Below are 57,671 nucleotides of genomic sequence, written 5' to 3'. Positions count from 1 at the left end.
GATTTTCGGCGCTGGCCAAAAAAGCGCCCAATGCGACGCTGGCCGAGATCTACCGGTATTTCCACGCGGAAGAGCAACGCCACGCCAATGCCGAACTGGCGTTGATGAAGCGCTGGGGCATGCTCGACGACGGCGAAATGCCCGAACCGAACGTCAACATCCGACTGGCCATGCAATGGCTGGACACCTACGCCGACGGGATGTCGCTCTCGATCCTGGGCACCGTCATCCCAATGCTCGAGGTGGCACTGGACGGGGCGCTGCTGAAGTTTCTGCTCGACGAGGTCGACGATCCGGTCTGCCACCGGGTCTTCGAAAAGATCAATAACGACGAATCACGCCACCTTGCAGTGGATTTCGAGGTCCTTAACATGATCGGTCATGCGAAGGCCCGGAAACTCGCGATCGATTTCGTGGGCAACGTCGCCTCACCGGGACTGATCATCGGCGCGTTGATGTATCTGCCGCTGCTCAACCGGGTGCGCAACGAGCTTGACGACATGGGCATGGAGCCCGAGCGGCTCTACAACGCGGTCAAACGGTTCAAGCAACTCGGCGAGCGCGGCGAACACACCTGGCGGGTGCCCACCTACCAAATCCTCAAGCTGCACTCCGCAATGGTGGTCAACCCACGTCATCCCTACCACCTGCTGGCCAATTCCATGGTGTGGCTGTCCGATCGCTATCCCCGACCACTGCTACGGCCGGTGCCGAGCTGGTTCAAAGAGCTGACCTACAAGACGGCGGCCTGATCATGGCGAACGCCCATACCTACGCCACGCTGATCGTCGGGGCCGGCTTCAGCGGGCTCGGCGCTGCGATCAAATTGGCGCAAGCCAACGTCGACGACATCGTCATCCTGGAGCGCAGCGACCGGGTGGGCGGAACCTGGCGTGACACCAGCTACCCCGGGGCCAGCTGTGATATCCCGTCGCTGCTGTACTCGTTTTCGTTCGCCAAAAACCCGAGCTGGTCGCGGACCTACTCGCCAGCCGGAGAAATCCGCACACACCTCGAGGACATCAGCACTCGATTCGACATCCACCGCCACATTCGGTTCGGCCAGCAGGTCACCGGGTTGTCCTTCGACGACAGCACCGGAGTGTGGACCGCAAGCACGGCCACCGGCAAGCGTTTTCGGGCCCGCACCGTCGTGCTGGCATCCGGACCGCTGCCCGATTCCAGTTTCCCCGACATCCGGGGTATCGATTCCTACCGCGGCCACAAGATCCACAGCGCCCAGTGGGACCACGACTACGACTTCGCGGGCAAGCGGGTTGCGGTCATCGGCACCGGGGCCAGCGCCATCCAGATCATCCCCGAGCTGGTCAAGCAAGCCGAGTTCGTCAAGGTGTTCCAACGCACCCCAGGCTGGGTGCTGCCCCGTTGGGACATCGCCACTCCCCCCGCGGTGCAAACGGTATTCACCAAAGCCCCTGCGGTTCAACAGCTTGCTCGCCAAGCACTGTTCTGGGGACACGAAGCCAGTGCCACCGCGCTGGTGTGGAACACCCCGTTGACCTCGTTGGTCGCCCGGCTGGGCCGCTTCCACCTGCACAGGCAGGTCAAAGACCCGTGGCTGCGCCGCCAGCTGACACCCGACTTCACCCCGGGCTGCAAACGCATGCTGGTCTCCAGCGACTACTACCCCGCCCTGCAGCGGGACAACTGCAAGCTCATTGACTGGCCGATCGCGACGTTGAGCCCGGTCGGCATCCGCACCAGCGACGGCATCGAACACCATCTGGACTGCATCGTGTTCGCCACCGGTTACGACGTGCATTTGACCGGTCCGCCGTTCCCGGTCACCGGGCTCGCTGGGCGCGCGCTGAGCGACGAATGGGCCGGCGGTGCACAGGCTTACAAAAGTGCCAGCGCACATGGATATCCGAACCTGTTCTTGATGACCGGTCCCAACTCCGGGCCCGGCCATAATTCGCTACTGGTCTATATCGAGGGCCAGCTCGACTACGTGGTGCGCGGTATCACCACCATCGTGGACAGTAACTTGCGTTACCTCGACGTCCGTCAAGACGTCCAACGCCGCTACAACGAGCGGATCCAGCAGCGACTCACCAAGACGACATGGATGTCGGGTTGTAGCAGTTGGTATCTGACCAAGGACGGTTTCAACGCCTCGATGTACCCCGGATTCGCGACGCAGTATCTTCGACAGATGCGGGACTTCCGGTTCGCCGACTACCACGCGGTCGCTCACGCCGCCGATACGCGCGTCAGCACTTCTGCCTGAGGACGCCTGAACGATGGCTCCCGACCGACCGCCACGAGCAGAGACCGGCACGATCGCCGGCGTCCTGGCCAACCTGCGGCGCGCGCCCAAACGCGTTCGGCGGCAGTCGCGAGAGGTCATCGAGATCGCGGTATCTCAGCTCTTCGACGCGGCGGTCCGCCACCCCAACGGCGCACCGGTGTCCGGTGAATACCGCATCGACGACCTGGCCCGGCTAGCCGGCACCACGACCCGCAACATCCGTGTCTACCGCGACCGCGGGCTGTTACCGCCACCGTTGCGGGTCGGGCGGATTGCGCTGTTCAACGACACTCATCTGACTCGGCTGCGGCTGATCACCTCGATGCTCGACCGCGGATACAACATCGCGCATGTCCGGGAGATGCTCAGCGCCTGGGAAGAGGGCAAGAATCTCGGCGACGTTCTCGGCCTGGAATCTGCGATCGTGGGCACCTGGACCACCGAGAAGGCCGCGACTATGCCGCTGGCCGAGGCAGAACGACTCATCAATGACGCCAAGGCATTCGATCGACTGGTCGGATTGCAGGTGATCCGCATCGACGGCGCCCAGGCCACCATCACACGCCCGAAACTCATCGACGCCTTCAAAGAGATCCGCGGCTACGGCGTCAGCATGGAAAAACTCATCGACCTGCACGAGCACATTGTCCCGCTGGTCGACCAGATCAGCGAGATGCTGGTGCGGGCGGGGGCCGAACACGTCGCCGACCGGATCAAACCACGTGAAGCACTGCCCGCCGACACCGAAATCGCCGAGCTGATAACCATGCTGGTCCGGTTTCGTAGCCAGGCGGTTGCATCCGTCACCGCCACTTTGGCGTCGTCGATCGAATCGACCATCGAGTCTCTGGTCAGCCGCATTCTGGCCGAATATCTGGAACGGTCGCCGGACGCAGAAGTCGGCTAACGCGCCACACCTAACGCCGACGGGCCACCAGATGCGGCGCCAGCGTGGCGAGTTTCTCGCAGGTCTCCTCGAATTCCCGTTCGGGATCCGACGCGGCGATGATGCCGGCCCCGGCCCGCAGCCAGGTTCGCCCGTCACGTTCGTAGGCGGTCCGTAGCGTCAACGCCGCGTCGAGCCCGCCATCGGCCGAAAACGTCACTACCGCACCGGAATACAACTCACGCGGGCTTTCATCGAGTCGCAGGATGGCGTCCACACTGGCCGCCTTGGGGATACCTGAGGCGGTGACCGCGGGAAACAGCGTCTCCAGCGCGTCCATTCGGTCCTTGGATGGGTCCAGTCGGCCGGTGACCGTCGAGCCAAGGTGCTGGACACTGCCGCGCTCGCGCACGGTCATGAAATCGATGACCGCAGCACTACCGGGCTCGGCGACCTCGGTGATCTCGCGCAGCGAGCTGCGCACCGACATGGCATGTTCGACAATCTCTTTGCTGTCGGATTCCAATTCGTCGCGGGCTTGGCGGTCACGCGCCGCGCCGCGGCCCAGCGCCCGGGTGCCGGCCAGCGGTTCGGTCACCACCGCGCCGTCGTGGTGCACCGCCGCCACCACTTCCGGGCTGTAACCAAGAGCTCGAAAACCAGCGAGCCGCAACAGGAACGAGCGCGCGGGGGTGTTGTGACGCCGACCCAGCCGATAGGTGGCCGGGAAGTCCAGCGCGAAGGGCACGTCGACAGACCGGGACAGGATCACTTTGTGATAGCGGCCGGCAGCGATCTCGCCGATCGCTGCCGCTACCCGCGCCCGGTAATCGGTGCTGTCGGCGCCGACATCGATCCCGGATGCGGGCGGCGCGGCCGGCAGGCCCTCGCTGAGCAACCGGTCCACCATGTCGCGGTGGCGTTCCTCGGCGTCGAAGAGTCGAACCGCGTCGTCGGTGACCACGACGCGGGTGCGGGGCCAGAACACCCGAGCCAGCGGGGTCCGCGGCGCCAGGCGATCTTGTACACCGAAGCGATACGCGCCGAATTCGAAGGCGATCCAACCGAAGGCCTGGTCACATTCCAGCAGCAGCCGGTCCACGGCCTCACCGAGCACCGGTCCCGGCCGTCCGGACCAGGTTTGTCGCTGAGTGACACCGTCGCGGGTGATGCGCAGCTCGTCGCGGTCTAACTCGACCATGGCCAGCACACCGAGGGCCAGTACCCACTGGCCGTCGTGCTCGTAGAGCAGGTATTCATCGCCGTCGCGCTCGGGCAATGCCGCGACCAACTCGGCCGCCAGGTCCGCCGGGGCGATCTCGGTCGGCAATCGGAATGACTGTGACGGGGCGCCCACAGAACTCGTTTCGACACCGACTTCGGTCACGCTTAGTAAATGTAGCCTAACCTATGAACCTGTGGGGCGGTCCGTTCGGGAATGACCTACTTTTGCCTCCGTATGCCTGTTCACCAGCACTTTTGGTAAGCCTGACTTTAACCCCGAGTTCCCGGGGTCCATGCGCCTTGAGCACGGGCTGAGCGCCGAACTCGATCCGTGATCGCGGCCCGGCCTCACGGTGTCCGCGCGCCGACGCCGCACCGTTGACTCATCGCGTCAAGGAAGCCGTGGCGCGGCCGTCGCTGGTGGGCAATAACAAGTAATAAGCCGTTCACTTTCGGCAACAAGAAGTAAGAAGCCGTTCACTTTCCCAGCGTTTTCCCAGTACTTTCGCAGCGTCCATGTGCGATCGGTCGTATACCTAGGCGCCGCCCCATGATTAGGCTCTGAAGGAATTCAAAACCCGAACGGCGGCCGTCACGAGTCGTGAGCAAGCTGCGCCCATCGAGGGAGATTAGCAATGCTCCTAGAATTTTGGGAGAACTTCGAGCACAACCTTTTCAAGCCGCTGTTGTTGTTTTTCTACCTTGGCTTCCTGATCCCAATTCTGAAGGTGCAGTTCGAGTTTCCCTATGTGATCTATCAGGCCGTGACGATGTACCTGTTGCTGGCCATCGGCTGGCACGGCGGTGAAGAACTCGCCACGATCCACATAGCGAACGTCGGCAGCATCGTGGGATTCATCATCCTGGGATTCCTGCTCAACTTCCTGATAGGTTTTCTCGCCTACGTGCTGCTGACCCGCATGACGAAGATGCGGCGGATCGACAGGGCGACGGTCGCGGGTTATTACGGGTCGGACTCGGCAGGGACGTTCGCAACCTGTGTGGGCGTCCTTGCGACCGTGGGAATGGCTTTCAACGGTTTCATGTCGGTGTTGTTGGCCGTGATGGAGATGCCCGGCTGCCTGGTGGCGCTCGTTCTGGCGGCGCGGCTGCGGCACAGGGGGATGGACGCGTTGGGGAACATGCCGGGCGAGCACGGCTACAAGCAGCCGGCGACGGCGGGACCCGGTGCGGCAAGCCGGCCGGCTCGTGGGCAGCGTCTCGATACCGAACGGGAACTGGCGATCGAGCAAGAGGCGAAGATCGCCCTGGAACTGCCGGAGTATCGCGGTAACGGCGCCGGTGAGGATGACACAAAAACCCACCTGGGCACGGTCCAGCTGCTCAGAGAGGTCTTGCTCAACCCGGGCCTTTATCTCCTTTTCGGTGGCATCGTCATCGGCTTGGTCAGTCGATTGCAGGGGCCAAAGGTCGTGCACGACACCGACCATGTCTTTGTGGCCGCCTTCCAGGGCGTGCTCTGTCTGTTCCTACTCGAGATGGGGATGACGGCCTCCCGCCGACTGAAGGACCTGAAAAGCGCGGGCCCGGGATTCATCGCCTTCGGTCTATTAGCGCCAAACCTATTCGCGGCTATCGGGATCATCGTCGCTCACGCCTACGCTCATCTCACCCACGCCCCGTTCAAGCCGGGGACGTATATCCTGTTCGCCATACTCTGCGGCGCTGCGTCATACATTGCTGTGCCCGCGGTCCAGCGGCTGGCGATCCCTGAGGCGAGCCCGACGCTGCCCTTGGCCGCATCACTGGGCTTGACGTTTTCCTACAACGTCACGATCGGCATCCCCGTCTATATCGAGATCTCGCGGGCCGTCACGCCGTGGTTCACCTGACGCGAGAAAGCCTCAGGCGCACGCGAATTCGACGGGCAGCGCCGCCGGAGACCGAAACGCCATACCCGTGATATGCGGCGTCGGGGCGTTGGGATCCAACCGCAGATCCGGCAGCCGGTCCAGCAGCGCGTTGATCGCGACCGTCGCCTCCATCCGCGCCAGATGCATGCCCAGGCACAGATGCGGACCGCCGCCGAACGTCAGGTGCGCGATGTTCTTGCGGGTCGGATCGAAGCGATCCGGATCTGGGTAGCGCTTCGGGTCCCGGTTGGCGGCCGCGACGCTGACGCTGACGTTTGTTCCGGCCGGAATCGCGACGCCGCCGAGCTCGCAGTCGCGAGCCGCCATCCGCATCACCGTGGTGATCGGCGGCTCCCAGCGCAACGCTTCCTCGAAGGCGCCGCGAACCATGCCGGGGTCGGCCCGCACCGCCTCGAGCTGCTCCGGCTCGGTGAGCAGTGCGACCAGCAGGTTGCCCGACGCACGGTAGGTCGTCTCCACTCCGGCCGGCAGGATCAGCACCAGGAACGCGAAGATCTCGTCATCGGTGAGCCGGGCACCGTCGATTTCGGACTGCGACAGCATGGTGATCAGGTCGTCCTGCGGATTGCGCCTCCGCTCAGTCAGGATTTCGTTGAAGTACCCCTTCAACGTCGCGGACGCGGCAATCCCGCAGTCCCAGTTGTAGACCACGTTGAGCAACTCGATCGAAAGCCGTTGGAAGCGCGGGTAATCCTGCCGCGGCAGGCCCATGATCCGCGCGATGACCTGTACCGGGAACGCGAACGTGAAATCGCGGGCCAGCTCGGCCCTCCCGCGCGGCGCGAAGCTGTCGATGAGCTCGTGAACCACCAGCTCGACTAACTCACTACGCCAGCGGTCCAGCAACGCGGCGCGGAACGACGGAGACACCAGGGCCCGACTGGCCCGGTGGTCGGCCCCCTCGAGTTCGAGCATCGTGCGGCCCATCACCGGGCCCATGATCTTGTCGTAGATCGCTGAAGAGAACATGTCGGGGTGGGTGAGCACGGTCTGGCATTCGTCGTATCCGAGTACGGTCACCCCGGCGCCGCCCAAGGTTTGGCTGGAGACTTCGGTGAACGGGCTGCCGACCATCACCCGGTTCCGCGACCGCGCCTCACGCAGCCGCTCGTGCACGTTTTCGACCTGCATGAGCAGCCCGCCCTGCAGTTCGGTCGGGTCGAATTCGCCGGCGGCCGGGCTCGATTCAGGAAGCATCAGCCGACACCGTGTGTGTGTCTCGGCCGGACCGCAGCACGGTCCCGGGCAGAGCGCCAGTGGCGACGCCGTCGCGACACACCTCGACACCGCCGACCAGCACCGAGCTGATGCCGTAGGCGTCTGCCACCAATCGCGGTGCACCCGCAGGCAAGTCGTAATGGGTGCGCTCCGGCCCGTGGTCAACGGTGGCCGGATCGAACAGCACCAAGTCCGCGTGCCAGCCCGGCGTGATTCGGCCTCGTTCGACCAGCCCGTAGAGCCGGGCCGGCACATCGGTGAGCAGCCGGACCGCTTCCTCGAGCGTCACCACCTGGTGCTCGCGGACACCGTGGCCGAGCAGCGACGTGGTGTAGATCGCCCCGCACATCATGTCGAGGTGCGCGCCGGCGTCCGAGCCACCGATGACGGCATGCGGCGAGCGCCACACCTCCGCGCGCAGCCGCCAGTCTGCGGCGTCATCGCCGAACGGCGCCGGCGTTAGTCCGGTGCGCAGCTCGTCGGCGATCACGATGTCCAGGAGGGTGTCGAACGGCTCCCCACCCCGAGCGGCGGCGACCTCCCCGACGCTGCGACCGGTCGCATCGGCGTTCTGCGGGGCGAAGGTCTCGACGACGATCAGCCGCTCCCAGTTCGCCAGACCGCGCAGCATGCCGGCTTCCTTCGATTGGGCGCCGTCGTTCAGCCGGCGGCGTACTTCCGGATCGGCAAGCGCGGCCAACCGCTCGGGCACCGGCAGGTGCATGATGTCGCGCCAGCCGGGTAGGCCGTCGAGCACGAAGCCGGTGAGGAACGAGAGCCGGATCTTCACGCCGTGCGGCAGGGTGAGCGCGACGACCCGGCCGCCGCGTTCGGCGGCGACCTCGGAGGCACGCAGCTGTCCGCGGTGCCCGGCCGGGTTGGCCGCCGAGACGCCGAGCAGGTTCCAGTTGAGCGGGCGGTCGGCCGCCACCGACATGTCAGTGAGTAGGGCAATCTCGTCGTCGGAGAAGCCTTGCAGGCAGCCGGGGATGATCGCCTCGAGCGTGGTGCCCGGATGGTCGCGGACTCCCTTCGCCAGCGCCAGCAGCTCGTCGCGTGATGCGCTGCGGGACGGCACCGGCTGGCCCGAGCCGTCGTTGTGGGTCTGCGACTGCGATGTGGAAAACCCAAGTGCGCCGTCGACCAGCGCCTCGTGCAGCAACGCGACCATCCGGTCGACCTGCTTTGGCGTCGCCTGGCCGCCGACCGCGTCCTCCCCCATCGCCGCCAGCCGAATCGCCGAATGGCCAACCAGGAAACCGGCATTGACGGCGATGCTGCCATCGAACCGATCAAGCCAGTCGCCGAATGACGCCCACTTCCAGTCCAGCCCGGCCCGCAACGCGTCGAGCGGCATGCCCTCGACCCGCGCGAGCATTCGGGTGAGGTAGTCCTGTTGATCGGCCGCCACGGGCGCCAACGTGAACCCGCAGTTGCCACCGAAGACGGTGGTGACGCCGTGCTGCACCGACGGGCTCGCAGTCGGGTCCCAGAAAAGTTGCGCGTCGTAGTGCGTGTGCAAGTCGACGAAACCCGGTGCTAGTGTCTGCCCTTGGGCATCAACGGTTTTCGCGGCCGAGTCGTCGACGTCACCGGGTGCGCCGACCACGGCGATCCGCCCGTCGCTGATACCGACATCGCCGTGGCGGCCCGGTGCGCCTGTGCCGTCAACGATTTCGGCATCGCGGATGAGCAGGTCGAGCATAAGTGCCTCCTACACGGTGGTTAGCCACCCCTCGTGCGGCAGCGGGTGGCGGAACAGCTCCGCCGCGTTGCGATGGGTGATCCGCGCGGCGTCATCCGCCGAGAGGCCGGCGACGTTGCGCGCCACGACCTCTTGGGTGTCCGGCCAAGTCGAGTCCGCGTGGGGGTAGTCGCTCTCGACCAGAATGCGCTGGGCGCCAATGGCATCCAGCGCGCCGAACGCCGATGGGTCGTCAATCGAGCAGAACCAGAAGTTGCGCTGCAGCACGTCGCTGGGTAGCAGATCGCCCTTCCAGGATCCGCCCTCCCGGCCCGAAGCAGAATGCGCCAAAACATAATCCGCCCGATCCGCCAGCATTGCCGCCCAGCCCAGCCCACCCTCGGCGAGCGTGATGTTCAGTCGCGGGAAGCGGACCGGGATGCCCGACCAGAGCATATCGGCGCAGGCGACCAGGCCGTTGACCGGAAACAGCGTCGTGATGGTCTCGAATGGGGTGTCCGGCGCGGGAATCGGCGCCCATTGGGCCGATCCGGTGTGCAGGCATACGACGGTGTCCGTCTCCTCGCAGGCGGCGAAAAACGGGTCCCAGGCGCGGCTGTGCAGACTGGGAATCCCACACTGGGCAGGCAGCTCCGGGAAGCTCACCGCCTTGAAACCGCGTGCAGCGTTGCGGCGCAGCTCTTCGGCGGCCAGCTGCGGATCCGCCAGCCACGGCAGCTGCAGCGGAATGATCCGCTCCGGGAAGCTGCCGGCCCACACCTCCAGATGCCAATCGTTCCAGGCCCGCAGCACAGCGAGCCCCAGCTCCGGGTCGTCACTCTTCCAGAACACCGTGCCGGCGAACCCGGCGATCAGCGACGGAAAATTCAGCGACGCCCAGATCCCGGCCAAGTCCATATCTGCGATCCGGGCCTTGATATCCCAGCAGCCGCGGCGCATCTCGTCGAAGCGGGCCGCCTCCATACTCCAGTCCTCGCGCGGCCGCCCGACCACCGCGTTGAGCCCGATGTTGGGGTAGTCGCGGTCCTCATAGCGCCACACCTGCCGGCCGTCGTCGGTCTCCACGATCCGCGGTGCCCGGCCGGCCAGCGGGGCGGGAAGCCGGCCGTCGAACATGTCGGGCGGCTCGATGACGTGGTCGTCAACGGAGATCAGTACGTGCTGCCGATCGCGGGGAGCAGGATCCGGCAGCAGCGCCATACCTCACGACTATCGTCGGTTTTCGGCGGCTGTCAATGCACGAGTCAGCCGGGTCTCAAAGCCCGAACCTGGTTCACGCCTGGATGACCCCGCGAGCGATGAGTATTTCGCGTACTTCCGAATCTCGCGTTTGGCTCTCGTGGTACTCGTAACCCTTGACAACGGCGACCCAGTCATCGCCCTGATTGATCGCAAACTCGGCGGCCGCGGCGAGTGCTCGGTAGAGCGCCGTTGCGAGATCATCGGTCCAAATGAGCCATACTCCGTGTTCGGTTTCGGAGTAGGCGCCGTCCATCGTCGCGAAGAAGCTGTCAAGCCCCCCCTCAGGCTCATCTGGATTCAAGAAGTACAAGAGATGTGGGAAATCTGCATACAAATTCTGCAGGAAGGCAACAATCGACGGATTCAGGTAGGGATAACCCTCCGGTACCTGCGCGAAGGTCAGGACGACCGACCCGCGCCAGTCTCGGGCCAGTGCGGGATCAGCGCCAACGTCGGCCAGAACATTGCGCACTGCACTGATGTCTTCAGCGCGCCACTCACTCGCCGGGACATTGAGCCGCCGCAGGGTCATTGTGGCGCCCGCGATTCGTCCGCCCACTCATGAGCCATCAACCGAGGAGCACCTTCCATGCGTGTTGGGCAAGCTCTTCCCTCACGTGGGCCCGGAGACATCCAACGATACAAACACACCGCTTGGATATTCAGCGAGACAACGTGATCGCGCCCTCGGGGCAGTTCTGCTCGGCGTCCGTGGCTTGCGTCTCGAGCTCGCCGGTGACGGTCTCGATGCGCACGATCGCGTGCCCAACCTCGTCGGCATCAAAGATGTCCGGCGCTAACGTGTAGCAGCGCCCGTGCCCCTCGCAGCGGTCTGCGTCGACACAAACTTTGGTCATCAGCGACGCTCCTCATCGCTTCGCTCTGCATCGTCGCCGTCGCGGCTCATGTGGCCACCGGGAAGGTCAACGGCAGCGACTCCACCGACCTCAGCGCGGCGGTGTAGCTCAGCTCGGTGCCGGGCTTGATCTCGTAATCGGGGATGCGCCGGTGGAATTCGCGCAACGCGACCCGCAGCTCCATGCGGGCCAGGTGTGAACCGAGGCAGCGGTGCGGACCCCCGCCGAAGGCGCGGTGCCGGTTCGGATTACGGCGGAAGTCGACCAGCTCGGGGTCGGGGAACTCGGCAGGGTCGGTGTTCGCCGCGCCCAGTAGCGGGCTGACCCGCTCGCCCTTGCTGATCGGGCAGCCGCCCACCTCGACGTCTTGCATGGCGACCCGCGCGACGCCGGGTACCGGTGTCTCCCAGCGCAACAACTCCTCGATGGCACTGGGCAGGACGTCGGGTTGCTCGACGAGCTGATGACGATGCTCCGGGTGGCGGGCCAGATACACAAAGAAACAGTCGAGTGAGTCGGTCACCGTGTCGAGCCCGGCGATCAGAAAGAGGAAACACACGTCGAGGATCTCGTGGCGCGTCAGCGGTTCTCCGTCGACCCTGGCCACGATCAGCGAGGACAGCACGTCGTCGCGGGGGCTGGCGATGTGGTCGTCGATCGCGCGCTCGAAGTAGTCGTAGATCTGTTGTGCTACCCCGGCAGCGGCATCGTGGCGGCCGTCGTAGCCCGAGGCGCCCTCCGGGCGGATGACCCCGTCCTTCCACTCCAGGAATTGGTCCAGATCTTCCAGCGGCAGGCCGAGCAGCTGCAGAAACACCGTGCATGGCAGGGGTACGGCGAACTCTTCATGGAAGTCGCATTCGCCGCGATCGGCGAAGCGATCGATCATCTCATTCACCAGCTCGGCGACGCGCGGTTCACGCCGGGCCATCTCCCGCGGAGTGAACAGCGGATCGAGGATGCGGCGGTACTTCGCATGCTCGGGCGGGTCAATTTGCAGTGGAATCAGCGGCCGCACGTTGCCCAAATCGACGGCGTCCATGTTCGACGAGAACAACTCGGTGTGCTTGAGCGCCATCTCGATATCGGTCAGGCGGCTGAGCACCACCGCCTGCGGCGTCCGGAACACCGGGGTGGATTCACGCAGCGCCTTGTACATCGGCTGCGGCTCCGCGAGACCCGCCACCGCCTGATCGACAAACCCTTCGGCTTCTGTCATGCCGATTAGCCTGACACCAAACCCTCAGCGTTGGGTATGGATCCGCGGTTATTGCGGGGCCGGGTGCCGCACGAAGGCACGCGGCTGGGTGAACGCCCGGATGCCGTCGACCCCGAGTTCGCGGCCGAGGCCCGATTGGCCGACACCGCCGAACGGCAGCCGCGGATCCTGCGCGGCCATGCCGTGGCAGTTGACGCTGACCGTGCCGGCAATCAGCTGAGCAGCGACGTGGTCGGCCAGCGCGTCGTCACCGGTCCAGATCGACGCGGTAAGGCCGAAATCGCCTGCGTTGGCGGCTGTGACTGCGTCGTCGAGATTCTGATAGCCGAAGATCGGCAGCACCGGCCCGAACTGTTCCTCAGTGGCCAACGGCGCGTCGGCGTCCAGGCCGGTGACGACGGTCGGCAGCACAAAATGCCCGCCGGCGTCGGCGTCGGCCTCGCGGAGGGCGCCAGCGGTACGGACCGCCGCGCCGCGGGCCGCGGCTTCGGCCACCAGCGCCGCTACCCGATCGCGTCCGGCGGCGGTGTGCATCGGCCCGAGTGTGACTTCCTCGGCGAGCCCGTCACCGACGACCTCACGCCGGCAGCGCGCGAGGATCGCGTCGGCCAGCTCGTCGACCATGTCGATCGGCGCGTACAAGCGTTTGATCGCCATGCAGACCTGGCCGCAGGTGGTGTAGGTCGCGGTGACCAGGCGCTCGACAAGCTCGTCGGTGACGGCGATGTCGGGAGCGATGATCGCCGCGTCGTTGCCGCCGAGTTCGAGCAGCACCGGGGTCAGCCGCGGCGCCGCCGCTGCCATGACGGCGCGTCCGGTGGCCACCCCGCCGGTCAGCGAGATGACGTCGATGCCGGGGTGGGTGATCAGCGCCTGCGCCAGTGCGCTGCCGGGGCCCGCGAGCACGTTGACCACACCGGGTGGCAGCCCGGCAGCGAACGCGGCACCGAGCTGCAGCGCCGCCAGCGGACAGGTCGGCGGCACCTTGACCACAGCGGTGTTGCCGGCGGTCAACGCCGACGCCAGTTTGGTCATGGTCAGTGCCAGCGGCCAGTTGAACGGCAATACCAGCGCCGCCACTCCGTACGGCTCTCGCTGCAGCCGTGGGTAGGCGGACTGCGGGTCGATCCGTTCAGGCGCCAGCGCCCCTTCGGCGATCGCCCCGAGGATTGCGGGCAGCGCCGGCGCGGTGCCGATTTCGAAGCGTGCTTCGGCGAGCACTTTGCCGTGCTCGCGGGTGTACAGCCGGGCAGCGTCGCTGCCGGCGAGTTGGCCGGCGGCCTCGGTTGCGGCCGCAGTGATGGCGGCGACCCGCTCAGCGACGTCGAGTGCGCGCCACCCCGCCGCGGCAAGCTTCGCCGCCTCCACGGCGGCGTCGAGCTGGTTGAGGTCGGCGGCCGGCGCATACCCGACGACCTCGGCCGGACGGGCCGGGTTGTGCACCGGATAGCTCGCGCCGGCACCGGGCTGCGACTCGCCGCCGATCGTGAGAGTCGCGAAGGTCTCGGAGGATGTTGCGGTCATCGTGCTGCCTCCTTGACCTGTTGCGGTCGCCCCGCAATGGTAGGTCGGTATGACGCCGATCACAGAAGCGTTGACGTGAAGGGTGTGGTGCTGCGCCAGGTCGGTCAACCGACAGCGGTCGAGGAGCTGGCGCTGCGACCGATTGGCCGCCACGAAGTCCGAGTGCAGCTGGCCGCCAGCGGCGTGTGCCACAGCGACTTGTCGTTGCGCGACGGATCAATACCGACGCTGCTGCCGTGCACACTCGGCCACGAGGGCGCCGGGATCGTCACCGAGGTGGGCGCCGACGTCACCACAGTTGGTCCGGGTCAGCACGTCGTCTTGACGTGGCTGGTCGCGTGCCGGTCCTGCCCGCATTGCCTGCGTGGCGAGTCCCAGCTGTGTGTGCATGCCTACGACCATGTTTACAGCGGCCCGTACGCCGACAGCGCCGGCCCGGTGTGGCCGGGAATGGGAGTCGGGTCGCTGGCCGAACAGACGTTGCTGCCGGCCGCGGCGGTAGTACCGATCGACGAGTCGCTGCCGCTCGACCAGGCGGCGCTGTTGGGCTGCGGCGTCACCACCGGGGTAGGTGCGGTGATGCACACGGCAGCCGTCCGTCCGGGCGAGAGCGTGCTTGTTATCGGTTGCGGCGGTGTGGGTTTGGCGGCGATCCAAGGGGCTCGGCTGGCCGGCGCGGCGCCGATCATCGCCGCCGACCGGGTAGCCGCCCAGCTTCCCGCCGCGACAGCCAACGGGGCGACCGAGACGATCGATGCCAGCGAGGTCGACCTGGCCAGCGCCGTGCGCGACCTCACCGGCGGCGCCGGGGTTGATCACGGAATCGAAGTGGTGGGCAAGCCCGCGACGATTCGCGCGGCTTACGACGCCACCCGCCGGGGCGGCAAGGTCACCCTGGTGGGCGCCGCGGGGATCGAGGAGTCGGTGACGTTTCCGGCGCTTTCGCTGATGGTCGACGGCAAGACAATCCAGGGCAGCGTGTACGGCGCCAGCGACCCGGCGCGCGACATCCCGGTGTTGGCCGAGCTCGCCCGCCTCGGCAGGCTCGACCTCGAGGCGTTGGTGACGCGGCGCATCGGTCTCGACGACGTCGAGCAGGCATTCACCGACATGGCCGCCGGGCGGGGTGCCCGCAGCGTCGTCTGCTTCTAGCTGTCACCGTCGGTAGTTGTCGTCTCGGCGGCTACAATCGAATGTATGTTCGATCCCGCCGCATCGCCGCAGGCCGTGCCGACCTTTGTTGGTGTCGACGACGCTGGCGTCGTGGACGTCATCGCCGGTGCGGCGCGCCAGCAGAACGCGATGTGTGGGCGGGAGTTGGCGGCGATCGGTGAGTTGTACGCGCGCCGTGCACCCAGCGACGAAGTCGATCGCGAGAACTGGGCCATCGACGGCCATGAGAACGTCGTGGCCGAAGTAGCCGCGGCCTTGGGTATCAGCCGGGGCCGAGCCCGAGGGCGATTGCACTATGCGATCGCGCTACGCGAGCGGCTGCCCCGCGTCGCCGAGGTTTTCGCCCGTGGGCTCATTGACTTCCGGATGATGGCCGCGGTCGTATCCCGCACCGACTTGGTTGAGGACCGGGCTTTGATCGCCAAGCTGGATGCCGCCATCGCCAGGCACGCGCCGAAGTGGATGCGGCTTTCCGGGCCCAGGCTTTTCGAGCGCATCGACATGTGGGTCATGCGGTTCGATCCGGCCGGTAAGCGAGTGCCGCGCGAGCGCACCGAGAATCGCTATGTCGAAATCGCGCCCACAGATGCAGGGTTGGCCGGGGTCTGGGCGCAGCTGCACGCCGCCGACGGCGTGGCTTTGGGTCAAAAGCTCGACGCGCTTGCTGAAACGGTCTGTGCGGCAGACCCGCGAACCAAGCAACAACGTCGGGCGGACGGCTTGGCCGCATTGACCGCCGGGCTGACCGCGATGCGCTGCCAATGCGGTTCGCCAGACTGCTCGGCAGCGCAACGACGCCCGGCCACCGACGTGGTGATCCATGTCTTGGCCGAGCAGGCGACGATCAGCGGTGACTCACAGTCGCCCGGATACCTGCGAACCTTCGGGCCGTTGGACTCAACCACGCTGCGCGACATGGCGACAACCGCGAAGATCAAGCCGTTGGTGACGCCATCGACCGGCCCCGAGGGAGGTTATCGGCCTTCGGCGGCATTGGCGGACTTCGTGCGCTGCAGGGACTTGACCTGTCGATTCCCCGGATGCGATGAACCGGCCGAAGTCTGCGATCTCGACCACACCGTGCCGTTCCCGCTTGGCCCTACGCATCCCTCGAATCTTAAGCTTCTCTGCCGTTACCACCACTTGCTCAAGACGTTCTACACGCGGTGTGGCGGCTGGGCAGATCGTCAGTTACCAGATGGCACCGTGGAGTGGACCGCGCCCAGTGGCCATACCTACACGACCACCCCCGGCGGCAGCATCTTCTTCCCGGTGTTGGCCAGGTCAACGGGAGAGCTGAAGGTCGCGCAGATGGTTGAACCGCCAAGAATTACAAAGGGATTGATGATGCCGCGAAGGAAACACACGCGGGCGGAAGATCGCCGTTACCGAATCACCTCAGAGCGACGGATCAACGAACAACGGCTCGCCGAAGAGCGACTCGCCCAACAGCGCCGAAAACGTGCGGCGGGTTACGATCCGCCACCCTTCTGACGGCACGCGGCCTAATCCAGCAGCGTCCGGACGACGCCGTCGGCCAGCAAACGCCCGCGGTCGGTGAGCACCAAGCGCTCGCCGTCGGGCGTCAGCAAGCCGTCGTCGACGGCGACGGACGCGCGCTCGCGCTCGGCGTCGTCCAGCAGGTCCAGCGGCAGACCTTGGCGCAGCCGGATTCTCAGCAGCATGTCCTCGGTGTGGCGCTGCCGAGCATCCAGCTGCTCGAAACCGGCGACCGGCAACGTCGCACCGTCGAGGATCTGTGCATAAGTGTTGGGGTGCTTGACATTCCACCAGCGGGTTGCACCGACATAGCTATGCGCCCCCGGGCCGGCACCCCACCACTGACCGCCGTCCCAGTAGCCCAGGTTGTGTCGGCACTGCCCGCCTGCGCGGCTCCAATTGGACACCTCGTACCAGTCGAAGCCGGCCGCTGACAGCTGCTCGTCGACCAGCTCGTAGCGGTGCGCGAGCACGTCGTCGTCGGGAGCGGCGAGCTCGCCGCTGCGGACCCGGCGCGCCAGCGCAGTGCCGTCCTCGACCACCAGGGCGTAGGCGGAGACGTGATCGACGCCCGTGTCGACCGCCGCTTCCACCGAGCGCAGCAGGTCGTCGTCGGATTCCCCAGGGGTGCCGTAGATCAGGTCGACGCTGACGTGTTCAAAACCTTCGGCGAGCGCCTCGCGGGCCGCCGCCGCCGACCGGTTCGGCGTGTGGATCCGGTCTAGAACACCCAGCACCCATGGCGAGACGGACTGCATGCCCAGCGACACCCTCGTGTAGCCGGCTGCGCGGGCGGCCGCGAAGAAGTCGGGCCAAGCCGACTCCGGGTTGGCCTCGGTGGTGATCTCGGCGTCGGCGGCCAGCTCGAAATTGTCGCGCACCGACTGCAGCAGCGCAGTGATGCGTTCGCCACCCAACAACGACGGCGTCCCGCCCCCTACGAAGACGGTCTGCACCGTCGGTGCGCCCAGCCGGGCTGCGGCCAGCTCGAGCTCCGACCGCAGCACCTGTAGCCACGCGTCGGGGTTGACGCCACCTAACTCGGCCGGCGTGTAGGTATTAAAGTCGCAGTAGCCGCAGCGGGTGATGCAGAACGGCACGTGCACGTAGATGCCGAACGGTCCGCCTGGGCTCACGTGCACATCGGGCAGGCCGACGGGCGCAGAAGTTGCCGTCATGGCTGCCAATATTCCCGAGTCCTTGCGCAACCTCCAGCGCTTGGCCCCAGTGGCCCACGCGCAGGAGAGAAAATGGACGCCGTTGGCAGCTGACTCTCGGACACATTTACGCTGCATCTCAGGGTTGCCGCGTAGTTTTGCTCACTGTGAGAGAAATTCCACCCTGGTAGCGACCGTCCGCGACATCCGTGGCACAATGGCCGAGTGACCGCCGCCCACCGCAGCCCGTTCGACATCGCACTGGTGGCGCGTCGGCACATCGATCTCAAGCGTGTCTGTAGCTGTCGCTGTCTGCCTTGATGTCGTAGACCCCGCCCACCTGTACTCCAGCTGGCCCCCGGATCTGCGCCGCCGGGTCAGCAACCGGTGATCTGCGCGGTCCAAGCCGGCTACTCCACAAAGGAGAACGCCGTATGACATCCCCCCGCCCCACCAAAGGCCGCAGCGAAGGCCAGTGGGCGCTTGGCTATCGCGAGCCGTTGAACCCCAACGAGCAATTCAAGAAGGATGACGACGCACTCAATGTGCGCGACCGCATCCTCAACCACTACTCCAAAGCCGGCTTCGACAGCATCGACAAGAACGACTTGCGTGGCCGCATGCGCTGGATGGGCCTCTACACCCAGCGTGAGCAGGGTTACGACGGCACCTGGACTGGCGACGAGAACCTCGATCTGCTCGAGGCCAAATACTTCATGATGCGCGTGCGTTGCGACGGCGGGGCGTTGTCCACCGCGGCGCTTCGCACCCTCGGACAGATTTCTACGGAATTCGCCCGGGATACCGCCGACATCTCCGACCGGGAAAATGTGCAGTACCACTGGATCGAGATCGAGAAGGTCCCCGAGATCTGGGACCGACTGGCCGCGGTCGGCTTGCAAACCACCGAGGCGTGCGGCGACTGCCCGCGGGTGGTGCTGGGCTCCCCGCTGGCCGGTGAGTCACTCGACGAGGTTCTCGACCCGACCTGGGCCGTGGAGGAGATCGTCCGCCGCTACATCGGCAATCCGGAGTTCTCCAATCTGCCCCGCAAGTACAAGACCGCGATCTCGGGTTTGCAGGACGTCGCGCACGAGATCAACGACGTTGCGTTCATCGGCGTCAACCACCCCGAGCACGGACCCGGGCTGGACCTGTGGGTCGGCGGCGGCCTGTCCACCAATCCGATGCTGGGCCAACGGGTTGGGGCGTGGGTGCCGCTGGAGGAAGTACCCGACGTCTGGGAGGGCGTCACATCGGTGTTCCGTGACTACGGCTACCGACGACTGCGCTCCAAGGCCCGGCTGAAGTTCCTCATTAAAGATTGGGGCATTGAAAAGTTCCGTGAGATTCTCGAAACCGAATACCTCAAACGCAAACTCATCGACGGTCCGGCCCCCGAACCGGTCAAGCACCCGATCGACCATGTCGGCGTGCAGCGGCTGAAGAACGGGCTCAACGCCGTCGGTGTCGCCCCGATCGCCGGGCGGGTGTCGGGCGCAATCCTATCCGCGGTGGCCGATCTGGCCGAGCGAGCCGGGTCGCAGCGGATCCGATTCACGCCATACCAGAAGCTCGTCATCCTGGACGTTCCGGACGACAAACTTGACGAGCTCACCACCGGCCTAGACGCGCTCGGGCTGCCGTCGCAGCCGTCACACTGGCGTCGAAACCTGATGGCCTGCAGCGGTATTGAATACTGCAAACTGTCGTTCGCCGAAACTCGGGTGCGTTCCCAGTCACTGGTGCCCGAGCTGGAGCGTCGACTCGACGGCATCAACGCCCAACTGGACGTACCGATCACAATCAACATCAATGGCTGCCCGAACTCGTGCGCGCGCATCCAGATCGCCGACATCGGTTTCAAGGGCCAGATGATCGACGACGGCCACGGCGGCTCGGTCGAAGGATTCCAAGTGCACCTGGGCGGCAGCTTAGGCCTCGATAGTGGTTTCGGACGAAAACTGCGCCAGCACAAGGTCACCAGCGACGAGCTCGGCGACTACATCGACCGCGTCGTGCACAACTTCATCAAGCAGCGTGATGCGGGCGAACGCTTCGCGACATGGGCGCTACGCGCCGACGAGGGGGATCTGCGATGAGTGAGGAGGCGAAAGTGTTGACGGAGACGGAGCTGCGAGAGCTGGCTGAGCGGGGCGCCGCTGAGCTGGAAGGCGCCAGCGCCACCGACATGTTGCACTGGACCGACGAGCATTTCGGCGGCGTCAGAGGGCCTCGGCCGTCGGCGACGTGCAACTACGTGGTGGCCTCGAATATGCAGGACGCGGTGCTCGTCGATCTGGCGGCGAGGGTACGCCCGGGTGTCCCGGTGATGTTCTTGGACACCGGGTATCACTTCGTGGAGACCATCGGTACCCGTGATGCGGTCGAGGCGGTTTACGACATACGGGTGCTCAACGTCACGCCCGAGCATTCGGTCGCAGAGCAGGACCAGTTGCTGGGCAAGGACCTGTTCGCCCGCCAACCCAACGAGTGCTGCCGGCTACGCAAGGTCGCCCCGTTGTCCAAGGCGCTGCGCGGTTATTCCGCGTGGGTGACCGGCCTGCGTCGCGTCGAGGCCCCGACTCGCGCCAACGCCCCGCTTGTCAGTTTCGACGAGGCGTTCCATCTGGTGAAGATCAACCCGCTGGCAACGTGGACCGACGAGGAGATGCAGGCCTACATCGACGAAAACGATGTACTGGTCAATCCGCTTGTCTACGAAGGTTATCCGTCGATCGGCTGCGCTCCTTGCACCGCGAAGGTAGCTGAGGGTGCGGATCCGCGCAGCGGACGCTGGCAGGGGCTGTCGAAGACCGAATGCGGGTTACACGCGTCGTGACTGCGCTGGTGCTGGCCGCACACGGCAGCGAAGATCCACGGTCGGCGGCCAATGCCCAAGCCGTCGCCGACCAGATTCGCTGTGTGCGGCCGCGCCTCGAGGTGCGAGTCGCGTTCTGCGAGTTGAACACTCCACGCCTGGTTGACGTGCTCACGCCGGATGCGGTGATCACTCCGCTCCTGCTGGCCGACGCCTACCACGCCCGTATCGACATCCCCCGACAGGTCGCCAGCCGGGGCGTCGCCGTGCGGCAGGCCAACGTGCTCGGTGAAGACGATCGGCTGGTGTCCGTGCTCCACGAGCGCCTCGCCGAGCTGGGCGTCAGCACGCGCGATCCGCAGCTGGGTGTGCTGGTGGTGGCGATTGGCTCGACGCATCCCGCGGCTAATGCCCGCAGCACTCAGGTCGCGCGCAAGCTGATCGCCGAAACCCGATGGGCCGGCACGACGACGGCGTTTGCCACTGGGTCCGGCCCGTCACCGGCCCAGGCCGCCAACCGGTTACGGCGCCACGGCGCCCGCCGCGTGGTGATCGCACCCTGGTTCTTGGCGCCCGGCCGGCTCACTGATCGAGTGGCCGAATACGCTGCATCGGAAAGTATTCCGATGGCGGCGCCGCTGGGAGCACACCGGCTGGTGATCGAGACGGTATTGGATCGCTTCGATGCGGCGCGAGCCGATAGCATCGCCGCCTGAGCTACCGCACCGGCGGCAGACACCCGAGGTTCATCCGGTGGGTGTCAGCGTGCCCTCGTCCTCGTCTGCCCCGCCGTCGCTGGGCGTTGGCGCCCCGAGTGCGATGTGCGGTAGCCGGGTGGCGTGCACGTACACGGTGTCCCCTTCCTGCAGGCCCAACGCCTCGGCATCGCCTCGGGTGATCTGAGCGATGAACGGCCCGCCGGTAGCGGCGTTGGTCAACTCCACGCGCACCTCAAAGCCGAGCATCACCAGGCGATCGATGGTGGCGCGGACGATGCCGGTGGCCTCGGCGGTGCCGTCGTCGGCGGCGATCCTCATGTCGGGACTGCGCCCAACCCGAATGTCGTGCGGACGAACCAGGTTCCCGTTCAGCGTGGACACCGCGCCCAGAAATGACATCACGAACGGATTCGCCGGAGTGTCGTAGACGTCGGTCGGGGATCCCACTTGTTCGATACGACCGTCGCGCAGCACGGCAATCCGGTCGGCCACATCGAGCGCCTCGGCCTGGTCGTGGGTGACCAACACCGTGGTGACATGCACTTCGTCATGCAAGCGGCGCAGCCACGCCCGCAGATCCTCGCGGACCTTGGCGTCCAGTGCACCGAACGGCTCGTCGAGCAGCAGCACCTGCGGGTCGACCGCCAGCGCGCGCGCCAGCGCCATGCGCTGGCGCTGACCGCCGGACAGCTGGCTGGGGTAGCGAGTCTGGAAACCGCTGAGCCCCACCACTTCGAGCAGATTGTCGACCTTCGCGTTGATCTCGGCCTTGGGTCGCCGACGAATCTTCAAACCGAAGGCGACATTGTCGCGCACGGTCAGGTGCTTGAACGCGGCGTAATGCTGGAATACAAAACCGATACCGCGCCGCTGTGGCGGCAACCGGGTGACGTCACGGCCGTCGATCGTGATCGTGCCGCTGTCCGGCTGATCGAGCCCGGCGATGGCGCGCAACAGGGTCGACTTGCCCGAACCGCTAGGTCCCAGCAACGCCGTCAGTGAGCCGGCGGGCACGTTGAAGTCGACATTGTCCAACGCGACGAAATCACCGTAGCGTTTGTTGGCGCCGCGCACGACGATCGCGTTTGTCATAAGCGCCACTCCTCCTTAGGCCTGCTTGGTGGCTCGTTCACGCCGAGCATCGAGAATTAGCTGGACGACCAGAACCACCACGGAGACCGCCATCAGCAGTGTCGAAAGAGCGTAGGCGCCGTACTCGGCGCCGCGGTTGTAGCGGTCGGACACCAGCAGCGTCAACGTCTGGGACTTCCCCGGCAGGTTCGACGACACCATGATGACCGCGCCGTATTCACCGAGGGTACGGGCGATGGTCAACACGATCCCGTAGGTCAGGCCCCACCGGATCGACGGCAGCGTGATCCGCCAAAACGTCTGCCACCAACCGGAACCCAGCGTTGCCGCCGCCTGCTCCTGTTCGGTGCCCAGCTCGTGAAGGACCGGCTCGACCTCGCGGATCACGAAGGGCAGCGTGGCGAAGATGCTGGCGAGCACGATGCCGGGCAACCCGAAGATGATCTTGAACCCGAAGTCTTTCTCGACGAAGCCGAGCAGTCCTCCCGATCCCCATAACACGATCAAAGCCACACCGACGACGACCGGCGAGACCGCGAACGGTAGATCGATGATCGCCTGCAACACGCCCTTGCCACGGAATCGGTTGCGCGCCAGCATCAACGCCGTCGGGACACCAAAAATCACATTAAGCGGTACCACGATGGCCACCACCAGCAGCGACAAATTCAGTGCCGAAATCGCCGCCGGCGTGCTGACCCAGGCGAAAAATTGGCCGAAACCTGGTGTGAAAGTGCGCCACAAGATCAGCCCAACGGGGACGACGAGCAGCACCAACACATAGGCCAGGGCAAAAAAGCGAATCAGGTAGCGAACCTGCGGCGATAGCGTCATGCCGACAACTCCTCGCGTCTGGCCGCACGCGATCCGAGGGTGCGCAGAACAAAGAGCACGACGAAGGAGATAGCAAGCAGCACAATCGATATCGCGGCAGCACCGGTACGGTCGTCATTTTCGATCAAGGTCCGGATCCACTGTGAGGACACTTCGGTTTTGCCGGGCACCGCCCCACCGATCAGCACCACCGAGCCGAATTCACCGATGGCCCGCGCAAACGTCAGCCCCGCGCCGGTCAGCAAAACCGGAGTCAGAGAGGGCAACACGACGGTTGTGAAGATTGTCGCGTTGCCGGCGCCGAGTGATGCGGCGGCCTCCTCAGTCTCGCGGTCAATTTCCAGCAACACCGGCTGGACGGCCCGCACCACGAACGGCAGCGTGACGAACGCCAACGCCAGGCCAACGCCCCATCCGGTGTGCTGCAAGTGCAGGCCGACGGGGCTGTTGGTCCCGTAGAGAGCCAGGAGTACCAGACTGGCAACAATGGTGGGCAACGCGAATGGCAGATCAATAATGACGTCGACCAGCCGTTTGGCCGGGAAATCGTCGCGTACCAGAACCCATGCGATCAGTAGGCCGAAGATCATGTTGAGGACGGTGACGCCGGCCGAGATGATCAGCGTCACCCGGAAGGACTCGAGCGCGGCGTTTGAGGTGACCGCGAGCCAGAACGCCCGCCAGCCGCCGCCGACGGATTGCCAACCGATCGCGGCCAGCGGCAGCAGCACGATCACCGAAAGCCACACCATCGCAACGCCAACCCGCAGTGATGTGCCGCCGCCACGGGTGCCGGCGCTCGCCTCGCGTGTGATCACCGTCATCATCCGGTGGCCTGGGTGTAGATCTTGGTGATGCTGCCGGAGTTCTTGTCGAACAATTGGGCATCGACGGTGTCCCAGCCACCGAGGTCAGCGATCGTCCACAGTTTCACCGGCATCGGGAACTGACTCCGGACATCGGCGGCAACAGCCGGGTCGACTGGCCGGAATCCAGCTGCCGCCCAAAGCTTCTGCGCCTGTGCGGTGTACTGGAAGTTTTTGAACGTGGTGGCGGCATCCAGGTGGGGGCTGCTGGTCACGACGGCAACCGGGTTTTCGATCTTGAATGTTTGCGACGGGTTGAGATGGGTGATCGGTTTGCCTTGGCGCTCCGTGGCGATCGCTTCGTTCTCGTAGCTGATCAGGACGTCACCGCTGCCCTGAACGAACACATCGGTGGCCTCCCGCCCCGATGCGGGGCGCAGTTTGACGTGCTGGCCCACCAGCTTGTTGATGAAGTCAATCCCCGCTTGCGGATCATGGCCGCCGCCGCTCTTGACGGCGTATGGGGCGAGCAAATTCCACTTCGCCGAGCCTGAGCTCAGCGGGCTGGGCGTGATGACTTCCACGCCGGGCCGCAGCAGGTCGTCCCAGTCCTTGATGTTCTTGGGATTTCCGGGCCGCACCACCAGGCTTACTACCGACCCGAACGGAATGCCTTTGGTGGCGTCCTTGTCCCAGTCCTTGGAAACTTTGCCGGCCTTGACGAGTCGGGTGATGTCGGGCTCGACGGAGAAGTTGACGATGTCGGCGGGCTTGCCGTCAACGACTCCGCGTGACTGGTCACCCGAGGCGCCGTACGAGGTGATCACCTGCACGCCCTTGCCTTCTTGTGAGGCGTTGAATGCTGGAATCACCTTGCTCCAGCCCGGTTCTGGAGCCGAGTAGGCGACCAACGTGATGCTCGTGTGCGCGTTGGCCGGCCCGCCACCGCCGACGACGTCGCTGGCGCCACCCTGGCACGCTGCGATAACGATTGCGGCGACGGTCAACCCGACAACGTGGCGCCAACGCGCGGCACCCCTGATGTCGTCGCGCAATGATCGACCTTTCGCTGGCGGGGTTAACAGATAACCAGTCCCGTCGCTACGGAAAGGCGGGGTCAGCAGTTGGAGAATTCCACCGACACCTGACCGCGCGCGGGCAGGAAGTCAGCTACAACAGTGCACGTCAGCCACAGCGCAATCGCCCACGGCAATGAGCGCCAAGATATGGCACTCGGTGTTGCCGGGCGCTGCGTGCATGGCGGAAGCCTAACAGAATCCGCCGAACTCCCAGCTGAGCCGCCGCAGGTCAGTGGGTCAGCAGCCAGGCCACGATTACCAGCACCACCAAGATGACGAGCACCAACGTCACCTGTGATCGCGGCATGCCCGGCTTTCCGGTCATCCGGGTTCTTCGTCGCTGTGACGAACGCGCCTCATCAGCCGGATGCCACGGCCGAGCAGGGCGTCCAGCACCACCGCGACGAGGTAGGCCAACGCCAGCACGACCGGCATGACCACGATGGTCTGCAAGACGAACCCCAGCCCCGACAGCCACAACTCGACGCCGTCCCACCAACTGAGGATCCCGTTCACCGGGCTCACCCTATTCCGCGCGGCCAGTGAAGCCAACATCGCAAGGTCGGCGCATGTCCTTCAGCTCAAACCGCTGACCGTGTCCATCATCGCGTGGGCGATGTCGACGGCGCTGGTGTCCAAGTTGGCCGAACCTGGATCAGACGGGCGTCGATCGCCGAAGAACACCACTTCGACCTCCACGAGGCAGTTCAGCCGGACACCGATGGCACGCGCCTGTGGGGTCGGCTGCAGCGCCGGCATGTTGGGCAATACCGAGGTTGCGGTATTAGTAGCCGCGACAACGCTATTGGTGACGCGGATGTCGCTGACGGAGATCGTCGTGCTGATCGGGCCGTTTTGTTCCGTTGACGTCGCGCCGTTGCATTGCTGCCACTGCCGTGAGAATTTCGCGAACACCATCTCGGCTTGCGCGGCCGTCGGCAACGTGACCACGCCCTGCATAACGCTGATCACTTGCGCCGGATCACCGTTGTTCCACCACGACTCCGAGGCGACGTCTTTGACCTCGGCTGGCTCGTAGACGCTTTTCTGCAGCATCGCTGTGACGCCTAGACAACTTGCTGGCGGGATCTGACTGTAAAGCTTCTCAGGGCCGCCGAATTCTGGCGGGATGCGGCCGACAAAGGGCTGGCCGAGCATCCGCGACAGCGTGACGTCGTCGAGAGGCACCTGCCTGACGCTTGCCCCGGTGAGGGGGCGCGGCTTCAGATTCGGCGCCGGCGTCGCCGTGCCATCGACAACCCCACCACAACCCACCGCCAGCGCGGCGATCATCACTAACGCCGTCGCCGACCCAAACGTCCGCATGACTACTTCTTGGCCTTGTCGCCTGCCGCATCGGCCGACAACGCGGCGACGAATGCCTCTTGCGGCACGTCGACTCGGCCGATGGTTTTCATCCGCTTCTTGCCCTCTTTCTGCTTCTCCAGCAGTTTGCGCTTGCGGGTGATGTCGCCGCCGTAGCACTTCGACAGCACATCTTTACGGATCGCGCGAATATTCTCTCGCGCAATAATTTTGGATCCTATCGCGGCCTGCACCGGCACCTCGAACTGCTGACGCGGGATGAGTTCTTTGAGCTTGGTGGTCATCTTGTTGCCGTAGGCCGCGGCGCCATCCTTGTGCACGATAGCGCTGAAAGCGTCGACGGCTTCGCCCTGCAGCAGGATGTCGACCTTGACCAGCGCGGCCTCCTGCTCGCCGGCTTCCTCGTAGTCAAGGCTGGCGTAGCCGCGGGTGCGCGATTTCAGCGAATCGAAGAAGTCGAAGATGATTTCGCCCAGCGGCATGGTGTAGCGCAATTCGACCCGCTCGGGTGACAGGTAGTCCATCCCGCCGAGTTCGCCGCGCCGCGATTGGCAGAGTTCCATGATGGTGCCGATGAATTCGCTCGGCGCGATGATGGTGGTTTTGACGACGGGCTCGTAGACAGTCCGCACTTTGCCTTCCGGCCAGTCCGCCGGGTTGGTCACTCGGACCTCGGTCCCGTCGTCCTTCACGACTCGATAGACCACGTTCGGTGCGGTCGAAATCAGGTCGAGGTCGAACTCGCGCTCCAGGCGCTCGCGGCTGATCTCCATGTGCAGCAGACCCAAAAACCCGCAGCGGAACCCGAAGCCCAGCGCCACCGAAGTCTCCGGTTCGTAGGTGAGCGCGGCGTCGTTGAGCTGCAACCGCTCCAGCGCGTCGCGCAGATTCGGGTACTCGGAGCCGTCGACGGGATACAGACCCGAGTACACCATCGGTTTGGGTTCGCGGTAGCCGGTCAGGGCTTCGGTGGCGCCGTGGCGCGCGGTCGTGACGGTGTCGCCGACTTTGGACTGGCGGACATCCTTGACACCGGTGATCAAATAACCGACCTCGCCCACACCGAGGCCCTCGCTGGGCTTCGGGTCAGGCGAGACGATGCCGACCTCGAGAAGTTCGTGTGTCGCGCCGGTGGACATCATCGCGATCTTTTCGCGCGGGGTGATCTTGCCGTCGATAACACGGACGTAGGTGACCACGCCGCGGTAGATGTCGTAGACGGAGTCGAAAATCATTGCGCGCGTCGGCGCTTCCGAGTCTCCTGTGGGCGGTGGCACCTCGCGCACCACGTGATCGAGCAGATCGGCGACACCCTCCCCCGTCTTGCCCGACACCCGCAGGACGTCGCTCGGCTCGCAACCGATGATGTGGGCGATCTCACCGGCATATCGATCGGGATCGGCGGCGGGCAGGTCAATCTTGTTGAGCACAGGAATGATGTGCAGGTCGCGGTCCAGGGCCAGGTACAGATTGGCCAGCGTCTGCGCCTCGATGCCCTGGGCGGCATCGACCAACAGCACCGCACCCTCACAGGCCTCCAGCGCACGGGATACCTCGTAGGTGAAGTCCACGTGTCCCGGGGTGTCGATGAGATGCAAGACGTGATCGACACCGTCGACCTGCCACGGCAGGCGCACATTTTGCGCCTTGATCGTGATCCCGCGTTCGCGCTCGATGTCCATCCGGTCGAGGTACTGAGCGCGCATCGACCTTTCGTCGACGACGCCGGTGAGCTGCAGCATCCGATCGGCCAGCGTGGACTTGCCGTGGTCGATGTGGGCGATGATGCAGAAGTTCCGAATCTGCGCCGGCGCAGTGAAGGTTTGGTCGGCGAAGCTGCTGATGGGAATCTCCTGGTCGACGGGCGGCCTAGCGGTGGATGGCCTGGCGCTCTGAGCTACGTCCAGGGTATCGAGGCAGGCTCGTCGGGACACAATCGCGCCGAGCCGTCCTATGCTGCGAACATGGCGTCGCAGTGGAGGACGTTGCAGCGATTCCAGAGGAATCTGGAGAATCTGGTGTTCAACGAGGCACCGGAATTGATCCGGCAGCTGCAGCAATCACCGACCGTGCAGCGGGGCATCAAGATCGCTTTGGATGTGATCGTCGGCACCGCGTCCGAACCGCCGTCCGAGATCACCGCCGGTCGCCCCGTCACCAGCATCAGCGCGCCCACCGCGCATCGGGCCCGCAGGCTGGTCTACGCCCCCGACTTGGACGGTCGGGCCGACCCCGGCGAAATCGTGTGGACGTGGGTGACCTACGAGGACGATCCCACCCGCGGCAAGGACCGCCCGGTGCTGGTCGTGGGCCGCGACCAGCACACGCTGCTCGGCCTGATGATGTCCAGCCAGGAGACACACGCCGCCGACCGGGAATGGGTGGAAATCGGCAGCGGAAGCTGGGATGGCGACGGTAAGCCCAGCTGGGTGCGGCTGGACCGGGTGCTAGACGTCCCCGAAGAGGGGATTCGCCGCGAGGGGGCAATCCTGGAACGCGCGATCTTCGACATCGTCGCTGCCCGCCTGCGCAGCGAGTACTCCTGGAGCTGAGTTACTCCGCGCCGGTCGAGCTGCTGGCCGTCAGCCCTGGGTAATGTAGGACTGGAGCTGCTCGTGCTCGGCCTCCAGCTCCTCCATCCGTGTTTTCACGACGTCACCGATGCTGACGATGCCAATTAACTTGCCGTCGTCGAGTACCGGTACGTGGCGCACCCGGTGTTCGGTCATCAACATGCTGAGGCTGTCTACCGTGTCGGACTTGCTACAGGTCGAGACCACCGCCGTCATGATTTTCGAAACCGGCTGCGAGAGCACCGCAGCGCCATGGGCGTGCAGCTGGCGTACGACGTCACGCTCGGAGACGATGCCGACGACACCGTCGGGCCCGACCACCACCATGGCGCCGATGTTGTGACCGGCGAGCCCGGCCAGCAGTTCAGTCACCGTCGCGTCAGGGTTGGTCGTCACCACGGAGCCACCCTTGCTCCGCAACACATCTGCAATTCGCATCGAAGCCTCCCACCGATTGTGATCCGGTTCACACCAGGCTACGGCGATATCGGTGATCCTGAAAGCAGCTCGAAAAAATCAGGCCAACGCTCGCGCGTTGCGCTCACGCGACAGTGTTGCGCGGCAGCGGGAGCCGTGCGCCGGCCACCACCAGCCACGCCAACGCCGAGACCCGTGCGACCGGCAGGATCGGTCCCAGCACCGGCCAGAACAGCACCAGCGTCGTCAATTCGGACAGCCCGGCGATCGCCAGACCGGACCAGGCCAGCGGCCGGGGCAACAACCCGAGGCCGAGGCTGGGCACCGCCACACCACCGACAAGCAGGCCCAGCGCCACGATGTGCCCGGCGCCACCAACCAGAAACACCAGGTAATAGAGCGCGCAGACCAACGCGGTGTCACCGGTGACCTCCGGCCGCGACAGCGTCCAGGCCGCCAAACCCGTCAGCCCCAACGCGCCGGCCGCCAAGATGCCGCCCGTCAATGCGATCGTCGCTGCCGGCGCGGAGACACCGAGTTGGCGCAACCGACCGCTGGCCATCGCCGCATAGACGGCCAGCGGCACCGACGAGGCGAACACCGCCACCGCGATCACCTGCACGGCGAGCTGCTCGGCGCGGACGTATTGCTCGACCGCGGCGACCGGTCCGTAGGGCAGCGGCATCACACCGCCGAGTGCGACGCCGAGCGCCAGACCGCCGAACAGCAGCCCTATGCAGATCGCGGCGGCGAGCGCCAACGGTGGTCCACCACGCTGGCGCCGTTCAACTGCTGCCTCTGCGGGCCTATCGTTCATGGCGTGAACGATAGGGACTATGTCAACCGGGTGATTTCGACGACCACGTCGAGGTCGGTGGCGCCGCGTCCGGAGTAGATGCCCTTCAGCGGGGACACGTCAGCGTAGTCCCGGCCGACGCCCACGCTGATGTATTGCTCGGTGATCTCACTGTCGTTGGTGGGGTCGAGATCCCACCAACTTCCGGTCCAGGCCTGGAGCCAGGCGTGGCTCTGCCCGTCGACGGTGTCCCCCACCACCGCATCGGAGCTGGGATGGTGATAACCAGAGACATAACGTCCGGGAATGCCCATGCTGCGCAACATAATCAGCGATAGGTGCACGAAATCCTGACAGACGCCTTTGCCCTCGCGCAACGCATCCAAGCCCGACGAATGGACGCCGGTGGTGCCCCGAACGTAGTCCAATTCGCTGCGCACCCACTCCCCGGCCGCGACGACGGCTTCGGCAGGCTCGTGATACTTGGCAATCCGCTTGCCCACGGCCGCAATACGTTTGCTTGCCGGCGCGTATTCGGTCGGGCCCAACACCTCATCGAACCGATCGACTACCGATTCGCTGTGCAAGTCGGCCCAGCCGAGTTTTTCGGTCGGCGGTTCCGCTCGGTCGGTTTCCACAACCGACGAGGACGTGACGGTCAACTCGGTGTGCGGCGCATGCAGGTCGAATGCCGTCACCGTGGTGCCCCAATAGTCGATGTAGCGGTATGACCGGGTGGCCGGGACGGTTTCGATACGGTTGAGAACGACATTTTGCCGGGAGTCCGATCGCGGCGTGAGCCGCGCTTCGTTGTAGGACGCCGTCGCCGGCGACGGATAGGCGTAGCCAGTGGCGTGCAGAATCCGCAGCCGCCACATCAGCCCTTCCCCTTCTTCGCCGGCAGCGGCTCACGTTGGGCGGCATCGGACCAGGCGACCCAGGGCACAGCGTGAAAGTACTGTACTGCCAACGCTTCGCCGACGTCGTAACACGACTTCTGCAGGCTGGCCAGCCGCGTCTCCAGGGTTTCCAGTAGCACACCCGGCCGGATGAATTCGAGTTCACTGCGGGCCCGCCCGAGCAGCCGCTGCGCTTCGGCGGTCGAACCGATCCGACTGTGCGGATTGTGCAGCAGTTCGTCGAGGCTGTGTTCGGCCATCTTCAACGAGTAGAAGACCGACCGCGGAAACAGCCGGTCGAGCAGGATGAACTCGACGACCCGGTTGGCGTCCAGCACACCACGATACGTGCGCAGATAGGTGTCATGCGCGCCCGCCGAGCGCAGCACCGTGACCCACGCCGGCGAGGATGCACTATCCCCCACCCGCGACAACAACATCCGCACCGTCATGTCCACCCGCTCGATCGCCCGGCCCAGCATCATGAAGCGGTACCCGTCGTCACGTGACAACGTGGAATCGGCGAGGCCGGCGAACATCGCGGCGCGACCTTCGATGAAAGATAAAAACTCATGCGGGCCAAGGCGTTTGGCGGCGCGTTCACGTTCACCCAGAGCGTTGTAAGTGGTGTTGAGGCATTCCCAGGTTTCGGTGGAGGTTACCTCCCGGGCTGACCTCGCGTTTTCTCGCGCGGCTGAGATGGCGTCGACGATGGAGCAACCGCCGGCGGTGTTGCGGCGAAACGCCACCAGGTCGGTCAGCGACCAGACATCCAACTGGGTGTCGGGCGCCTCAATGTCCAACACGTGCAACAGCACTCGGGAGGTGTGGTCGGGGTCGACGCTGGAGTCCTCCAGCAGTTGGTGCACGGTGACGTCGAGGATGCGCGCGGTGTCGTCGGCGCGCTCGACGTAGCGACCGATCCAGTACAGCGCCTCGGCATTGCGGGCCAGCATCAGCGAATCACCGCCTGTTGCTGTTGCTGTTGCTGTTGCTGTTGGGCGGGCTGCTGCTCCTGCGTCGGGTGCAGCTGCGACTGTTGTTGCTGCTGAGTGGACTTGTCGCCCTTCGAGTCGCCGCTGGACGTGGTGACCGGGTTGGGAAGCGACCGCACGATCTGGGCGGCGCCGAGCTCGCGATCGGCCAGAGAGGTCCGCGACGCCAGCACCCAGGTGTCCTTGGAGCCGCCGCCCTGGCTGGAATTCACCACCCTTGACCCTTCAACCAGGGCCACCCGGGTCAGACCGCCGGGCAACACCCATACGTCGTCGCCGTCGTTGACCGCGAACGGTCGCAAGTCGACGTATCGCGGTGTCAGCTTGTCGTCGATCTGTGTCGGGACCGTCGAGAGCTGCATCATCGGTTGCGCGATCCAGCCCCGGGGGTCGTCACGGATCTTCTTGCTGATCACGTTCAACTCTTTGTTGGAGGCTTCCGGACCGAAGACGATGCCGTAGCCGCCGGACCCCTCGACCGGCTTGATCACCAGTTCGCCGACCCGGTCCAGCACTTCTTCACGTTCGTCCTCCAACCAGCACCGGAAGGTGTCCACATTGGCCAGCAACGGTTTTTCGCCGAGGTAGTACTCGATGATCGTCGGCACATAGGTGTAGACGAGTTTGTCGTCGCCCACCCCGTTGCCGACGGCGCTGGAGATCACCACGTTGCCGGCTCGGGCGGCGTTGAGCAGGCCGGCCACGCCGAGCACCGAATTGGGGCGGAACTGCATCGGGTCCAGGAACGCGTCGTCGATGCGCCGGTAGATGACGTCGACCTGACGTTCTCCTTCGGTGGTGCGCATGTACACCTGGTTGTCGCGGCAGAACAGGTCGCGGCCTTCAACCAGCTCGACACCCATCTGCCGGGCCAGCAGCGAGTGCTCGAAGTACGCCGAGTTGTGCACCCCCGGGGTCAATACGACGACGGTTGGGTCGGCCTCGTTGGTGGCCGCCGACTTGCGCAGCGCGCGGAGCAGGTGCGCCGCGTAGTCGTCGACGGCGCGCACCCGGTGGGTAGCGAACAGGTTGGGAAAGACCCGCGCCATGGTGCGCCGGTTCTCCATCACGTAGGACACCCCCGACGGGGAACGCAGGTTGTCCTCCAAAACCCGGAAGCTTCCCTTTTCGTCGCGGATGAGATCGATGCCGGCGACGTGGATGCGCACGCCGTTGGGCGGCACGATGCCGGCGGCCTGGCGGTAGAAGTGCTCACAGGAGGTCACCAGCCGGCGCGGGATGACTCCGTCGTTCAAGATCTCCTGATCGCCATAGATATCGTCGAGATAACACTCGAGGGCCTTAACCCGCTGGGTGATGCCGCGCTCCAACCGCGTCCACTCGGCGGCGGAAATCACCCGTGGGACCAGATCCAGCGGAAACGGCCGCTCCTGACCGGACAACGAGAACGTGATGCCCTGATCGCTAAATGCCCGGCTGAGCGCCTCGGCGCGCGCCTCGAGGTCGGACGCGTCCGACGGCGCGAGCTCGGCGTAGATGCCCTTGTACGGGCCGCGGATGTTGCCCTGACCATCGAACATCTCATCGAAGGCTTCTGCATAGGCGCCCGCGGTGTTGTACCCGTCGAAGATGCGCTCATAGCGCCTTGGCGGCGGCGACTCGCCACGCGGCTGGCGCCTTGTTTCGACGGGTACGGTTCGAAGGGGCACTGTGTCATGCTGCATCACAACTGCCGTTTCCGCAGGCCAAGCGTCTCTACTTTGGGCGTTTGCACCCCGGACTGATACCCTGGGCACTCGCCGCCCAAGCGTCGGGACGCTGCGGCAAGACCGTGACACCACAAGCCGCCCAAGTGTACGTCGAAGGAATTAACGCGTGGCCAACATCAAGTCGCAGCAAAAGCGCAACCGCACGAACGAGCGCGCCCGGCTGCGCAACAAGTCGGTGAAGTCATCGCTTCGCACGGCCGTCCGCGCGTTCCGCGAGGCCGCCGCCGCTGGCGAGAAGGACAAGGCCGCCGAACTGCTGGTCTCCACCAGCCGCAAGTTGGACAAGGCGGCCAGCAAGGGTGTAATCCACAAGAACCAGGCGGCGAACAAGAAGTCCGCGCTGGCGCACGCCCTCAACAAGATCTGAGTTCAGCGACCGGGTCGGCCTTACCTCACCGGCCAGCTCGTCCTCGGGCTTCGCGATCCGCATCGTCACCGGCCGCTAGCTCGGCGACTTTCCGAACCGCCGCTTCCAGCGCGTAGTTGGCATCGGCGGCCGCGCCCTTGACGTCGGCGTTCAGCGCCGCGACCAATCTCATCGCGGTGGCCACCATGTCGCGGGACCAGCGTCGGGCCTGCTTCTGCGCCTTTTGCACCCGCCAGGGCGGCATTCCGACTTCGGCCGCCAGACGGTAGGGGTCACCAGAGAGTGGCCCGACCCGGGCGATGGCGTGCACAGCCTCGGCTAACGCATCGGCCAACACCACCTGCGGCTCGCCGCGCATCATCGCCCACCGCAGCGCCTCGACAGCGCCTTCGACATCGCCCACCACGGCCTTGTCGGCGATGTCATATCCCTTCACCTCGGCCCTGCCACCGTGATAGCGCCGCACCGCGGCGACATCGACGCGGCCATCGGTGTCAGCGACCAATTGTGAACAGGCCGAAGCGAGTTCGCGTACATCGGAGCCGACCGCATCCAGCAGCACGTTGACCGTCTCGTCGTCGGATTTGACCTTCAGCGAGCGAAATTCGTTGCGGACGAAGTCAAGACGTTCGCTGGCCTTGGTGATCCGCGCGCACGGATGCACCTGCGCGCCCAACGCGCGCAGCTGACTGGCCAGCGCCTTGGCACGCCCGCCACCTGAATGCACGACCACCAGCTCGGTACCCGAGGGGATGTCCGCGGCGGCATTGGCAATCAATTCCGCGGCTTCTTTGCCTGCCTCACCGGCGGCTTCCAGGACGACCACCCGCTCGTCGGCGAACAGTGACGGGCTCAGCAATTCTGCCAGCTCGTAGACGCCGACTTCGCCGGCTCGCAACCGGCTCACCGGCACATCATCGGTGCCGGCGCGCTGCCGTGCCGACCGCAGTACCTCCGCGACGGCGCGCTCGACCAGCAGCTCCTCGTCTCCCAACACGAGGTGCAATGGCGAAACCTGCTGGCTCACCGTTCGATCGTGTCATGTGCGGCCGACAGACCCGCCGGCCCCTACCAGCAGACCCGACAGCGACCAGGCCAACAGCCCGGCGGCTGCGATCGCCATCGCCGTGCGAAACCATCGTCGCCGCCACAACACCGCGGCCAGCACGGCGGCGACGCCGACCAGCAGGAAACCGCCAACCCCGGACGGTACGGGCACACTGGCGGCGGGAACACCGGCTGCCCAATGCGCGATCCGCAACACCCACCACAGTTCGGGCCCAGTGAACCGGATCAGCAGTTGCGCCCCAGCCGGCCAGAACAGGCATAGTGCGCCCGCCGCACTGCCCAGCACGGTGATCGGCGCGATCAGCGCTGCCACCGCGAGATTGGCCGCGGCGGCCACCAGGCTCACCCGGCCTGAAATGCCGGCGATCAGTGGAGCCGTCACCAACTGCGCGGCGCACGCGACGCACACGGCGTCGGCCAGCGGCTTGGGCCAGCCGGCCGCCACCAGACGCCGCGACCAGATCGGCGCGATGACCACCAGCGCCGCCGTCGCCACCACCGACAGCGCGAGGCCCACGTCGACGGCCAACTGCGGGGCGGCGACCATCAACACCAGCACAGCGGCAGCGAGAGCAGGAATCGCTTGCCGTCGCCGCGAAGACAACACACCCACCAACGCGATCGCCCCCATCACCGCCGCACGCAGCACGCTGGCCGTGGGCTGCACCACGATGACGAACATCGCCAGCGCGGCACCGGCCAGCGCCACCGCCGCCCGCGGCCCAATCAGCCGCGATGTGAACAGCACTGCTCCACACACGATCGTGACGTTGGCCCCGGATACCGCCATGAGGTGCGTCAAACCGGCCGCGCGGAATTCTTGGCTGGTCATCGCGGTGACCGCCGACGTGTCGCCGAGCACCAGCGCGGGCAGCATCGCCCCCTGGTCAGCAGGCAGCACCCGACGGGCTGTGGCGGCGAACTCCGCGCGGACTGCGTACGCAGATCGGTGCACCGGCCCGGCATGACCCATCGTCGGCGCGCCGATCGCGTTCACCGCAGCCACCGTCAGGTCACGTCGGGAGGGGCGAGTGATTCTGGCGCGGAAGCGCACCGGCTGGCCGACCATTACCGAGCTGAAGTCGCGCGCCGGCGCGAAAACCACCACGCGGCCCGAGATCTTGTCGTCTCCCAGTTGCTGCAACGTGGCACGGAACATGAGCCGGCCGCGCCCCAGCGACATTGCGCTTTCGGTGGGCGTGACCGCGACCTGGGCTGCGGTTCCGAATGCCGCGGTGATGGGGTGGCGAGCGACTGCGTTGGCGCGTAATGCGATCGCATACCCGAACCCCGCCCCGACGACGCCAGCGGTGATCACGCCGATGCCGACGGCCCGCAACGGTGGCCTTTGATGTCCGGCGCGCCAGAGCAGAACCCCGAACACGCTGCCCGCCGCACAGACCGACCCGACGACGCCGCCTATCGGCCACAAGATTCCCGCCGCAGTGACCGTCCAACTTGCCAATGCGGCCGGCACCAGACGCGCATCCAGCCGCGCGGTCGCGGGGTCGCCCCCAATTCGTGTTGCACCGGTGTTAGACACGAACCAGTCGGCGCAGCTTTTCCAGACGCACGGGGCCGATGCCATCCACCTCGGCGAGCTGGTCGACGCTGGTGAACTTCCCGTTGGCATCGCGCCACGCCACGATGGCAGCCGCCGTCGCCGGCCCGACCCCGGGCAGGGCGTCTAACTGCTGCACCGTCGCGGTGTTCAGGTTGACCACCTCAGACCGTGTGGGTTTATCCGGACGTGACGCGCCGCCCGGCGCGCCGGGGGCGGCCGTGCCGGAGCTGACCGAGCTGCCCAACACGGGCGGCTGCCCCTTGATCGGTGCGATCCCGACGACGATCTGCTCGCCGTCGTCGACCTGGCGGGCCATATTGAGCCCGGTGGTGTCGGCACCATCGGTCGTGCCGCCAGCCGCCTTCAGCGCGTCGGCGATCCGTGCGCCGGGCGCCAACGTGACCAAGCCCGGCGTATGAACCAGGCCCACCACGCTCACCACCACCGGTTGGCTCGGCGGGGCCGTCGCACTCGGACTCGGGCCGCGGCTCGCCGACGCCACCGGGTCGACCGGTGGCAATTTCGCCGACCTCACCGGTGCGGGCGCATCCCGCATCAGAGTGAAGATGGCGACCAGCACCGCGATAGCGGCGATCGCCGCTAATGCGATAGCGCCGGCGCGGCCCGGATCGGCACGCACTCTGGCCAGCCAGCCAGCATGTCGTCCGGAATCGTCTGGAATCCACCGTGGAAGCAGCGAGTTCGGGTCGGTGTCGTCGTCGGTGTCGGTGTCGTCGGCATCGCTGTCCGGTTGGGCGCCGAGTCGTCGATGCAGTCGCTGGGCGGGCAGTTCTGTGCGCATACGGCGACCGTAGGTCGGTCGACTGCCGCGGCAACGCCGCCGCGAAGCCTGTTGAGACCGGCTGTGGACTAACTGCCGGCTGTGCACCATCGGCTCCGCCGAGCCGTTCACAATGGTCGGCGGCGGGTGATGGGCCCCGTCAGACCAGCCGCCTGACTGGTTGGTTGGGGATGCGGATAACGTGCAGGGCAGGACCGTCGGATCCAATGAAGGAGATCGCCATGCAACTGGCACTGACGCCGGACGAAGCCGCCTTTCGTGACGAGCTGCGCACCTTCTACACGACAAAGATTCCGGCCGAACTTCGCGAGAAAACCCGCCTGGGGTTGCCACTCGGCCGCGACGACTTCATCAGCAGCCACAAGATTCTCAACGATCACGGGTTGGCCGTACCGAACTGGCCCGTCGAGTGGGGCGGCAAGGACTGGACGCTCGCTCAGCACCAGATCTGGCTGGACGAGATGCAGCTGGCCTCCGTGCCGGAACCACTGAACTTCAACGCAAAGATGGTCGGACCGGTGATCGCCGAGTTCGGCTCCCAGGAGACCAAGCAACGCTTCCTGCCGCCGACGGCCAGCCTCGACATCTGGTGGTGCCAAGGGTTCTCCGAGCCCGAAGCCGGCTCGGACTTGGCGTCGCTGCGTACTACCGCCCTGCGTGACGGCGACAGCTATGTCGTCAACGGGCAGAAGACCTGGACGACGTTGGGCCAGTACGCCGACTGGATCTTCTGTCTGGTCCGCACCGACCCGCAAGCACCCAAGAAGCAGGCGGGGATTTCGTTTCTGCTCATCGATTTGGACACGCCGGGGATCACGATGCGGCCGATCAAGTTGATCGACGGCAGCTGCGAGGTCAACGAGGTGTTCTTCGAGGACGTCCGAGTACCCGCCGATCAGCTTGTCGGAGAAGAGAATCAGGGCTGGACATACGCGAAGTTCCTACTGGGCAACGAGCGGACCGGCATCGCCGGGGTGGGCCGCACCAAAGTTCGTCTCGCCGAGGTCAAACAGTGCGCCGCCGACACCGGCCTGCTCAAAGATCCGCTGTTCGCGAGCCGGCTCGCCGAAGCCGAAAACGAGTTGCTGGCATTGGAGCTCACGCAGATGCGGGTCGCGACGGGCTCGTTGGACGGCAAACCCAATCCGGCGTCGTCGGTACTGAAACTGCGCGGCAGCCAGTTGCAGCAGACCGCCACTGAATTGCTCGTCGACGTGGCCGGCCCGGACGCGCTGCCGATCGATGCCGGCGACGAGATCGCGTCACCGGGGTGGGCGCAGGGCAGCGCGCCGCACTACTTGAACTACCGCAAGACGTCAATCTACGGCGGCAGCAATGAGATACAACGCACCATCATCTCGTCCACCATTCTCGGGTTGTAAAAGCAGGAGCGTGAGGTAAAGCCATGGACTTTCAGTTGAGCGACGAACAGGTTCTGCTGCGCGACACCACCCGCGACTTGCTGTCCCGAAGCTACGACCCGGAGAGCCGCAACAAGATCGTCGGAAGCGAGCTGGGCTGGAGCCGCGACGTGTGGAGTCAGTTGGCCGACACCGGGATTCTCGGCCTGGGCTTCGATCCCGACGAAGCCGGCCAGACCGAAATCATGGTCGTGCTTACCGAAGTCGGGCGCCGCCTGGCACCCGAACCCATCGTGCATGCGGCGCTTGGACCGGGGGGGATCATCGCCGAAGTGGGCAGCGACGCCCAGAAGGAACTTCTGGAGGAGGTCGCCGCGGGTCAGCGGCTGTTGGCGTTCGCACACGTGGAGCCAGGCCTGCGTGCGGCCTCGATCAATGGTGTCGCGACGACCGCTGTGCAGCAAGGCGATTCGTGGTTGCTCAGCGGGCGAAAGAACCCCGTGCTCGCCGGCGACTCCGCCGACACCCTGGTCGTCAGCGCGAGGTTGCCCGAAGGCGGAATCGGGTTGTTCCTCGTCGACGGTGAGGCCGTGAGCCGGCACCCGTACCGCACGTTCGACGGCCAGCGCGGTGCCCAGATCGAGTTGGACCAGACTCCGGGCGAGCCGCTAGGCGACGCGGTGGACGCATCGGTCGCCATCAGCAACGCCGTCGTCCGCATTCAGTCCGCGTTGTGCGCAGAGGCCGTCGGCGCCATGGAAGAGGCGCTTCGGTTGACCACCGATTACCTCAAGACGCGCAAGCAGTTTGGGGTCACACTGAACACCTTCCAGACGCTGACCCAGCGCGCCGCGGATATGTACGTGTCGCTCGAACTGGCCCGCAGCATGAACCTCTATGCCGCCATCTCGATCGCAGACGGCAATCTCGACCCGGTGATCGGGGCGCGGGCCAAGCTGCAGATCGGCCGGTCGGGGCGCCACATCGGCCAGGAGGCCATCCAGCTGCACGGCGGCATAGGCATGACCGCGGAGTACCCGGTCGGGCATTATGCGGCCCGGCTCACCGCGATCGAGCACACCCTCGGTTCGTCCCAGGACCAGTTGCAGCTCCTGGTCGAGCAGGTCGGCGACTACGACATCGTGACGCTCTAGCTCGCAGGTGTCGCATGACGGCGGGCACCGGGCTTCAATATCGCCGAGTGAACCGCCCACGATCAACTCGGGTCAGGCGCTGCACCAGATTCCGTTTCATCCGACGGTGATGACTCAGGCGCCGCACCGGATTCCGCGTCAGCAGACTCAGGCGCCGCAACCGACTCCGCCTCAGCGGACTCAGGCGCCGCATCCGACTCCCCGTCAGCAGACTCCGATTCCGCATCCGGCAGCTGAGCCGCGAGATATTCGCCGAGCCCGCCGATCGTCGGATAGTCAAATACTGCGGTGGCATTGATCGTGAATGCGCCACCGAACTGGCTGTGCAAACGGTTGCGGAGTTCGACCGCCATCAGCGAATCCGTTCCCAGGTCCAGGAACCGACTGGTTGCCGCGGGCGGTTGTGCGAGCCGCAAGAAACCCTGGACTTCGCGCTGCAGAAATTCGGTAATGAAACTGGCGCGCTGCGCCACCGGTATCTCCTGCAGTTGCCGGAGCAACTCACTGTCGCCGATTATCTCCCCGACGGCACTCGGCAACACCAGGTCGAGAATCGGTGGACGGGAACTACCCAGCACCTTCGCGGCACGCTGCCAGTTGGCCTTGATGACGGTTGCCTGCGCAGTTCCGTTGGCGACAACTTCGGCGAGGGCGCCGAGGGCGGCCGAGGGTTCCAGCGGAACCAGCCCTTGCGCACCGATATTGGCACGCGCGGCCTCCGAAGAGGCCATGCCTCCCCGGCCCCAGGGACCAAAGTTCACTCCGGTCGCCGGCAAGCCGTGTGCCTTTCGATCCGCGACCAGCCCGTCGAGCAGCGCATTAGCGGTCGAGTAGTTGGCCTGGCCGGGTGAACCGAGCAAGCTGGACACCGAGGACGACACGATGAAGAAGTCGAGGTCGTCTTTCTTCGTCAACCGGTCCAAGTAGAGGGCACCGAACGCCTTGGGCGCCAACGTCGTCCGGAAGCGATCCAGATTCTGCTGCGACAGCAGAGCGTCGTCGAGCACGCCTGCCAAATGCGCCACTCCAGCGAGCGGCGGCAACTCCGCACGGATCCGGTCCAGCAGCGTTGCCACTTCTGACTCGTCGCCGACATCGGCCGCGAAGGTGTGGATGCGGCACCGGTAGCGCTCGGTGATCTCGTCGATTTCCCTTTGTGCGTCTGCGTCGGGCGTGCGCCTGCTGGTCAACACGATGTCACCGGCACCGAGTTGCGCCAGATAGGCCGCCGTGTGCAGACCGATCGCACCGAGTCCACCAGTGATCAGATAACTCCGATCACCGCGCGGCTGGAGCGGACTCGGCATTTGCACCACGATCTTGCCGATATGCCGCGCCTGCTGCATCCGGCGGAACGCTGTCTTCGCCTCCGTCAGTGGGTAGATCTCAGCGGGTAGTGGCGTCCACTCGCCCCTGGCCAACCCGTCCGATACCTCGCCCAGCAAGGCACGAATACGCTCGGGCTCCTGGAAGGTAACCGTGTCCAGCGCCACTATCTCGTAAGCGATATCTGGACGGACCTCCGACATTTGTTCTGGCGTCCAGATGTCGCGCTTGGCGATCTCGGCGAAACGGCCATTCTTCGCGGTGGCCCGCACGGTCGCTTCGACGAAGCCCTCATTCGTCAGGCTGTTGAGCACCACGTCGACACCGGCACCGTCAGTGTCAGCGAGGATTTGGTCGGCGAAATCCGTACTGCGCGAGTCGTAGACGTATTCCACACCCAGTCTGCGCAGCGTCGCGCGCTTGTAGGTGCTGGCGGTCGCGAAGACGGTCGCACCGTGCTGCTGGGCCATTTGGATGGCGGCCAATCCGACACCGCCACTGGCGGCGTGGATGAGCACGCGGTCACCGGGCTTCAGCTGCGCCCAGTCGAACGCGAGCCGGGCCGTCAGCGCCGCAGCGGGAATTGTTGCCGCAGCTACCGCATCCACCCCGTCGGGAATCGGCGCCAGCAACTGAGCCGGCACATTGAACCGACTGGAGAACGCGCCCTGCATGAAGCCATAGACGCGTCGGCCGACCTCCACTCGGGTCACACCGTCACCTAATTGGGTGACGACGCCGGCGAAGTCGCCGCCGATCGGCCCTGGATCACCCGGGTAGAGGCCCAGCACATTGAGCACATCCCGGAAGTTCAAGCCAGCGGCCTCAACCCGGACCTGCACGTAGCCCTCGTCCGGCGGCGGCACTTCCGTCTCGGTCAGCCGCAGGTTGTCGATCGCGCCACGCTCTGTGGGCGCCAAGGCGTAATCGGCTGCGCGCGGCACCGCGAGGTGACCGCTGCGCGACCACTGCAGTAGCCGGGACGTCAGGAACTTACCTTGCCGCAGGGCGAGTTCGGGCTCGTCGATCGGTGCGCCGAGCAGACCAGCCAGCGAATGCACGGCCTGCTCTGACCCGTCGTAGTCGACCAGTCGGCAGTGCAAAGCTGGTTCCTCGTTGACGATGGTGCGCCCCAGTCCCCACAACGCCGCCTGCACCGGGTCGACGGGCTCGCCGGATTCGGTCGCCACAGCCCGCTCGGTGATAATCCACAGTCCGCCGGGAAGTTTCACCGCTCCATCGCCCTGCAGGGCATGCACGGCGCTGAGCAGTTGAGAGATCTCGGCTTCCAGCCGCGCCGCAGATTCAGCGCTCGACTCGTCTGCCCTCGGTCCGGTACTGCGCCAGACGATGCCGGAGAATGGCATACCGCGCTCTCTAGCCTGGGCCAACAGCCGCCCGATGGGCTCCGGATCGGTCGTCCGGTCAAAAGAGATGCTGCCCGGCAGCTCGGCCGCCAGCGTGTCGAACCCGGCAATCAGCCAAGTACCGAGCGAATTTCCGGCGTCGTCGCTCGATGCCGGTGGCGGCACCTCGTGCCAGCCGAGGGAGTACAGCAGCCGGGTAGCATCGCCGCCGAGCCCACGCAACAACGCCTCCCGGGGCGCGCGTTTGACCGTAAATTCGCGAATCCCGCCTAGTTGGTGGCCATCCCGATCGACGAAGTCGAGATCGAAGACTTGGGTTTCGCTGTCGAGTGCGCTGGTGTGCCACCTCGCGCGGCAGTAAAACCGCCGAGGCATCTTCTCCCGTAGCGCCACTTGCCCGTAACGCAATGGCAAGAACAGGTCATTGACCCCTTGTTCGGCCGCGAGAAGTGCCGGGAAGGCCGGGAAGGCGACTCCGGTGCACAGGTCCATCAGCACCGGATGCATCGGCTCGCTTCCGAGATTTTCTGCGAGTTCTTCGCCAACGCTGATATCGCCGATCGCCTCACCCTCACCGAGCCACAGCGACTTCAGGGAACCGGACCAGTTAGGCCCCCACGCCAGCTCCATGTCGGCAAAGGTCTCGAACAGCTCCTGCGGTCGCATACGTTCCATCCGCTCGATTACCGCGTCGATGGGATCCGACTGCTCCGGCGTCGGCTCGTCGTCGACGCCGGAGGCGACCGTGCCATCAGCGTTCAACGACCAGTCAACATCACGAACACCGTATGGGCGGCTGTGCACCTGGAAACTCCAGCCCCCACCGTCCTCAAGCGGATGCAGCGTCAGCTGCACCTCACGAGAATCCTTCTCGGGCAGAATGATCGGCTCGTAGAAGAAGACGTCTTTGACCCGCGCCGGCGGACCAACGGCGGCGAGTGCCATCGCCGCATACGTCGCCCCGGGAACGACAACGGTGCCATAGATGACGTGATCCGACAGCCACGGTTGCGATCTGACCGACAGCCGACTGGTGTATACGGAGTCGCCGGAGGCGAGATCCTTTGCACTACCCAAGATTCCCGACGCGGCCGCTGCGCCGTCCACGGCGATGCCAGAAGTCTTGGGCCAGAAGCGACGGCGCTGGAACGGATAGGTGGGCAGTTCAACCTTGTGGCGAGGCTGATGATGTAGCGCAGCGAAATTAGGCCGATGGCCGCTGACATAGGCCGTGGCCAGCGCTTCCGCGATCTGGCGCCGGTCACCTACACCCTTGCGCAGGGAAACGATCGCGCGCGGCGCGGCCAGATGCTCCGGCCAAACCTGCACCGCGGCCCCCGTCAGAACCGGTTGCGGACCGATCTCCATCAACACCGAGCATCCCAGCGCCGCGGCGGTGCGCACGCTTTCGGCGAACTGCACCGGCTGGCGAGAATGCCGCCGCCAATATTGGGCGTCGAGTGGGGTTTCCGCGGTGAGCACGGTGCCGGTGCGGTTACAGATCAGCGGCAACGTCGGCACCGCGAACTGCAACCCTGCTGCGTAAGACTCGAATTCACCGAGCACCGGCTCAAGCAACTCCGAATGGAAGGCATGGCTGGTTTCCAGCCAGCTGCAGCGGATCCCCTCGTCACCAAATTTGGCGACTACCTGCTCCAGGTCTTCGCCTGGACCCGACAGCACCGTGTTGGGGCCGTTGTAGGCGCCGACCGACACCCGAGGGAATTCGTTCGCGACTTGCTCGACGTGCTTGGGGTCGGTGAACACCGCCACCATTCGCCCGCCTTCGGGCAGACTACCGAACAGCCGACCGCGCTCGGCCATCAACCGTGCCCCGTCCTCGAGGCTGAATACTCCGGCTACACATGCCGCCGCATACTGGCCCACGCTGTGCCCCAGCACCACATCGGGCTCGACGCCCCATGACTGCCACAGCCGTGCCAGGCCCATCTCGACCGCGAACAGCGCTGGCTGAGCAAACGATGTGTGCCGCAACGTTTCTCCGGCCTCACCACCGGTTTCGCGATCGGTGGCGAACATCACCTCAAGCAACGGGCGCGGCAGTATCTCGTTGACCGCGTCCGCGCAACGTGTCACCGTCTCCGCGAATACCGGCTCAGCGTCGAACAATTCGCGCGCCATCCCCGGATGCTGGCTGCCCTGCCCGGTGAACAACCACGCCGTGGTCGGCCGGTCAGTGCACTCGCCACGTACCACACCGGGTCGCAGTCGGTTCTCGGCCAACTCGGCCAGGCCCTCGCCGGCGCTCTGAGCCGAATCCACGACGAGCGCGGCCCGGTGGTCGAAATGCGAACGCCCCACCCCGGCCGTGAGGCACACCTCGGCGATGTCGACCGCTGGGTGGATGTTCAACCACGATCCATAACGCTGCGCCAGCGCCACCAGCGCTTCCGGTGACCGCGCCGACAGCGCCAGCACATTCACCGACTCTTCTGGAACGTCCGAGTCCGGTGCCACCGCGACGTCGTCCGCCGGCCGCTCGTCGGGGATCGCCGGTTGTGCCGGCGCCTCCTCGATCAGCACATGTGCGTTCGTGCCGGTGAATCCAAAGGAACTCACCCCGGCGCGCCGCGGCCTGCCGTTGGCCTCCCAAGGAGTCGCCTTCTCGACGACCTTAACCGGCAATGATTCCCACGGAATATGCGGCGATGGATTGTCGAAATGCAGGCTCTGCGGCAGCAGTTCGTGCTGCAACGACAACACGACCTTGATCAGACCCGCAGCCCCGGATGCCGACTCGAGGTGGCCGATGTTGGTCTTCACCGACCCCATCAGCAACGGTCGGTCCGCATCTCGGCCGGCACCGTAAGCCGCGCCGGCCGCCTGGACCTCGATTGGATCACCCAGCGGGGTACCGGTCCCATGCGCCTCGAGGTAGTCGACGTCGCCGCCGGCCAGACCGGCACGAGCCAGCGCCGTATTGATAAGCCGTTGTTGTGCACCACCATTGGGCACCGTCAACCCGCTGGAGGCGCCGTCTTGGTTGACCGCGCTGCCCGGGATGACCGCGCAGACCCGATCGCCGTCGCGCACCGCATCGCTGAGCCGCTTGAGCACTAAAATCCCGCAGCCTTCACTGCGCACATAGCCGTCGGCGGAGGCGTCGAAGGTCTTGCATCGCCCGACGGGGGAAAGCATCCTGGCGCGCGAGGCGGCGATAATGGTTACCGGACTGAGCAAGACGTTCACCCCGCCGGCCAACGCCAAATCGCAGTCACCGGAGTGCAATGCCTGGCAAGCCTGATGGACGGCCACCAACGACGAGCTGCACGCGGTATCGACCGCCACCGCCGGTCCTTCTAGTCCCAGCGCGAAGGCAACCCGACCGGAAATGGCATTGAGCGCATTGCCGGTGATGAAGTAGGGCTCGATTTTGTCGACCGACTCGGCGGACAGCAGATGTGCATACTCGTTGGCAGCCACCCCGACGAAGATGCCGGTTGAGCTGCCGCGTAACGCCGCCGGGGAATACCCGGCCCGTTCCAAGCCCTCCCAGACAGTTTCGAGCATCAGCCGCTGCTGCGGCTCGATCCAAACCGCCTCGCGCGGGGAGATACCGAAGAATTCCGGATCGAATCCGTCGATTCCGTCCAGGTACCCGCCGAAGCGGCTGTAGATCTTGCCAGGGGTCTCTGGATCGGGGTCGTAGAACTCGTCGATGTCGAATCGGTCTTCCGGGACTTCCCGGATCGCATCGACACCGCCGGACAACACCTCCCAGAAAGCTTCTGGATCGGGTGCGCCGGGGAAATGGCACGACACCGCGACGATCGCAATCGGCTCATCCGTGCGTGTCGTCACTGCCGACGCCAGCCGACTCCGTGACTTGGCGGACGCCTGCTCGCTCAGCCCGAGCACGTCGCCAAGAAGGTAATCCACCACGTCGGACAGACGTGGGTAGTCCATCGCCAGGGTCGCCGGTATCTCCTTGCCCACACCTTGCTCGATGCGGCGCCGCAACTCGACGGCCATCAGCGAATCCATGCCGAGATCGAAGAATCCCGCGTCCTCGCGGATCTCGGAGGCATCGACGCGCGTCACCTCTGCTACCGCGTCACGAAGGTAGTCCGCCAAAAGTTTCCTGCGTTGCTGCACCGGAGCGTTGGTGAGCCGCTCGACCAGCTGGGTCTTCCCGGACGCCGTTAGTGTCGGCGCCGCGTCGGGTACCTCACGCTCCAGCTCCGCCAGGAACGCCCGCCTCCCCGCTTGCTGGTAGAGCGGCAGGAAACGCGCCCAGTCGATCCGGGCCACCACCCCTTGTGCCGGGCCTTTTGCTGCGCCTTGCGCGGAAGAAGCCGCCACGACATCGGCCAGACCCGCCAGCGCATCGGTAGGTGACAATGTCCGGACCCCGCGCTTGTCCAGTCGCGCACGCGACTCCGCATCGGCCATACCCGCCGACCACGGACCGAAATTGACGCTGATCCCAGGGATGCCCTGCTCGCGCAGCCGCCAGGCCAGCGCGTCGAGGAAGGCGTTGGCCGCGCCGTAAGCGGTCTGACCGAATCCGCCCCACACCGAGGCGATCGAAGAAGTGCTGATAAAGAAATCCAGTTGCAGGTCGGCGGCTGCTTCACTCAAATGCCACGCACCCCAGACCTTCCCGGCGAAAACGCGATCCACTTCCGCGTCGTCTAAGTTGCTCAGCGGGGTGGTACCGATCTCGCCCGCAGCATGCACGATGCCGGCTAGCGGCGGCAGCTCAGCCTGCACGGTGGCTAACAGGCGTGCGACGTCGTGCCCATCGGCGACGTCGGCAGCGATGATCCGGACTTCGCAGCCGTACTGTTCGCCTAGCGCGTCGATGCGCTGTTGCGCGGCATCGCTGGGCACGCGTCGGCTGGTCAGCACGAGATGCTTGGCGCCGTGCGCGGCCAAGTATCCGGCGATTTCCAGCCCAATCGACCCCAGCCCGCCGGTCACCAAATACGTTGCCTCATCCCGCAGTTCCAGCGGTGTACCGCTGGGCTGCCCAACGCGTCGAACCAGCCGGGGAAGATAGACCGCTTGATCACGCAAGGCCAATTGGTCTTCCCGAATAGCCGAGTCGCGCGGTGCAGCCATCACCTGGTTGATGAACCGCGACCATTCCTCAGCAGTGCCTTCAGCCAGATCCGCGAGTCCACCCCACAGCTGCGGAAGCTCCAGCGAGGCGGCACGACCGAATCCCCATAGGCAACTCTGATCGGCTGACACGGTGTCCGCGTCGGTGACTCGTTGTGCGCCACGGGTCACCAACCAGATGGGTCGGCGGAGTTCAGCGGCGGCCGCGGCGCGGAAGAGTCGCCGCGTTCCACCCAGGACGTGGTGTTGCATCCGCAACAGCGACTGCATCGAGGGCACGGTCTTGGAGCCAAGGTCCCCGCCCAGGGCCGCGACGTGCACGATTCGCAGCGCCGGGTCGTCGGCCACCGCGGCACGCAACACACCTTCGAGCCGTTGCTCGTCCACGTCGGCCATCGGCAATCCGAGAATCTGATACCTGTGCCCGTGCTCGGTCAGCGCGTCGACCAAAGGCTGGAATGCATCGGCGTCGTCGCCGATGAGCAGCCAGCCGGCCTCGCCGGCTTGCGCAGGTGAGACTGCGGCAGTGGATTTCTCCCAGCGAATCTCGTAGCGGTCGTCCGCGATCGACTGGGTTGAACGTTGTTGGTTGTGTTGTGCGGCAAGCTTCGTCAGCACATTCAGGGTCTGATGGTCACCGCCCGCACCGTCGATAAGGGCCGCGAGTTCCTCGATCCGGCCCTCCTCGAGAAGGCGGACGGCTTCGGTACGCGCGACAAGGCGCTGTTGCGGGTTGGGCCGCTCCCGGTTGTCTTTAAACCAGTACTGCCGACGCTCGAACGGATAGGTAGGCAGGTCGAGCTTTCGCGACGGAACCTGTCCAACAGCGCCGAAGTCGGGCAGGCGCCCCAAGACGTATGCGTCAGCAAGGGCCTCGGTGATCTGCCGGTGGTCGGCGGTGTTTCGGCGCAACGACGCGATCGCTTGCGGCGCAGTCGCCGGGTCAGGCCATGCCCGCAGCGCCGCGGCGGTGAGCACCGGTTGCGGGCCGATCTCCAACAGCATTTTGCAACCCAGATCGGCCAGCGTCCGCACGCTCTTGGCGAATTCCACCGGCTGCCGCGCGTGGCGACGCCAGTAGTTGCCATCCAGTTTCAGGCTCCGACCGATCGTCGCACCCGTGCGGTTACACACCAAAATCCGTTGTGGTGAAACGAAATTGAACCGGTTCGCATAGGACTCGAACTCGTCGAGGATCGGCTCCAGCAGCGCCGAATGGAACGCGTGGCTGGTCTCCAGCCAGTCGCAGCGGACTCCGTCGGCTGTCAATCGGGCCACCGCTTGTTCCAGGTCCTGCCCGGGCCCGGACAGTACGGTGTTGGCGCCGTTGTAGGCGGCAACCGATAGACTCGGGAACTCGTCGGTCAGGCGCTCGACGCGCTCGGCGGCGGTGAACGCCGCGACCATCCGACCGCCCGCAGGCAAACTGCCGAACAGGCGCCCGCGCTCGGCCATCAGCAGCGTGCCGTCCTCCAGGCTGAACACGCCGGCGACGCAGGCCGCCGAATACTGGCCGACGCTGTGACCGAGCACCACATCGGGTTCAAAGCCCCACGACTGCCAGAGCCGGGCCAGGCCCATCTCCACCGCGAACAAGGCGGGTTGGGCGTAGGAGGTCTGCCGCAGCGTCTCTTCGCTATCGGGGCCATCCGAATCGAAAATTACGTCCAGCAAGGGCTTTTCAAGAACGTCGGCGACCACTGCCGCGCAGCGGGTCAGTGTCTCGGCGAACACCGGCTCGGTGTCGAATAGCTCTCGGGCCATGCCGGGGTACTGGCTGCCCTGACCGGTGAACAGCCACGCCGTCTTCGGCGTGTCATGCGATTCTCCGCGAACCAAGCCTGGTGCCGGGCGGTCCTCCGCGAGCGCACCGAGTAACTCGCTGGCAGACTCCCTCGAATTGACCACCAGCGCGGCCCGGTGCTCCAAGTGCGCTCGCCCCACCCCGGCGGTAAAGCACAGCTCCGCCAACGTGGCTTCCGGATGCGCGCGCAACCAGCCGCGGTATTCCTCGGCGATCTGCACCAATGCGGCAGGCGTGTGCGCCGACAGCGGAAGAATGCTGAACCGTTGGTCCCCGGGCTGATCGACCGGGCCCGGCGACTCGGCCACCTGACCCGAGTTCTCGGGCGCTTCTTCGAGGATGACGTGCGCGTTGGTCCCGGCGAACCCGAAGGAGCTGACTCCCGCAATGCGCCGCCGACCGTTGCGCTCCCACGGCGTGGCCTCCTGCACAACCTCCAGCGCGAGGCGGTCCCAGGGTATATGCGGCGACGGGTTCTCAAAGTGCAGATGCTTCGGCAAAGTCTCGTGCTCGAGCGACAGGATGACCTTGATCACGCCGGCGATGCCCGCGGCCGCTTCCAGATGCCCGATGTTCGTCTTCGCCGAGCCCATCAACAGCGGGTCACCGGGTTCGCGACCGATGCCGAACGCCGCGCCCGCGGCCTGGGCCTCGATCGGGTCGCCCAGCGAAGTCCCGGTGCCATGCGCTTCGAGGTAATCGACGTCGCTGGGTGCAAGGCCTGCGCGCTTAAGCGCATCGGCGATAACCCGTTGCTGGGCAACGCCGTTCGGCACCGTCAGACCACCCGATGCACCGTCCTGGTTGATCGCACTGCCCCGGATGACGGCCCGAATCCGGTCACCGTCGCGGATCGCGTCCTCGAGCCGCTTGATGACGATGACGCCGCAACCCTCGCCGCGCACATAACCGTCCGCGGCCGCGTCGAAGGTCTTGCACTTGCCGTCGGGCGCCAGCATCTGCGCATTGGAAAACGTGATCATGGTTGCCGGTGTGAGCAGCACGTTCGCGCCACCGGCCAGCGCCAGATCGCATTCGCCTAATTGCAACGCCTGGCACGCCTGATGGATTGCCACCAGCGACGAGCTGCACGCGGTGTCGACGGCGACCGACGGGCCCTGCAGGCCCAATCGATAGCTGATCCGCCCCGCTGCTGCGGCGTTCGACGTCCCGATTGCCATGTAGGCCTCGATCTCGGGGTACGTCAGCTCGCCGGATGCCATTCCCAGGTAGTCGTGGGTGGCCAGACCGACAAACACACCGGTGTTGGTGTTCTCCAAAGCCGTTGGCGCGGTACCCGAATGCTCCACCGCCCGCCACGCAGTCTCGAGAAGGAGCCGATGCTGCGGGTCCATCAACCTGACCTCGCGCGTCGACATACCGAAGAACGGCGCGTCGAAACCCGTCACGTCATCGACGAAGCCCGCCCGACGGGTGACGACCTTGCCGGGCGCACCGGGTTCCGGGTCGAAGAATTCGTCGGCATCCCATCGGTCCTGGGGCACCTCGGATATCGCGTCCCGGCCTTCCAGCAGCACATCCCAGAATTCGTCCGCATCCGCGGCACCCGGAAAGCGTGCCGCGTAGCCGACGATCGCAAAACTCGATGTCGACTTCCTTAGACCCTCCACAGATGCCATACGGTTGTCCTCCCTGAACCTCTGCCGGTGAAGTTTCGATCCCCCGCCCGGCGCCTCGATTGCGCAGCAGATTGATCGCCGGACGGCCAGTTTTGCAAGAGCAGCACCAGGCGCCGGGCTACTAGCGCCGGCGCCGGGCAACTAGGCCGGCAAGCGCAACTATAGCCAGTATGGCGGCAGGCTGGCGTGCGACGCTCGGGCGGTTCCCGCACCGAAACCGCCTTCCGAATCCGTGAGTCGACGCCTACGCGTCCCCGCAGCCGACGACGATGACAGCTGAGAGGGCTATCTTGGGTCTCGCTGCCAGCGTGGTCGGAGCCGGTCGAATCGAGAGGACGAAGTTTTGCGCATCGGGAAAATTACAGTCGGCTCACTCAATGAGTGGACGCTGACCCCCGGCACAGTCACCACGTGGCACCCGACGGCCGCGGCTCAGGAAAAGGTCCGGCAGGCGCCGGTCAGTTCGGTGCCGATCAGCTACATGCAGGGCCAGCATCTTCGTAATTACTGCGAACGGACAGCCGCGGGCCTGAGCTTCTCCCGGCAAATCATCGGTAGCTGTGATGTGCGCGGCCAGTGTGATATTGCCGCCATGGATCACGCCCTTAACGCATACCTGCGTCGCCATGACACCTTCCGGAGTTGGTTCGAGCACGCCGGTGACGGGAAGTTCATCAGGCATGCCATCAGTGATCCGGACGATATCGAATTTGCGCCGATCAATCACGGCAGCATGACGGTCGACGCAATACGCGCCCATGTCGTGGCGATACCGAATCCGCTGGACTGGGGCTGTTTTACGTTCGGGGTAATCCAGTGCGAGGATTATTTCACCTTCTTTGCCTCCATGGATCATGTCCACGGAGACGCGACGCTGATCGGCACAACGATGCTAGAAGCCAACGGAATGTATACGGCGTTGAGCGAAGGCGGTGCGGCCCTTACGCTTCCCGACGCGGGCAGCTTTGACGATTTCTGTTCCCGCGAGCGCGAGTACACGTCAACGTTAGACGTAGATTCCCCTCAGGTACGCGCGTGGATTGAGTTCGCGGAGAACAATGACGGTGGCTTTCCCGAGTTCCCACTCCCGCTGGGAAACCCGTCGGAGTCGACTAGCAGTTATATGACCTCCGAACTCCTGATGGGCCCCGAACAGACGGAGCGATTCGAATCAGCTTGCTCGGCGGCCAGCGCGCGCTTCGTCGGCGGCTTGTTCGCCTGCCTCGGCCTGGTGGAGCACGAGTTCACCGGAGCTCTCACCTACTACGGGCTCACTCCCAGGGATTCCCGCACGGCCAGCGACAATTTCATGACGCAGGGTTGGTTTACCGGCCTGATCCCGATCACCGTCCCAATAGCTGCGACCTCTTTCAGCGATGCCGCATGGGCGGCGCAGGCTTCTTTCGATTCAGCTCTGGACATGGCGAAGGTGCCGTATTACCGGGTATTGGAATTGGCGCCGTGGTTGCGCTGGCCACGGCCAAACTTTCCCGTGTCGAACTTCTTCCACGGCGGCGCCGCTCCGCTCAACGCTATTCTGGCGGCAGCCGACCTGGGCCTGGCGAACAATATCGGAATCTACCCCGACGGCCGGTATTCCTATCAACTGACCACCTATATATTCCGGTACGGCGAGGGCACGGTCATGGCGATCATGCATCCCGATAACCCGGTTGCCCTGAAATCTGTTGCCCGCTACATGGCGGCGATGAAGTCCGTTTGCGGGCGGGTCGCCGATAGCGGGCACTGGGGACGCGTCGCATAGCGTGGAGCGATTCGATGGCTAGGGCTTTTCTTCAGATGTGCGGTTGCCGACCGCGGGTGAGGGCAATATGCGACGGCTAGCCGATTTTGTGGTGCGATGGCCCTGGGTGGTTATAGCGGTCTGGGTGGCGATTGCGGTCGCGCTACCACTGACATTCCCGTCCCTGGGCGAGATGGCCCAGAAGCATCCGCTCGCGATCTTGCCCAGCGATGCACCGTCGAGCGTCACCGCTCGAAAGATGACCGAGGCGTTTCACGAATCGGGCTCAGAAGACCTACTACTGGTGGTCCTGACCGACGACAAAGGGCTTAGCCCCGCCGACGAAGGCGTCTACCGCAAACTGGTGGATGCGCTGCGCCGGGACACGCGGGATGTCTTGATGTTGCAGGATTTCGTCAGCATGCCGCCACTACGGTCGGTGGTGACCAGCAAGGACCACAAAGCTTGGGTGCTGCCGGTCGGTGTTGCGGGCGAGTTGGGCACGCCACGGTCCTACGCCGCTTTCACCCAGATCGGCGGCATCGTCGAACACGTCGTCGCCGGGACGCCCCTGACGGCGAACCTCACCGGCCCCGCGGCAACGGTGGCCGACCTCACGGTCGCGGGCGATCGGGACCGGATGCCGATTGAACTGGCGATCGCGGTTCTGGTGCTGTTCGTCTTGCTGGTGGTCTACCGCAGCGCGATCACCATGCTGCTGCCATTGATCACGATTGGGTTGTCCCTGGTGATCGCGCAGGCACTGGTGGCCGGCTTCTCTCAACTGACGGGCACGGGCGTCTCGAACCAGTCCATCGTATTCCTGAGCGCGATCATGGCGGGCGCCGGAACGGATTACGCGGTCTTTCTCATTAGCCGCTACCACGACTATCTGCGGTTGGATGCGGATGTCGATCAGGCGGTCAAGCGGGCAATGATCTCGATCGGGAAAGTGATCGCCGCATCCGCAACCACCGTGGGAATCACTTTTCTCGTCATCAGCTTCGCCCGAATGGGAGTGTTCAAAACCGTCGGAGTGGCGTCGGCGATTGGCGTCGGCGTAGCGTTCCTCGCCGCGGTGACGTTGCTGCCGGCAATTCTGGTGCTCGCCGGGCGACGCGGCTGGGTCAAGCCACGGCGCGAACTGACCGCTCGGTTCTGGCGACGTTCGGGCATACGCATTGTGCGCCGGCCGAGGGCCCATCTGGTTGCCAGTGCGCTGGTCTTGGCCATCCTGGCCAGCTGCGCGGGTTTGGTGCACTACAACTACGACGATCGCAAGGCCCTGCAGTCGTCAGCTCCCAGCTCGATCGGGTATACCGCGCTGGATCGCCATTTCCCCACGAATCAGTCCATTCCGGAGTTCATCCTCATCCAGTCACCGCATGACCTTCGCACGCCGCAGGCGCTCGCAGACTTGGAACAATTGGCGGACCGAGTCAGCCAGCTGCCCAACATCGCAGTGATCAGCGGCATCACTCGTCCCACCGGCAATGTGCCGGAACAATTCCGAGCCACCTATCAGGCGGGCGCCATCGGCACCTTTCTGGCCGGCGGGTCCACCCTGATCAACGACCGCACCAATGACCTCAACCGACTGGTCGACGGGGCCGGCACGCTGGCCAACAACCTCGGCGACGTGCGCGGCCAAGTCGGCCAGCTTGCTACCAGTGTGCAGAGCCTGACCGACTCCTTAACGTCGATGAGAAGCCAATACGGTGGCGACACCTTGGTCAAGGAGGTCGATACCGCGGCCAAGCTCGTCGACCACGTCAACTCGCTCAGTAATGCCATGGGCTGGAACTATTCGGCGGGCAAGAACATGTTCGCCTGGATAGGCCCGGTGCTGACGGCGTTGCAGGGTAACCCGGTCTGCGATGTCGATGAGTCCTGCAGCGCCACCCGTGGGGCGTTCGAGCGGCTGACCGGCGGGCGCGATCAGGAAGACCTCGACGCGATCAATGATCTGGCGGGGCAGCTGCAGTCGTTCCCGGACAAACAGAGCCTCAACGCATCAGTGGACCGCCTGCGCGGTGCATTGACGAATCTCACCAAGGTGATGCAGTCCATGGGGATGGAGCAACCCGGCGGCCTGCAGGCGAACCTGGCCACCCTGCAAGATGGCGCAAACCAATTCGCCGGCGGCAGCCGCCAAGTGGCTGACGCGGTGGCTCAACTCGTCGACCAAGTCAAACAAATGGGTGCCGGGCTCAGCGAGGCAGCGACTTTTCTGTTGTCGCTGAAACATGACGCGGCGCAACCGGCAATGGCCGGGTTCAACATCCCGGCCCAGCTGCTGCATCTAGACGAGTTCCAGAAGGCCGCCAAGGTGTTCATCTCGTCCGACGGCCACTCGGTGCGGTACTTGGTTCAAACCAAACTCAATCCGTTCAGCACCGAAGCCATGGACCAGGTCAACGCGATCAGCGCGGCCGCTCGCGGAGCCCAACCGAATACCGCCTTGGCCGACGCCACAGTATCGATGGCGGGATACACCGTTGGGCTGAAGGACACCCGCGACTACTACCAACACGACATCCGGTTCATCATCGCGGTAACCCTCATCGTCGTGCTACTGACCTTGATCGCGCTGCTGCGTGCGATTGTCGCGCCGCTGTATCTGGTTGCGTCCGTGATCATTTCGTATTTGTCGGCAGTTGGCATCGGCGCGCTGATATTTCAATTCATCCTCGGCCAGCAACTACATTGGAGTGTGCCCCCACTCGCATTCGTGGTATTGGTCTCAGTGGGGGCCGATTACAACATGCTGCTGGTCTCGCGAATGCGTGACGAGTCTCCGCACAGCATGCGTTACGGCATCATTCGCACGCTGGGTTCGACAGGCGGCGTGATCACCGCGGCCGGTCTGATCTTCGCGGCCTCGATGTGCGGTCTGTTGTTCTCCAGCATCGGAACCGTGGTCCAGGGCGGTTTTGTGATCGGCGTGGGGATTTTGCTGGATACCTTCTTGGTTCGGACCATCACGGTGCCCGCCATCGCCGCGCTGGTCGGACAGGCCAACTGGTGGCCGGGACGGATTCGCGCGCGCGGGTGATGTATGTGAAACTACGAGACGAAGCCGAGGGGCAGGAGTAGGTATGAAGAAACTACTCGCGGGAGTGACGGCGCTGGTAACTGTCGGCGCCACAGGATGTTTCGGTATCGGAACCGCGTCGGCCGACGACACGCCCATCGGCGGTCCGCCGAGTCCCGGGGCGCCGGGCGACCAGACCGCCTACGCCCTCGGTGGCGCTCACGTCCTGGGCATCCCCTACGACGAATACATCCGACGCGAGGGCGCTGACTGGTTCCCCGGCCAGCAGCGACAAATCGTTCGCTACCCGGCCGGGCAGGTTCAGGGCCACGTGCTGGAACGACTCTTCCCCGGCATTGGCAAGCTCAATTCACTCTTTCCGGGCTTGGGCGTGGACGGCCCCAGCGTCGGCGAGTCGGTCGATGAGGGAGTAAACGACCTCGATGCCGCGATCCGCACCACCGGTCGCCCCGGTACGGCGATCGGCTTGTCCGAGGGCGGGTTCGTGGTCGACGGCGAGCAGGCTCGGCTGGCGAATGACCCGACCGCTCCCCCGCCGGACACGCTGAACTTCGCCACATTCGGCGACCCGATTGGGCATCACGCCTTCGGTCAGAGCTTCCTGACCGCGACGTTCCCGGTCGGCAGCGTTGTTCCCGCACTCGACTACACCATGCCACCGCCATACGAGAGCCAGTACGACACCAACAGGTTCGTGGCTGCGTACGACTCGATCGCTGACTTCCCCGACCGGCCGGACAACATGTTCGCTCTCGCCAACACGCTGATGGGCCTGGCCACGGGTCACACCGCGGTGGCCTTCACGAACCAGAGCATGGTGCCGCCGCAGAACATCAGAACGACCATCAACTCCAGGGGCGCGAAAGACACGACGATCATGGTCCCGGAAAAGCACCTTCCGCTGGTCATGCCGCTGGCCTACATCGGGATCTCGGAAGACACGCTGAACAAGCTCGACGCAATCCTGATTCCCCGGGTGAACGCGGGCTATGCTCGAAACGACGACCCGTCGACCGCTCCGATTCAGGTGGACCCCGTGCACGGCTTCGACCCAGCGGCCGTCACTGCGCCGGCCAACCAGGCGACATTCGGCGGCGGCGCTGACCCGTTCTCGCAGATCCTCAGCGGTGCCATGTCCGTGTTGTCGCACGGCGCAGGCGAAGCTGACCACTGACTACACGCCCACAAATTGGATTATTAGTACGGACGTAATGTGACGCCTATGCCTCAGTCATCCATTCTCTCGATGCTGCATGGCCGTGCCAGCCTGCGGCCCGATGACGTGGCATTCACTTTTACCGATTACGAGAACAACTGGGCGGGTGTTCCCGAGAATCTCACGTGGTCGCAGTTATCCCGCCGCACAATGAATTTG

Annotated in this window: 43 protein-coding genes and 1 pseudogene (1 of these 44 running past the window's edge); 18 read left to right on the top strand and 26 right to left on the bottom strand. The window is 65.2% G+C overall.

Annotated elements, in window-relative coordinates:
• The 3 genes in view from VNW74_RS27430 to VNW74_RS27420 are tightly spaced (at most 13 nt apart) and all read left to right on the top strand, a layout consistent with a single transcriptional unit that may run on beyond the window.
• On the top strand, window positions 1-752 hold the 3' portion of the coding sequence (locus tag VNW74_RS27430; protein ID WP_325682729.1) for a ferritin-like domain-containing protein. Its footprint begins 169 nt before the window's first position; the window shows 752 of its 921 coding nt (coding positions 170-921); its start codon lies beyond the left edge, outside the window; it ends in the stop codon at window positions 750-752.
• Window positions 749-2,251 (top strand): NAD(P)/FAD-dependent oxidoreductase, encoded by a 1,503-nt coding sequence (locus tag VNW74_RS27425; protein WP_325682765.1) that lies wholly within the window; start codon window positions 749-751, stop codon window positions 2,249-2,251. The genes VNW74_RS27430 and VNW74_RS27425 overlap by 4 nt, the downstream gene beginning before the upstream one ends.
• Window positions 2,252-2,264: 13 nt before the next feature.
• A complete protein-coding gene (locus VNW74_RS27420; RefSeq protein ID WP_325682727.1) occupies window positions 2,265-3,179 on the top strand; it encodes a MerR family transcriptional regulator in 915 nt (304 codons plus the stop codon).
• Window positions 3,180-3,189: 10 nt separating this feature from the next.
• Here VNW74_RS27420 and VNW74_RS27415 read toward each other — a convergent pair whose 3' ends face one another.
• Window positions 3,190-4,545 (bottom strand): salicylate synthase, encoded by a 1,356-nt coding sequence (locus VNW74_RS27415; RefSeq protein WP_325682725.1) that lies wholly within the window; start codon window positions 4,543-4,545, stop codon window positions 3,190-3,192.
• 472 nt (window positions 4,546-5,017) lie between these two features.
• Between VNW74_RS27415 and VNW74_RS27410 the strand changes: the two genes are divergently transcribed.
• Window positions 5,018-6,235 (top strand): sodium-dependent bicarbonate transport family permease, encoded by a 1,218-nt coding sequence (locus VNW74_RS27410; RefSeq protein WP_325682723.1) that lies wholly within the window; start codon window positions 5,018-5,020, stop codon window positions 6,233-6,235.
• A 12-nt stretch (window positions 6,236-6,247) separates the two neighbouring features.
• Here VNW74_RS27410 and VNW74_RS27405 read toward each other — a convergent pair whose 3' ends face one another.
• The 7 genes from VNW74_RS27405 to VNW74_RS27375 form a co-directional block, all read right to left on the bottom strand.
• Window positions 6,248-7,474, bottom strand: a complete 1,227-nt coding sequence (locus VNW74_RS27405) for a cytochrome P450 (protein ID WP_325682721.1) — start codon at window positions 7,472-7,474, stop codon at window positions 6,248-6,250.
• A complete protein-coding gene (locus VNW74_RS27400) occupies window positions 7,464-9,200 on the bottom strand; it encodes an N-acyl-D-amino-acid deacylase family protein (protein ID WP_325682719.1) in 1,737 nt (578 codons plus the stop codon). The genes VNW74_RS27405 and VNW74_RS27400 overlap by 11 nt, the downstream gene beginning before the upstream one ends.
• 9 nt (window positions 9,201-9,209) lie before the next feature.
• Window positions 9,210-10,400 (bottom strand): amidohydrolase family protein, encoded by a 1,191-nt coding sequence (locus VNW74_RS27395; RefSeq protein ID WP_325682717.1) that lies wholly within the window; start codon window positions 10,398-10,400, stop codon window positions 9,210-9,212.
• Between the two features lie 73 nt (window positions 10,401-10,473).
• Entirely contained in the window at window positions 10,474-11,001 is a 528-nt protein-coding gene (locus tag VNW74_RS27390; RefSeq protein WP_325682715.1) for a hypothetical protein, read from the bottom strand.
• A 103-nt stretch (window positions 11,002-11,104) separates the two neighbouring features.
• Complete coding sequence (locus VNW74_RS27385; protein ID WP_325682713.1) at window positions 11,105-11,299, bottom strand: ferredoxin; 195 nt, start codon at window positions 11,297-11,299, stop codon at window positions 11,105-11,107.
• A 46-nt stretch (window positions 11,300-11,345) separates the two neighbouring features.
• Window positions 11,346-12,518 (bottom strand): cytochrome P450, encoded by a 1,173-nt coding sequence (locus VNW74_RS27380; RefSeq protein ID WP_325682711.1) that lies wholly within the window; start codon window positions 12,516-12,518, stop codon window positions 11,346-11,348.
• Between the two features lie 48 nt (window positions 12,519-12,566).
• A complete protein-coding gene (locus tag VNW74_RS27375) occupies window positions 12,567-14,042 on the bottom strand; it encodes an aldehyde dehydrogenase family protein (RefSeq protein ID WP_325682709.1) in 1,476 nt (491 codons plus the stop codon).
• Window positions 14,043-14,117: 75 nt separating this feature from the next.
• On the opposite strand from VNW74_RS27375, the gene VNW74_RS27370 reads away from it, so the two are divergent.
• The gene (locus VNW74_RS27370; protein ID WP_325682707.1) at window positions 14,118-15,194 is read left to right on the top strand and encodes a Zn-dependent alcohol dehydrogenase; all 1,077 of its coding nucleotides are present in this window, start codon (window positions 14,118-14,120) and stop codon (window positions 15,192-15,194) included.
• Between the two features lie 45 nt (window positions 15,195-15,239).
• The gene (locus VNW74_RS27365; RefSeq protein WP_325682705.1) at window positions 15,240-16,709 is read left to right on the top strand and encodes an HNH endonuclease signature motif containing protein; all 1,470 of its coding nucleotides are present in this window, start codon (window positions 15,240-15,242) and stop codon (window positions 16,707-16,709) included.
• Between the two features lie 11 nt (window positions 16,710-16,720).
• Here VNW74_RS27365 and hemW read toward each other — a convergent pair whose 3' ends face one another.
• Window positions 16,721-17,893, bottom strand: coding sequence for a radical SAM family heme chaperone HemW (gene hemW / locus VNW74_RS27360; RefSeq protein ID WP_325682703.1), 1,173 nt, complete (start codon window positions 17,891-17,893; stop codon window positions 16,721-16,723).
• A gap of 204 nt (window positions 17,894-18,097) precedes the next feature.
• Here hemW and VNW74_RS32015 point away from each other — a divergent pair, with 204 nt between their 5' ends.
• From VNW74_RS32015 to VNW74_RS27345, 4 genes are all read left to right on the top strand, one after another.
• Window positions 18,098-18,193 carry an Ms4527A family Cys-rich leader peptide gene (locus VNW74_RS32015; protein ID WP_414686797.1) on the top strand — a complete coding sequence of 32 codons (96 nt, stop codon included), beginning with the start codon at window positions 18,098-18,100 and terminating at the stop codon, window positions 18,191-18,193.
• Window positions 18,194-18,306: 113 nt separating this feature from the next.
• Window positions 18,307-19,974: a nitrite/sulfite reductase gene (locus tag VNW74_RS27355; RefSeq protein ID WP_325682701.1), complete on the top strand. Its 1,668-nt coding sequence runs from the start codon at window positions 18,307-18,309 to the stop codon at window positions 19,972-19,974.
• Entirely contained in the window at window positions 19,971-20,714 is a 744-nt protein-coding gene (locus tag VNW74_RS27350) for a phosphoadenylyl-sulfate reductase (RefSeq protein ID WP_325682699.1), read from the top strand. Before VNW74_RS27355 ends, VNW74_RS27350 begins: the two co-directional genes overlap by 4 nt.
• Complete coding sequence (locus VNW74_RS27345) at window positions 20,711-21,409, top strand: sirohydrochlorin chelatase (protein WP_414686800.1); 699 nt, start codon at window positions 20,711-20,713, stop codon at window positions 21,407-21,409. Before VNW74_RS27350 ends, VNW74_RS27345 begins: the two co-directional genes overlap by 4 nt.
• 30 nt (window positions 21,410-21,439) lie before the next feature.
• Here VNW74_RS27345 and VNW74_RS27340 read toward each other — a convergent pair whose 3' ends face one another.
• The 8 genes and pseudogenes from VNW74_RS27340 to lepA form a co-directional block, all read right to left on the bottom strand.
• Entirely contained in the window at window positions 21,440-22,504 is a 1,065-nt protein-coding gene (locus VNW74_RS27340; protein ID WP_325682695.1) for a sulfate/molybdate ABC transporter ATP-binding protein, read from the bottom strand.
• Window positions 22,505-22,519: 15 nt separating this feature from the next.
• A complete protein-coding gene (cysW, locus tag VNW74_RS27335; protein ID WP_325682693.1) occupies window positions 22,520-23,338 on the bottom strand; it encodes a sulfate ABC transporter permease subunit CysW in 819 nt (272 codons plus the stop codon).
• Complete coding sequence (gene cysT, locus VNW74_RS27330; RefSeq protein ID WP_414686796.1) at window positions 23,335-24,165, bottom strand: sulfate ABC transporter permease subunit CysT; 831 nt, start codon at window positions 24,163-24,165, stop codon at window positions 23,335-23,337. The genes cysW and cysT overlap by 4 nt, the downstream gene beginning before the upstream one ends.
• On the bottom strand, window positions 24,162-25,199 hold the full coding sequence (locus VNW74_RS27325; RefSeq protein ID WP_325682689.1) for a sulfate ABC transporter substrate-binding protein: 1,038 nt from the start codon (window positions 25,197-25,199) through the stop codon (window positions 24,162-24,164). Before VNW74_RS27325 ends, cysT begins: the two co-directional genes overlap by 4 nt.
• 111 nt (window positions 25,200-25,310) lie before the next feature.
• On the bottom strand, window positions 25,311-25,403 hold the full coding sequence (locus tag VNW74_RS32010; RefSeq protein ID WP_414686795.1) for an Ms4533A family Cys-rich leader peptide: 93 nt from the start codon (window positions 25,401-25,403) through the stop codon (window positions 25,311-25,313).
• 141 nt (window positions 25,404-25,544) lie between these two features.
• Entirely contained in the window at window positions 25,545-25,748 is a 204-nt protein-coding gene (locus tag VNW74_RS27320) for a hypothetical protein (protein ID WP_325682687.1), read from the bottom strand.
• Window positions 25,749-25,799: 51 nt separating this feature from the next.
• Complete coding sequence (locus VNW74_RS27315; protein ID WP_325682685.1) at window positions 25,800-26,549, bottom strand: sensor domain-containing protein; 750 nt, start codon at window positions 26,547-26,549, stop codon at window positions 25,800-25,802.
• Between the two features lie 2 nt (window positions 26,550-26,551).
• Window positions 26,552-28,469: pseudogene (gene lepA / locus VNW74_RS27310) on the bottom strand (translation elongation factor 4).
• Between the two features lie 44 nt (window positions 28,470-28,513).
• Here lepA and VNW74_RS27305 point away from each other — a divergent pair.
• Window positions 28,514-29,101 carry a type II toxin-antitoxin system PemK/MazF family toxin gene (locus VNW74_RS27305; protein WP_325682683.1) on the top strand — a complete coding sequence of 196 codons (588 nt, stop codon included), beginning with the start codon at window positions 28,514-28,516 and terminating at the stop codon, window positions 29,099-29,101.
• A 30-nt stretch (window positions 29,102-29,131) separates the two neighbouring features.
• On the opposite strand, the gene VNW74_RS27300 is transcribed toward VNW74_RS27305, so the two are convergent.
• The 5 genes from VNW74_RS27300 to VNW74_RS27280 all read right to left on the bottom strand — a co-directional run bounded on the left by VNW74_RS27300 (window position 29,132) and on the right by VNW74_RS27280 (window position 33,914).
• Window positions 29,132-29,560: a CBS domain-containing protein gene (locus VNW74_RS27300; RefSeq protein ID WP_325682681.1), complete on the bottom strand. Its 429-nt coding sequence runs from the start codon at window positions 29,558-29,560 to the stop codon at window positions 29,132-29,134.
• A 103-nt stretch (window positions 29,561-29,663) separates the two neighbouring features.
• Entirely contained in the window at window positions 29,664-30,356 is a 693-nt protein-coding gene (locus tag VNW74_RS27295) for a hypothetical protein (RefSeq protein WP_325682679.1), read from the bottom strand.
• 17 nt (window positions 30,357-30,373) lie between these two features.
• A complete protein-coding gene (locus VNW74_RS27290; RefSeq protein ID WP_325682677.1) occupies window positions 30,374-31,213 on the bottom strand; it encodes a transglutaminase family protein in 840 nt (279 codons plus the stop codon).
• Window positions 31,213-32,190 (bottom strand): alpha-E domain-containing protein, encoded by a 978-nt coding sequence (locus VNW74_RS27285; RefSeq protein WP_325682675.1) that lies wholly within the window; start codon window positions 32,188-32,190, stop codon window positions 31,213-31,215. Before VNW74_RS27285 ends, VNW74_RS27290 begins: the two co-directional genes overlap by 1 nt.
• The gene (locus VNW74_RS27280; RefSeq protein WP_414686794.1) at window positions 32,190-33,914 is read right to left on the bottom strand and encodes a circularly permuted type 2 ATP-grasp protein; all 1,725 of its coding nucleotides are present in this window, start codon (window positions 33,912-33,914) and stop codon (window positions 32,190-32,192) included. The genes VNW74_RS27285 and VNW74_RS27280 overlap by 1 nt, the downstream gene beginning before the upstream one ends.
• A 151-nt stretch (window positions 33,915-34,065) precedes the next feature.
• On the opposite strand from VNW74_RS27280, the gene rpsT reads away from it, so the two are divergent.
• Window positions 34,066-34,326 (top strand): 30S ribosomal protein S20, encoded by a 261-nt coding sequence (rpsT, locus tag VNW74_RS27275; RefSeq protein ID WP_325682671.1) that lies wholly within the window; start codon window positions 34,066-34,068, stop codon window positions 34,324-34,326.
• A 25-nt stretch (window positions 34,327-34,351) separates the two neighbouring features.
• Here the strand turns inward: rpsT and holA are convergent, their stop codons facing one another.
• Genes holA through VNW74_RS27260 form a run of 3 tightly spaced genes read right to left on the bottom strand, consistent with a single transcriptional unit; the run spans window position 34,352 to window position 37,760 of the window.
• Window positions 34,352-35,353, bottom strand: coding sequence for a DNA polymerase III subunit delta (gene holA / locus VNW74_RS27270; protein ID WP_325682669.1), 1,002 nt, complete (start codon window positions 35,351-35,353; stop codon window positions 34,352-34,354).
• A gap of 12 nt (window positions 35,354-35,365) precedes the next feature.
• Window positions 35,366-36,913: a ComEC/Rec2 family competence protein gene (locus tag VNW74_RS27265; protein ID WP_414686799.1), complete on the bottom strand. Its 1,548-nt coding sequence runs from the start codon at window positions 36,911-36,913 to the stop codon at window positions 35,366-35,368.
• 16 nt (window positions 36,914-36,929) lie between these two features.
• The gene (locus VNW74_RS27260) at window positions 36,930-37,760 is read right to left on the bottom strand and encodes a ComEA family DNA-binding protein (protein WP_325682665.1); all 831 of its coding nucleotides are present in this window, start codon (window positions 37,758-37,760) and stop codon (window positions 36,930-36,932) included.
• Window positions 37,761-37,981: 221 nt separating this feature from the next.
• On the opposite strand from VNW74_RS27260, the gene VNW74_RS27255 reads away from it, so the two are divergent.
• Window positions 37,982-39,142, top strand: a complete 1,161-nt coding sequence (locus VNW74_RS27255) for an acyl-CoA dehydrogenase family protein (protein ID WP_325682663.1) — start codon at window positions 37,982-37,984, stop codon at window positions 39,140-39,142.
• A gap of 23 nt (window positions 39,143-39,165) precedes the next feature.
• Window positions 39,166-40,275, top strand: coding sequence for an acyl-CoA dehydrogenase family protein (locus VNW74_RS27250; RefSeq protein WP_325682661.1), 1,110 nt, complete (start codon window positions 39,166-39,168; stop codon window positions 40,273-40,275).
• Window positions 40,276-40,337: 62 nt separating this feature from the next.
• Here VNW74_RS27250 and VNW74_RS27245 read toward each other — a convergent pair whose 3' ends face one another.
• On the bottom strand, window positions 40,338-51,497 hold the full coding sequence (locus tag VNW74_RS27245) for a type I polyketide synthase (protein ID WP_325682659.1): 11,160 nt from the start codon (window positions 51,495-51,497) through the stop codon (window positions 40,338-40,340).
• 343 nt (window positions 51,498-51,840) lie between these two features.
• Here VNW74_RS27245 and VNW74_RS27240 point away from each other — a divergent pair, with 343 nt between their 5' ends.
• The 4 genes from VNW74_RS27240 to VNW74_RS32005 form a co-directional block, all read left to right on the top strand.
• A complete protein-coding gene (locus VNW74_RS27240; RefSeq protein ID WP_325682657.1) occupies window positions 51,841-53,262 on the top strand; it encodes a condensation domain-containing protein in 1,422 nt (473 codons plus the stop codon).
• Between the two features lie 67 nt (window positions 53,263-53,329).
• Entirely contained in the window at window positions 53,330-56,296 is a 2,967-nt protein-coding gene (locus tag VNW74_RS27235; RefSeq protein ID WP_325682763.1) for an RND family transporter, read from the top strand.
• Window positions 56,297-56,339: 43 nt separating this feature from the next.
• On the top strand, window positions 56,340-57,470 hold the full coding sequence (gene pe / locus VNW74_RS27230; RefSeq protein WP_325682655.1) for an acyltransferase PE: 1,131 nt from the start codon (window positions 56,340-56,342) through the stop codon (window positions 57,468-57,470).
• A gap of 48 nt (window positions 57,471-57,518) precedes the next feature.
• Window positions 57,519-57,671: hypothetical protein (locus VNW74_RS32005; protein ID WP_414686798.1), on the top strand; the 153-nt coding region annotated here is incomplete at its 3' end.

The sequence above is a fragment of the Mycobacterium sp. genome, assembly GCF_035570115.1.
GTDB lineage: Bacteria > Actinomycetota > Actinomycetes > Mycobacteriales > Mycobacteriaceae > Mycobacterium.
The sequence above is the reverse complement of the archived record's forward strand: the minus strand, read 5'-3'. Positions and strand labels throughout refer to the sequence as shown.

Excerpts from the sequence above, each read along its gene's own strand:
- VNW74_RS27420 (WP_325682727.1), top strand. The coding sequence starts at position 2,265 with ATGGCTCCCGACCGACCGCCACGAGCAGAGACCGGCACGATCGCCGGC.
- VNW74_RS27410 (WP_325682723.1), top strand. The coding sequence starts at position 5,018 with ATGCTCCTAGAATTTTGGGAGAACTTCGAGCACAACCTTTTCAAGCCG.
- VNW74_RS27405 (WP_325682721.1), bottom strand. The coding sequence starts at position 7,474 with ATGCTTCCTGAATCGAGCCCGGCCGCCGGCGAATTCGACCCGACCGAA.
- VNW74_RS27400 (WP_325682719.1), bottom strand. The coding sequence starts at position 9,200 with ATGCTCGACCTGCTCATCCGCGATGCCGAAATCGTTGACGGCACAGGC.
- VNW74_RS27395 (WP_325682717.1), bottom strand. The coding sequence starts at position 10,400 with ATGGCGCTGCTGCCGGATCCTGCTCCCCGCGATCGGCAGCACGTACTG.
- VNW74_RS27385 (WP_325682713.1), bottom strand. The coding sequence starts at position 11,299 with ATGACCAAAGTTTGTGTCGACGCAGACCGCTGCGAGGGGCACGGGCGC.
- VNW74_RS27380 (WP_325682711.1), bottom strand. The coding sequence starts at position 12,518 with ATGACAGAAGCCGAAGGGTTTGTCGATCAGGCGGTGGCGGGTCTCGCG.
- VNW74_RS27375 (WP_325682709.1), bottom strand. The coding sequence starts at position 14,042 with ATGACCGCAACATCCTCCGAGACCTTCGCGACTCTCACGATCGGCGGC.
- VNW74_RS27365 (WP_325682705.1), top strand. The coding sequence starts at position 15,240 with ATGTTCGATCCCGCCGCATCGCCGCAGGCCGTGCCGACCTTTGTTGGT.
- hemW (WP_325682703.1), bottom strand. The coding sequence starts at position 17,893 with ATGACGGCAACTTCTGCGCCCGTCGGCCTGCCCGATGTGCACGTGAGC.
- VNW74_RS27355 (WP_325682701.1), top strand. The coding sequence starts at position 18,307 with ATGACATCCCCCCGCCCCACCAAAGGCCGCAGCGAAGGCCAGTGGGCG.
- VNW74_RS27350 (WP_325682699.1), top strand. The coding sequence starts at position 19,971 with ATGAGTGAGGAGGCGAAAGTGTTGACGGAGACGGAGCTGCGAGAGCTG.
- VNW74_RS27340 (WP_325682695.1), bottom strand. The coding sequence starts at position 22,504 with ATGACAAACGCGATCGTCGTGCGCGGCGCCAACAAACGCTACGGTGAT.
- cysW (WP_325682693.1), bottom strand. The coding sequence starts at position 23,338 with ATGACGCTATCGCCGCAGGTTCGCTACCTGATTCGCTTTTTTGCCCTG.
- cysT (WP_414686796.1), bottom strand. The coding sequence starts at position 24,165 with ATGATGACGGTGATCACACGCGAGGCGAGCGCCGGCACCCGTGGCGGC.
- VNW74_RS32010 (WP_414686795.1), bottom strand. The coding sequence starts at position 25,403 with ATGCACGCAGCGCCCGGCAACACCGAGTGCCATATCTTGGCGCTCATT.
- VNW74_RS27315 (WP_325682685.1), bottom strand. The coding sequence starts at position 26,549 with ATGCGGACGTTTGGGTCGGCGACGGCGTTAGTGATGATCGCCGCGCTG.
- VNW74_RS27305 (WP_325682683.1), top strand. The coding sequence starts at position 28,514 with ATGGCGTCGCAGTGGAGGACGTTGCAGCGATTCCAGAGGAATCTGGAG.
- VNW74_RS27300 (WP_325682681.1), bottom strand. The coding sequence starts at position 29,560 with ATGCGAATTGCAGATGTGTTGCGGAGCAAGGGTGGCTCCGTGGTGACG.
- VNW74_RS27295 (WP_325682679.1), bottom strand. The coding sequence starts at position 30,356 with ATGAACGATAGGCCCGCAGAGGCAGCAGTTGAACGGCGCCAGCGTGGT.
- VNW74_RS27290 (WP_325682677.1), bottom strand. The coding sequence starts at position 31,213 with ATGTGGCGGCTGCGGATTCTGCACGCCACTGGCTACGCCTATCCGTCG.
- VNW74_RS27285 (WP_325682675.1), bottom strand. The coding sequence starts at position 32,190 with ATGCTGGCCCGCAATGCCGAGGCGCTGTACTGGATCGGTCGCTACGTC.
- VNW74_RS27280 (WP_414686794.1), bottom strand. The coding sequence starts at position 33,914 with ATGCAGCATGACACAGTGCCCCTTCGAACCGTACCCGTCGAAACAAGG.
- VNW74_RS27260 (WP_325682665.1), bottom strand. The coding sequence starts at position 37,760 with ATGCGCACAGAACTGCCCGCCCAGCGACTGCATCGACGACTCGGCGCC.
- VNW74_RS27255 (WP_325682663.1), top strand. The coding sequence starts at position 37,982 with ATGCAACTGGCACTGACGCCGGACGAAGCCGCCTTTCGTGACGAGCTG.
- VNW74_RS27250 (WP_325682661.1), top strand. The coding sequence starts at position 39,166 with ATGGACTTTCAGTTGAGCGACGAACAGGTTCTGCTGCGCGACACCACC.
- VNW74_RS27245 (WP_325682659.1), bottom strand. The coding sequence starts at position 51,497 with ATGGCATCTGTGGAGGGTCTAAGGAAGTCGACATCGAGTTTTGCGATC.
- VNW74_RS27235 (WP_325682763.1), top strand. The coding sequence starts at position 53,330 with ATGCGACGGCTAGCCGATTTTGTGGTGCGATGGCCCTGGGTGGTTATA.
- pe (WP_325682655.1), top strand. The coding sequence starts at position 56,340 with ATGAAGAAACTACTCGCGGGAGTGACGGCGCTGGTAACTGTCGGCGCC.